General features: G+C 57.3%; 44 protein-coding genes and 1 pseudogene. 13 read left to right on the forward strand and 32 right to left on the reverse strand.

Annotated features, from left to right (window positions below; translation table 11 throughout):
• Positions 1 to 222 precede the first annotated feature (222 nt).
• Positions 223 to 3,420 carry a dermonecrotic toxin domain-containing protein gene (locus tag KDX30_RS11825; RefSeq protein WP_231675818.1) on the forward strand — a complete coding sequence of 1,066 codons (3,198 nt, stop codon included), beginning with the start codon at positions 223 to 225 and terminating at the stop codon, positions 3,418 to 3,420.
• Between the two features lie 186 nt (positions 3,421 to 3,606).
• On the forward strand, positions 3,607 to 4,671 hold the full coding sequence (gene hemE, locus KDX30_RS11830; protein WP_122707490.1) for a uroporphyrinogen decarboxylase: 1,065 nt from the start codon (positions 3,607 to 3,609) through the stop codon (positions 4,669 to 4,671).
• A gap of 91 nt (positions 4,672 to 4,762) precedes the next feature.
• Here the strand turns inward: hemE and KDX30_RS11835 are convergent, their stop codons facing one another.
• On the reverse strand, positions 4,763 to 5,989 hold the full coding sequence (locus KDX30_RS11835) for an MFS transporter (RefSeq protein ID WP_455127255.1): 1,227 nt from the start codon (positions 5,987 to 5,989) through the stop codon (positions 4,763 to 4,765).
• Between the two features lie 164 nt (positions 5,990 to 6,153).
• Between KDX30_RS11835 and KDX30_RS11840 the strand changes: the two genes are divergently transcribed.
• From KDX30_RS11840 to KDX30_RS29745, 3 genes and pseudogenes are all read left to right on the forward strand, one after another.
• Positions 6,154 to 7,050, forward strand: a complete 897-nt coding sequence (locus tag KDX30_RS11840) for a LysR family transcriptional regulator (protein WP_122397636.1) — start codon at positions 6,154 to 6,156, stop codon at positions 7,048 to 7,050.
• An 80-nt stretch (positions 7,051 to 7,130) separates the two neighbouring features.
• A pseudogene (locus KDX30_RS29740) lies at positions 7,131 to 7,892 on the forward strand (MCP four helix bundle domain-containing protein); the annotation flags it as partial.
• A 72-nt stretch (positions 7,893 to 7,964) separates the two neighbouring features.
• Positions 7,965 to 8,753, forward strand: coding sequence for a methyl-accepting chemotaxis protein (locus KDX30_RS29745; RefSeq protein ID WP_406643840.1), 789 nt, complete (start codon positions 7,965 to 7,967; stop codon positions 8,751 to 8,753).
• A 236-nt stretch (positions 8,754 to 8,989) separates the two neighbouring features.
• Here the strand turns inward: KDX30_RS29745 and KDX30_RS11850 are convergent, their stop codons facing one another.
• The 21 genes from KDX30_RS11850 to KDX30_RS11950 all read right to left on the reverse strand — a co-directional run bounded on the left by KDX30_RS11850 (position 8,990) and on the right by KDX30_RS11950 (position 27,991).
• Positions 8,990 to 9,436 (reverse strand): hypothetical protein, encoded by a 447-nt coding sequence (locus tag KDX30_RS11850; RefSeq protein WP_027901972.1) that lies wholly within the window; start codon positions 9,434 to 9,436, stop codon positions 8,990 to 8,992.
• Positions 9,437 to 9,467: 31 nt separating this feature from the next.
• Positions 9,468 to 10,694 (reverse strand): beta-ketoacyl-ACP synthase, encoded by a 1,227-nt coding sequence (locus KDX30_RS11855; RefSeq protein WP_231675820.1) that lies wholly within the window; start codon positions 10,692 to 10,694, stop codon positions 9,468 to 9,470.
• A complete protein-coding gene (fabG, locus tag KDX30_RS11860) occupies positions 10,694 to 11,422 on the reverse strand; it encodes a 3-oxoacyl-ACP reductase FabG (RefSeq protein WP_027901970.1) in 729 nt (242 codons plus the stop codon). The genes KDX30_RS11855 and fabG overlap by 1 nt, the downstream gene beginning before the upstream one ends.
• Positions 11,419 to 11,874, reverse strand: a complete 456-nt coding sequence (locus tag KDX30_RS11865) for a hotdog family protein (RefSeq protein WP_122397638.1) — start codon at positions 11,872 to 11,874, stop codon at positions 11,419 to 11,421. Before KDX30_RS11865 ends, fabG begins: the two co-directional genes overlap by 4 nt.
• Positions 11,871 to 13,067 (reverse strand): beta-ketoacyl-[acyl-carrier-protein] synthase family protein, encoded by a 1,197-nt coding sequence (locus KDX30_RS11870; RefSeq protein ID WP_027901968.1) that lies wholly within the window; start codon positions 13,065 to 13,067, stop codon positions 11,871 to 11,873. Before KDX30_RS11870 ends, KDX30_RS11865 begins: the two co-directional genes overlap by 4 nt.
• Entirely contained in the window at positions 13,064 to 13,561 is a 498-nt protein-coding gene (locus KDX30_RS11875; protein WP_099268019.1) for a DUF3261 domain-containing protein, read from the reverse strand. Before KDX30_RS11875 ends, KDX30_RS11870 begins: the two co-directional genes overlap by 4 nt.
• Positions 13,558 to 14,292 (reverse strand): class I SAM-dependent methyltransferase, encoded by a 735-nt coding sequence (locus KDX30_RS11880; RefSeq protein ID WP_231675821.1) that lies wholly within the window; start codon positions 14,290 to 14,292, stop codon positions 13,558 to 13,560. The genes KDX30_RS11875 and KDX30_RS11880 overlap by 4 nt, the downstream gene beginning before the upstream one ends.
• Entirely contained in the window at positions 14,289 to 15,533 is a 1,245-nt protein-coding gene (locus KDX30_RS11885; RefSeq protein ID WP_231675822.1) for an NAD(P)/FAD-dependent oxidoreductase, read from the reverse strand. The genes KDX30_RS11880 and KDX30_RS11885 overlap by 4 nt, the downstream gene beginning before the upstream one ends.
• A complete protein-coding gene (locus KDX30_RS11890) occupies positions 15,520 to 16,692 on the reverse strand; it encodes a cation:proton antiporter (protein ID WP_231675823.1) in 1,173 nt (390 codons plus the stop codon). The genes KDX30_RS11885 and KDX30_RS11890 overlap by 14 nt, the downstream gene beginning before the upstream one ends.
• Complete coding sequence (locus KDX30_RS11895) at positions 16,689 to 19,025, reverse strand: MMPL family transporter (RefSeq protein WP_183141712.1); 2,337 nt, start codon at positions 19,023 to 19,025, stop codon at positions 16,689 to 16,691. Before KDX30_RS11895 ends, KDX30_RS11890 begins: the two co-directional genes overlap by 4 nt.
• A complete protein-coding gene (locus KDX30_RS11900; protein WP_122397645.1) occupies positions 19,015 to 19,590 on the reverse strand; it encodes an outer membrane lipoprotein carrier protein LolA in 576 nt (191 codons plus the stop codon). The genes KDX30_RS11895 and KDX30_RS11900 overlap by 11 nt, the downstream gene beginning before the upstream one ends.
• A 155-nt stretch (positions 19,591 to 19,745) precedes the next feature.
• Positions 19,746 to 20,171: an acyl-CoA thioesterase gene (locus KDX30_RS11905; RefSeq protein ID WP_122707474.1), complete on the reverse strand. Its 426-nt coding sequence runs from the start codon at positions 20,169 to 20,171 to the stop codon at positions 19,746 to 19,748.
• Positions 20,161 to 21,708, reverse strand: coding sequence for an HAL/PAL/TAL family ammonia-lyase (locus KDX30_RS11910; RefSeq protein ID WP_231675824.1), 1,548 nt, complete (start codon positions 21,706 to 21,708; stop codon positions 20,161 to 20,163). The genes KDX30_RS11905 and KDX30_RS11910 overlap by 11 nt, the downstream gene beginning before the upstream one ends.
• On the reverse strand, positions 21,689 to 22,621 hold the full coding sequence (locus KDX30_RS11915) for an LpxL/LpxP family acyltransferase (RefSeq protein ID WP_231675825.1): 933 nt from the start codon (positions 22,619 to 22,621) through the stop codon (positions 21,689 to 21,691). The genes KDX30_RS11910 and KDX30_RS11915 overlap by 20 nt, the downstream gene beginning before the upstream one ends.
• Before the next feature lie 127 nt (positions 22,622 to 22,748).
• A complete protein-coding gene (locus tag KDX30_RS11920; RefSeq protein ID WP_027901958.1) occupies positions 22,749 to 23,483 on the reverse strand; it encodes a glycosyltransferase family 2 protein in 735 nt (244 codons plus the stop codon).
• Positions 23,484 to 23,734: 251 nt separating this feature from the next.
• Positions 23,735 to 25,420 carry an AMP-binding protein gene (locus tag KDX30_RS11925; protein ID WP_406643841.1) on the reverse strand — a complete coding sequence of 562 codons (1,686 nt, stop codon included), beginning with the start codon at positions 25,418 to 25,420 and terminating at the stop codon, positions 23,735 to 23,737.
• Between the two features lie 19 nt (positions 25,421 to 25,439).
• Complete coding sequence (locus tag KDX30_RS11930) at positions 25,440 to 25,985, reverse strand: COG4648 family protein (protein WP_231675827.1); 546 nt, start codon at positions 25,983 to 25,985, stop codon at positions 25,440 to 25,442.
• Positions 25,982 to 26,236, reverse strand: a complete 255-nt coding sequence (locus KDX30_RS11935; protein ID WP_027901955.1) for an acyl carrier protein — start codon at positions 26,234 to 26,236, stop codon at positions 25,982 to 25,984. The genes KDX30_RS11930 and KDX30_RS11935 overlap by 4 nt, the downstream gene beginning before the upstream one ends.
• Before the next feature lie 9 nt (positions 26,237 to 26,245).
• On the reverse strand, positions 26,246 to 26,506 hold the full coding sequence (locus KDX30_RS11940; protein WP_027901954.1) for a phosphopantetheine-binding protein: 261 nt from the start codon (positions 26,504 to 26,506) through the stop codon (positions 26,246 to 26,248).
• Complete coding sequence (locus KDX30_RS11945) at positions 26,481 to 27,293, reverse strand: lysophospholipid acyltransferase family protein (protein WP_027901953.1); 813 nt, start codon at positions 27,291 to 27,293, stop codon at positions 26,481 to 26,483. The genes KDX30_RS11940 and KDX30_RS11945 overlap by 26 nt, the downstream gene beginning before the upstream one ends.
• Positions 27,269 to 27,991, reverse strand: a complete 723-nt coding sequence (locus KDX30_RS11950) for a beta-ketoacyl synthase chain length factor (protein ID WP_122397653.1) — start codon at positions 27,989 to 27,991, stop codon at positions 27,269 to 27,271. Before KDX30_RS11950 ends, KDX30_RS11945 begins: the two co-directional genes overlap by 25 nt.
• Before the next feature lie 273 nt (positions 27,992 to 28,264).
• Between KDX30_RS11950 and KDX30_RS11955 the strand changes: the two genes are divergently transcribed.
• Positions 28,265 to 29,038 carry a ParA family protein gene (locus tag KDX30_RS11955; RefSeq protein ID WP_099268031.1) on the forward strand — a complete coding sequence of 258 codons (774 nt, stop codon included), beginning with the start codon at positions 28,265 to 28,267 and terminating at the stop codon, positions 29,036 to 29,038.
• A 177-nt stretch (positions 29,039 to 29,215) separates the two neighbouring features.
• Here KDX30_RS11955 and KDX30_RS11960 read toward each other — a convergent pair whose 3' ends face one another.
• A complete protein-coding gene (locus tag KDX30_RS11960; protein WP_231675828.1) occupies positions 29,216 to 29,614 on the reverse strand; it encodes a PAAR domain-containing protein in 399 nt (132 codons plus the stop codon).
• A 134-nt stretch (positions 29,615 to 29,748) separates the two neighbouring features.
• Complete coding sequence (gene trxC / locus KDX30_RS11965) at positions 29,749 to 30,183, reverse strand: thioredoxin TrxC (protein ID WP_231675829.1); 435 nt, start codon at positions 30,181 to 30,183, stop codon at positions 29,749 to 29,751.
• Positions 30,184 to 30,302: 119 nt separating this feature from the next.
• On the opposite strand from trxC, the gene KDX30_RS11970 reads away from it, so the two are divergent.
• The 5 genes from KDX30_RS11970 to KDX30_RS11990 all read left to right on the forward strand — a co-directional run bounded on the left by KDX30_RS11970 (position 30,303) and on the right by KDX30_RS11990 (position 33,630).
• Positions 30,303 to 30,998 carry an aspartate/glutamate racemase family protein gene (locus KDX30_RS11970; protein ID WP_231675830.1) on the forward strand — a complete coding sequence of 232 codons (696 nt, stop codon included), beginning with the start codon at positions 30,303 to 30,305 and terminating at the stop codon, positions 30,996 to 30,998.
• A gap of 85 nt (positions 30,999 to 31,083) precedes the next feature.
• The gene (locus KDX30_RS11975) at positions 31,084 to 31,371 is read left to right on the forward strand and encodes a type II toxin-antitoxin system HigB family toxin (RefSeq protein ID WP_231675831.1); all 288 of its coding nucleotides are present in this window, start codon (positions 31,084 to 31,086) and stop codon (positions 31,369 to 31,371) included.
• Positions 31,372 to 31,373: 2 nt separating this feature from the next.
• Positions 31,374 to 31,775, forward strand: a complete 402-nt coding sequence (locus KDX30_RS11980; protein WP_231666275.1) for a helix-turn-helix domain-containing protein — start codon at positions 31,374 to 31,376, stop codon at positions 31,773 to 31,775.
• A gap of 487 nt (positions 31,776 to 32,262) precedes the next feature.
• Entirely contained in the window at positions 32,263 to 33,126 is an 864-nt protein-coding gene (locus tag KDX30_RS11985; RefSeq protein ID WP_231675832.1) for a hypothetical protein, read from the forward strand.
• A gap of 33 nt (positions 33,127 to 33,159) precedes the next feature.
• Complete coding sequence (locus KDX30_RS11990; RefSeq protein ID WP_231675833.1) at positions 33,160 to 33,630, forward strand: hypothetical protein; 471 nt, start codon at positions 33,160 to 33,162, stop codon at positions 33,628 to 33,630.
• On the opposite strand, the gene selO is transcribed toward KDX30_RS11990, so the two are convergent.
• The 6 genes from selO to KDX30_RS12020 form a co-directional block, all read right to left on the reverse strand.
• Positions 33,614 to 35,077 carry a protein adenylyltransferase SelO gene (selO, locus tag KDX30_RS11995; RefSeq protein WP_231675834.1) on the reverse strand — a complete coding sequence of 488 codons (1,464 nt, stop codon included), beginning with the start codon at positions 35,075 to 35,077 and terminating at the stop codon, positions 33,614 to 33,616. The genes KDX30_RS11990 and selO overlap by 17 nt on opposite strands.
• 330 nt (positions 35,078 to 35,407) lie before the next feature.
• Entirely contained in the window at positions 35,408 to 38,785 is a 3,378-nt protein-coding gene (gene mscK, locus KDX30_RS12000; RefSeq protein WP_122806823.1) for a mechanosensitive channel MscK, read from the reverse strand.
• A 35-nt stretch (positions 38,786 to 38,820) separates the two neighbouring features.
• Positions 38,821 to 40,563 carry a potassium/proton antiporter gene (locus KDX30_RS12005; protein ID WP_122397662.1) on the reverse strand — a complete coding sequence of 581 codons (1,743 nt, stop codon included), beginning with the start codon at positions 40,561 to 40,563 and terminating at the stop codon, positions 38,821 to 38,823.
• Between the two features lie 1,058 nt (positions 40,564 to 41,621).
• A complete protein-coding gene (locus KDX30_RS12010; RefSeq protein ID WP_231675835.1) occupies positions 41,622 to 42,083 on the reverse strand; it encodes a hypothetical protein in 462 nt (153 codons plus the stop codon).
• Positions 42,084 to 42,177: 94 nt separating this feature from the next.
• Positions 42,178 to 42,540, reverse strand: a complete 363-nt coding sequence (locus KDX30_RS12015) for a DUF7716 domain-containing protein (protein ID WP_231675836.1) — start codon at positions 42,538 to 42,540, stop codon at positions 42,178 to 42,180.
• On the reverse strand, positions 42,518 to 43,141 hold the full coding sequence (locus tag KDX30_RS12020; RefSeq protein WP_231675837.1) for an Imm43 family immunity protein: 624 nt from the start codon (positions 43,139 to 43,141) through the stop codon (positions 42,518 to 42,520). Before KDX30_RS12020 ends, KDX30_RS12015 begins: the two co-directional genes overlap by 23 nt.
• Before the next feature lie 171 nt (positions 43,142 to 43,312).
• On the opposite strand from KDX30_RS12020, the gene KDX30_RS12025 reads away from it, so the two are divergent.
• Complete coding sequence (locus KDX30_RS12025; protein ID WP_231675838.1) at positions 43,313 to 43,771, forward strand: hypothetical protein; 459 nt, start codon at positions 43,313 to 43,315, stop codon at positions 43,769 to 43,771.
• Between the two features lie 166 nt (positions 43,772 to 43,937).
• The gene (locus KDX30_RS12030; protein WP_231675839.1) at positions 43,938 to 46,604 is read left to right on the forward strand and encodes a dermonecrotic toxin domain-containing protein; all 2,667 of its coding nucleotides are present in this window, start codon (positions 43,938 to 43,940) and stop codon (positions 46,602 to 46,604) included.
• 1 nt (position 46,605) lies between these two features.
• Here the strand turns inward: KDX30_RS12030 and KDX30_RS12035 are convergent, their stop codons facing one another.
• Positions 46,606 to 48,408 carry an acyl-CoA dehydrogenase gene (locus KDX30_RS12035; RefSeq protein ID WP_231675840.1) on the reverse strand — a complete coding sequence of 601 codons (1,803 nt, stop codon included), beginning with the start codon at positions 48,406 to 48,408 and terminating at the stop codon, positions 46,606 to 46,608.
• A gap of 310 nt (positions 48,409 to 48,718) precedes the next feature.
• Positions 48,719 to 48,931, reverse strand: a complete 213-nt coding sequence (locus tag KDX30_RS12040; RefSeq protein ID WP_122394873.1) for a DUF6124 family protein — start codon at positions 48,929 to 48,931, stop codon at positions 48,719 to 48,721.
• Positions 48,932 to 49,366: the final 435 nt, after the last annotated feature.

Here is a 49,366-nt window from a genome sequence, read left to right on the forward strand (position 1 = left end):
GCCGAAGTCACTCCCAACCAAACCCGTGCGCTAATAGCCCCTCCAGCTTCATCCTCCTCCTTTATCCGATCCACGCCATCAGATGCTGGCTCGCCGACTGCTTTGCTGTTTATTTCTCCGAGGTATTTCTGCTCTAAGGGCGGGCTAGGATCTGTGCCTGACTTAACGGGAACGCTTTCGTACAGATTCCCTTTTCATACATGTCGCTATAAGGAAATAGCCATGTTTCGAGATACAACCCTGCCTGCCTCTGCCTCTGCCGCGCTTTCAGGTTCCGAAGCGACGAGGACATTCAACCCAAGCATTAGCTCAATTCGTGAACACATTGCACGCCAGCGTGCTGATCGAATGCTTGATCAGTTTGCCGAACAATTCACTGCAGATAATTACTTTCCCGAGGGTGGCGATGGTCTGCTGTTTTCCATTTTGACCTGGCTGCCTCAATGGCCTGTAAACATGGGCATCGTCGTTGTAGATAACAAAGGTGGTTCGCTGGGCTCCTACCTGAAAGGCAACGATTGGAGCGTGGTGGAGCAAACGATCACCTTCGTGCAGCGTGATGATGGTACTTACTCTGCACCGGGTAGCAGCCAGACCTACCTCACCGAGTCGTTGTTTTGGGTGATGTTCAGCCAACTCCCTGCAACAACCGAGATCGGTGACTGGGGTGAGGATAAGACGGTGCCGTGCCGGATCGTCAGGCTGCGGGCACAAGTTTCGGTGTGGGTGCGGTTGGAGCGTGGCTGGTTGTTCGACGCTTTGATGGCGGATGACCATGTATCAAAATCAATATCAGCAACTTCCGAATCGAACCGTTACCTTCCATTCTCGACAGCTGCGCTGCAAGACGGCTCCCCGGTCCTACTGTCCCTAAGTGAGCTAAACCCGCATCTGCCTCTTGATCGTCTGGAAGATCTTTTGCGTACCCAGGCACTGACTGAACGCGAGGAGGCTGAGCTTGTAAATAACGGTGGGCTGCCTCAGCCCTTCTTCGTAGCGCTGCAAGATTCGCGAGCTGAATGGGCCCACGACCGAGCCATCGACGGGCTGCTCCATACTCGGGTTTTTGACGAGCAGACCGATGTTTTGGCCCGCACCTTGACCGAGCATTTGCTGAAAACCCGGCTGGGTCGCGATATGCGTATCACTACATATGACGAAGGTCACCCATCGGCCGAGCGAGATACTCATCACCTCGCCCTGGTGAGTTTTGGCGAAGGGATTTATGGGCGCGGCGACGAGGACGGGGTGCGTTTCAGTCGTGCAGGGAATAACACCGACAGTTTCTACCTGGCCATCAGTTATCAACTGCAGGATTACGAACGCAATGTTCTGGGTTTAAAGTCCGAATGCGATGTGACAGCTTTACGAAGTGCCGTCGCCAAGCTCGCCATTGATGAAAACGGAGGCTGGTTCCCTTCAGAGGGATTGGAGCGGCCCGCGTGGTTCATTCAGGCTTCTACCGCCGATAAAGCTGCCTGGGAAGAGGCCGCCCATGGGTACATTCAGGCGTTAGTCGAGGCGCAAGCCCCAGGTTTGCCTGATGTCCTGGCCTATGGCGATCCAGCGCAACTGCGCATGTATGCCCGTGCCGCTTTGCACGAGCGGTTAAAAATTGATCATGGGCTGGAGCTGGAGCCTGATGATGTAGTGATTGAAACCCTGATTCCCGAAGTGGCAGGCATCGTCATCGTCGATGAGCCGGTGACTACTGAACCGAAAGACCGGAAAGAACTGTGCAGCCTCACAGAGTTGAGCCTGAAGAATTTCGGATTTCTCGATGCTTTGTCGAGTGCAACTATTAGCGCCCGGAATCATCTGGAAGAACCTATCCCGGCTCTTTCGTTCGACTACCTGTACGACCTTGTTCGTGATCTGGATGTGGGCGAAAACTACGTAAAATTCCTGACCACACGCTTGTTGACGTCTGCGGAAGGGATATGGCGTAAAGAGCGCTATGTACAAGTCATGCAGGCGCAGATGCGCTTGAATGCCCTGGAAGCAAGTATGTCAGGGGAGTTTGCTGAAGATGAACTGTCAGCAGGCCGCAGTGATCGTGCTTACCAGTGGGTTATGGCGCTACTTGATAGCCCGGTCGAGGGCGTTGATCGGGCGAAAGTAGAGGGGCATCAGATTACGGCTCAACGCATGAAGGTCAGCGGAGTGACGCTGGATGGGCTTTTGTTGATTGCTCCTGTTTCACGCGAGGCGGTGCCTTCAGTCGTTCTGTATATACCGCAGGCACCAGACGGGAGATGCTTTCGTTTGTTTGAAGACGGGCTGGAGCTGCGCAAGGAGATTTTTCGCAACACGGCTTTCCTGGAGTATTTGATAAGTCATGCGCCCTCGCCATGGCAGGCGCAAGTCAGGAAGTCGCTGACCGTAGATGCACGCAATTTCAAGCTGGATTCAGTGCCACTGCGCCGCAATTTCTACGAAGCTGCCTACGAGGCACGCGTCGCGCATGTCATCTCGTCAGTCAACGAGCAAACCAATACTACGTGGGAGAGGAATTGGCAGGACGCTTGGGACACCGCTATTTTTGTTGGCGATATCGCACTGATGTTTGCGCCTTTCTACATCGCTCTGCCCGTGACTGCGTTGCAGGTGGTTTATTCGATTATTCGAGGCGTGGTAAGCACCGTCAAAGGAGAGCGAGAGGCTGTTTTGTATTTTAACCAGGCTGCAATCTTGCTGATGGGTCTTTTCCTTGGTGCTGGAGGACGCTCGCCCAAGGCAGTGGGCCTCGGTGGTTCCACTTTCAATCCCAAAGCTGCGCTAAAGAAAGCGCCAGACAGCCTGCAGATGAGGACCGACGGCGTCTTTAACGGCGTTTACGAAACCGGTCGTAGCGCAGGCCTCTCGCGTTTTTATGTGAAGGATGCCGGTAAAACCTACCCGGTTCGCTACGACCGTGATTATGCGACGTGGCGGTTGATTGATCCCCGCCGTCCGGATGCTTACTACCAAGCGCCGATCAGTTTCGAAGGCGGTGTCTGGACGCACGCAAAGGTCGGACTTTTGGGCGGCGGACGCAAGGCTGCAAAAGAGCCGACGCCAGGATCCTCTGTTGCGAGTGGAGCGCCTAAGCGCTACACCCTGGATGTAGCCGGATTCGAAAACTCCAAGCCTTTTAAAAAAGCGGATCCGCATATTCAGGACGCTTTGAGGCAATCGGTAGAAAAAGTCACCGAAAAATACATCGAGAGAGGCGGCGGCAAATTTCATGGTTATGAGGAGAAGGGAACGGGCAGGTATATTTCCACGTTTGATTTAACCGGTATTCCGGGTGGCAAGGGCAGAGGGCCGTGGCGCTTGCAAGTGATCGAGCGCGTGGTACTCGATGAAAGCGGTCAGGTGGTCAAAGTCCCGGGGCAACCGGGGGTACTTGAATTCGATAAGCTCTTGCCTAGCCATTGACTGGTTGAATGTTCTAAGACTATCTGCTCAGCGCCGGGTTTAGCCGAGTTCAGGAGTGAAGTATCCCGGGCGAAGCCGGTTCCACGGCCGCGACAAATCGACCCGATAGATAAAAGGCACGGCTCTGGCCGTGCCTTTTGCGTCCACGTCTGAGAAAATGCCCGCACTTTTTTTGCGGATGCCGACATGACTGCCTTGAAGAACGACCGTTTCCTTCGCGCCCTGCTCAAGCAACCCGTGGACGTCACCCCCGTCTGGATGATGCGTCAGGCCGGCCGCTACCTGCCGGAATATCGCGCCAGCCGCGCCAAAGCCGGGGACTTCATGAGCCTGTGCATGAACCCGGAGTTCGCCTGTGAAGTTACGCTGCAGCCGCTTGAACGTTATCCGCTGGACGCTGCAATTCTGTTCTCCGATATTCTGACCATTCCGGATGCCATGGGGCTGGGCTTGTACTTTGAGACGGGCGAAGGTCCGCGCTTCAAGAAAACCGTTAACACGATGGCCGATATCGAAGCCTTGCCGATCCCTGATCCGCAGAAAGATCTCGGTTACGTCATGGACGCTGTCAGTACCATCCGCCGCGAACTGAACGGCCGTGTGCCGCTGATCGGTTTTTCCGGTAGCCCTTGGACTCTCGCGACGTACATGGTCGAAGGCGGTTCTTCGAAAGACCACCGCAAGTCCAAAGCCATGCTTTACGAAAACCCGCAAGCCATGCACCTGCTGCTGGACAAGCTGGCTGACTCGGTTATCGCCTACCTCAACGGCCAGATTCTGGCAGGCGCGCAAGCGGTGCAAGTGTTCGACAGCTGGGGCGGTAGTCTGTCTGATGCGGCGTATCAGGAGTTCTCGCTGGCCTACATGCGCAAGATCGTCAACGGCCTGATTCGCGAGAATGACGGTCGCAAGGTTCCGGTGATCCTGTTCACCAAAGGCGGCGGTCTGTGGCTGGAAAGCATGGCTGAAACCGGCGCTGACGCACTGGGTCTGGACTGGACCACCAACATCGGCGATGCCCGTCGTCGCGTGGGTGACAAAGTCGCGCTGCAAGGCAACATGGACCCATCGGTCCTATACGCCAGCCCACAAGCCATTCGCGCCGAAGTGGCACGCATCCTCGCCAGCTACGGCAGCGGCAACGGCCACGTCTTCAACCTGGGCCACGGCATCACGCCTGAAGTTGACCCTGCACATGCTGGTGCTTTCATTGAAGCGGTGCATGAGTTGTCGGCGCAGTATCACAATTAATGCATTGATCCTGTAGGAGCTGCCGAAGGTTGCGAAGGTGTATTCCTGACACACCGCTTTCGCAGCCTTCGGCAGCTCCTACAGGCAGCGCTTATATTAGTGCCTTCACCTGCAGTGGCGGCAACTTCGCCAACTTCAGCGCAACCGCCAGTGCAATCAACAGCAGCACACCGATAAACAACCCGATGCCGTGCCACCCGCCGTAATGCCAGCACACTCCGCCCGCCGTTCCGGCCACGCTTGAACCCGCGTAATAGCTGAACAGATAGAGCGACGACGCCTGGCCTTTGGCTTTGATTGCCCGTCGGCCAATCCAGCTGCTGGCCACTGAATGCGCACCGAAGAAGCCGAAGGTGAACATCAGAACGCCAATGACAACCAGCGCCAGCGGCTCGAACATCGTCAGAGCCATGCCCGCCAGCATCAACACGATCACCGCCCATAGAACCTGGCGGCGGCCTAGTTTGTCAGCCAGGGAGCCGATCTTCGCCGAGCTGTAGATGCCCGACAGGTACACCACCGAAAACAGTCCGACCACCGCCTGACTCAGGTGATAGGGCTCGGCCAGCAAGCGATAGCCAATGTAGTTGAACAGGGTCACGAAGCTGCCCATCAGCAGGAACGCTTCGAGAAACAGCAATGGCAGGCCTGCGTCACGAAACTGCATGACAAAACCATCAATCAGGCTGCGCGGCTGCAACGAGCGTGCGCGGAAGTTGCGCGATTCCGGGAGGATTTTCCAGAACACCGCTGCGGCGATCAGCGCCAAAACACCCACCACCATCAATGCCACGTGCCAACTGACGTAGTCGATCAATACCCCTGTAATGACTCGTCCGCTCATGCCGCCAATCGCGTTGCCACCGATATACAGACCCATGGCCAGGCCAATGTGGTTGGGGTGAATTTCTTCACTCAGGTAAGTCATCGCCACCGCCGCCAGCCCGCTGAGGGACAGTCCCACGAACGCTCGGGTAATCAGCACGCCTTCCCAGCTCGGCATGAATGCACTGGCGAGGGTGAAGATCGCCGCGCAAAACAGCGCCAGCACCATCACCGGCTTGCGCCCGAGGCGGTCGGAAATGGGCCCGGTGATCAGCAATCCGATCGCCAGCATTCCGGTCGATACAGAAAGAATCAGGCTGCTCTGTGCCGCATTGATCGAGAACTCTCTGGAGAGCACCGGCATCATCGGCTGCACGCAGTACAACAGCGCAAACGTCGCGAAACCGCCCGCAAACAGCGCAAGCACCGTGCGCATGAACAACGGCGTGTCTTTCTCGATATAAACGTCGCCCAAGGGGATGACCGCTTCAATCGTTGTCGACTGGCTTTGCGGAGCAGAAGGGCTGACGACAGTGTTCACGGTTGACCTCAAAGACGTCTGGCGGGCGATGAGAAAAAAGAATATAGCTCGCTAATCATTCTTTCCAATATATTGTTCGACCTGTTTGATAGGTAAAACGACTTAATGGGAGGACCATGGAATTACGTCATCTGCGCTATTTCATAGCGGTCGCCGAAGAGCTGCACTTTGGTCGCGCGGCGCAGGTTCTGGGTATTTCCCAGCCTCCGCTAAGTCAGCAGATCCAGGCGCTGGAGCAGGAACTGGGCACGCGTCTTTTTGATCGCACTAATCGTCGTGTGGAGTTGAGTGAAGCGGGACGGTTGTTTCTCGACGAGGCGCGGTTGGTGCTGGCGCAGGTCGACAAGGCTGCGGATGTCGCGCGTCGTGTGCGATTGGGAGAGCTGGGGGAGTTGAAGATCGGCTTCACCACTTCAGCGCCATTCACGTCGAGTATCCCTCAGGCGATCTTCGCGTTTCGGCAACGCTTTCCTGCTGTGCACCTGGCCTTGCAGGAAATGAACAGCATGGAAGTGGCCGCGCAACTGGAAGATGAGTCTATTCAGGTCGGCATCATGCGGCCTCTGGCATTGCCGGAGTCACTGGTGGTGGTCGAACTGTTGCGTGAGCCGTTGGTGGCGATCATCAATGCCGGTCACCCATTGGCGCAGGGCAGCGAGCAGGGTTTGCACCTGTCGGAACTGGCAAACGAACCGTTCGTGTTTTTCCCGCGCACCTATGGCAGCGGCTTGTACGCGCAAATGATGGATCTGGCCAGAGCGGCTGGCTTCACGCCGCTGATCACTCAGGAAGCGGGTGAAGTCATGACCATCATCGGTCTGGTCGCGGCGGGCCTTGGCGTGACGGTGCTGCCCGCCTCCTATCGGCGCATGCGCATCGACGGCGTGGTGTACCGAACCCTGCTCGATCCAGACGCCACCAGTGCGGTATGGCTGGTGCAGCGCAAGGATCAGCAATCACCCATGGCCAGGGCGTTTGTTGAGCTGGTGACGCGCCGCACGGAGGACAAATAGCCACCCATTGAGAGCTGGAGGGTCAAGTTCTGCTGGTCGGAGTCGAGACAGATTGAAGACCTTTCCGTTTTTGGTGATCTATGGCTCTCCGGCAGATACGTATTTCGACACGTGCATTTCTGAGTTTTGGTGTCATCAGTGTGTTGATGCTTGGCTTCGGCATCTTCTCCATGCACCAGATCACGCAGATGCGCGAGGCCGTTGTGCACACCGAACAGGTGTCGCACGCCGGGACCCGATGGCTGGGCAGTATTCGTGACAACTCGCTGGGCATTCGCGTGCTCACGTTCCGGCTGATGATCAACCGTGATCCCGCCGTTCTGGGGCCGTCCACCCAGCGTCTGGTGTTTCTGCGCGGCGAATTGAGCAAGGCGCTGGACGGATATACCCCGATCGTACCCGAAGTCGCTCGCACGTCCTTTTCGAAGATGCAAAGCGTCGTGGCCCAATATCAACAGGCGCTGGATAGCTATCAGAAGCTTTCCGAGCAGGGCGATATCCAGGGGATGACCGCGCTGCTCAACGGCACCATTCAGGATCTGTCCAACCAGACCGGTGATCTCTTCAACGAGCTGGTCAAGATTAACCTCGAACAAGGCAGCCTCTACACCCAGCAGGCCGAGCAACGCTATGACACCGCGATGCAGACCACCGTGGGTGTGCTGGTGCTCGTATTTGCGCTGACCGTCGGGCTGGCCTGGTTACTGACGCGCAGCATTGTGCAACCACTCAATGGCGCTATCGGGGCCGCCCGGCGTATTGCCCGTGGTGACCTGACCGGGACTATCGAGGTCGATGGCAAGGATGAGGCCGCCGATCTGCAAAAGTCTTTGGGTGAGATGCAGCAAGCCTTGATGGATACCCTGCGTCTGATCGGTAACTCTTCCGACCAACTTGCTACTGCTGCCGAAGAAATGACCGCGATCACCACTCAGACTTCCGGTGATCTGCATAACCAGAACGACGAAATTCAGCAGGCTGCTACAGCGGTTAACGAAATGACCGTGGCTGTTGAGGAGGTAGCCCGCAATGCTGTCTCCACGGCGGATGCTTCCAGTGCGTCGACGACGACCGCGCAGGTGGGTCGCCAACGCGTCGACGGGACTATTCAGGCCATCGAGCGAATGGGGCAGCGTGTCGAGGACGCTTCTTCGCAGGTCCGTGAGCTGGCCGAGCATTCCCAAGACATCGGCAAAATTCTGGATGTGATTCGGGGCGTGGCCGAGCAGACCAATCTGCTGGCGCTTAACGCCGCAATCGAGGCTGCGCGTGCGGGAGAAGCCGGACGAGGTTTCGCCGTCGTTGCCGATGAAGTGCGCGCATTGGCGGGGCGTACTCAGACCTCGACTCAGGAAATCGAACAGATGGTTGCGGCGATTCGGGCCGGTACAGCGAAGGTCGTTGATACCATGCAGGCGACCAATGAGCAGGCGCTCACGACCCTGGACATGGCGAAAAACGCTGGTGGTGCGCTGGATGAAATTGCTCAGGCTATCTCGCTGATCCACGAAAGGAATCTGGTGATCGCCAGTGCTTCAGAGGAGCAGGCTCAGGTGGCGAGGGAAATCGACCGCAATCTGGTCAACATCCGCGACCTGTCGATTCAGACCTCGGAGGGCGCCGGGCAGATAGACTCGGCCAGCCAGTCCCTGTCGGGACTGTCCCACGATCTGAAAACCATGGTCGGGCGTTTTCAGTTGTAATCTGGTCGGGTACATATCCCCGGTAGGAGCGAACTTGTTCGCGAATCAGTCACCGCGTAGTGACAGGTAGTCCGAGTCATCGTTCTTCGCGGGCAAGCCTCGCTCCCACAGGGCTTTCACCATCCTGTGAGACCGAATTCATTCGGGAAGGCGGTATTTCAGACGATACATTGGCTGCGAATGTACCGGCCCCCTTCGCGAATGAATTCGCTCCTACCAATATCAGCAACGTGGGATCAGTCCACCTTGCTCAAATCACCCTTCAACGCAACGCCAGCAATGATTGCACCGGCGTGGCATTCATAGTTCACCGGGTCTTTGCGTTCGATGCTTTTGTAGTAGCTGGCGATGTTGGTCACTGCGTTGGCGTTAGCGTTTTTGGCTGCGCTGTACATCTGCAGGATGGCCGATTGCAGAACCCATTCGCAGGCTTCGGTATCGGTCTTGTTGAAGGCGTTGGTTTTCTTGTTGGTCACGGCGCCCGGGCTGATCACGGTGACTTTACCTTTGGGCTGCACGCCGGCCAGGTAGAACTTCACGCTGCCGTCGATTTTGCCGGCGGCGGTCATGTCATTGATGACCTTCTGAAACGGCAGAAACAGCGCCGTGTCGCGGGCCTGGCTGACAGCGGGCAGAACGGACAACGCGACGGCGGCTGCAGCGATCCAGGTTTTCATGCGCATAACGATCTCTCCTTGAGATTAAATAAAAGGGTCAGGACCAGCGGCGGAAAATCAACGACGTGTTGACCCCGCCAAAAGCGAAATTGTTGTTCATCACGTATTCGTGGCTCATCTGCCGAGGCTCACCGCGCAGGTAGTCCAGATCGCCGCACTGCGGATCGATCTTGTCCAGATTCAGGGTATGGATGTAACGGTCGCGATTGAGCATCTCGATGCAGAACCACGACTCCAGCGCACCGCAGGCACCTAACGTGTGGCCGAGGAAACTCTTCTGCGAACTGATCGGCATACGCGAACCAAAAAGGCTGCTGGTGGCGAGGGTTTCGGCAATGTCACCTTGTTCCGTCGCCGTACCGTGGCCGTTGACATAGCCAATGGCTTCGGGCGGCAGGTTGGCGTCTTCCAGTGCCAGCTCCATGGCACGGCGCATGGTGGCCTGCTCCGGGCGGGTGCTGTGCGCGCCATCGGCGTTGCTGCCGAAGCCCACCAGTTCTGCGTGAATATGTGCGCCACGGGCCAATGCGTGTTCCAGCTCTTCGAGCACTAGCATGCCGCCGCCTTCGCCGATCACCAGGCCATCGCGGCCGATGTCGTAAGGGCGCGGGCTGGTGTGAGGCGCATCGTTCTTCAGGCTGGTAGCGTACAACGCGTCGAAGACCATGGCTTCAGTGGGGCAGAGTTCTTCAGCACCACCGGCCAGCATCAGCGGCAAGCGGCCGAACTTGATCGCCTCATAGGCATAACCGATGCCTTGGCTGCCGCTGGTACAGGCGCTGGACGTCGGAATCAGGCGGCCTGTCAGACCGAAGAAAATGCTGATATTGGCCGCCGTGGTGTGGGGCATCATTCGCACATAGGAATTGGCATTGAGCCCTATGGCCACTGAGTTGAGCAGCATGTTGCCGAAGGCTTTTACATCTTCGGTGCTGCCCGTGGATGAACCGCACGCGGTGCCCATGCGCCCGTCCCGGATGATCGGGTCGTTGAGCAGGCCCGCACCGATCAGGGCCTGTTCAGAGGCACCCACTGCGAAACGTGAGACACGGCCCATGCTGCGCAGTTGTTTGCGGGTCCAGTGCGACGGCACGGCGAAATCATCGATAGGGCCTGCCAGCCGGGTGTTCAACTCGGTGAAGCGATCCCACTCGTCCATGCGTCGAATGCCACTGCGGTTGGCGTTGAAGTTGGCTTCGATGCTCGCCCAGTCGCTGCCCAGTGAAGTAATCCCGGCCATGCCGGTCACGACGACGCGCTTCATCAGCACAGGCCTCCGTTAACGGCCAGTACCTGGCGAGTGATGTACGCCGCCTCGGCGGACATCAGGAAATTAACCGCGCCGGCGACTTCTTCAGGCGTGCCCATGCGCTGCGCGGGAATCATCTTCATCAGTTCATCCACAGGGACATTTTCGTCGAGCATGGCGGTATCGATCAGGCCGGGCGCGACGCAGTTGACGGTGATCTTGCGTTTGCCCAGCTCGATGGCCAGCGCCTTGGCAGCACCGATGATACCGGCCTTGGACGCGCTGTAATTGACCTGGCCGCGATTGCCGATCAGGCCCGAGACCGAGGTGATGCACACGATGCGACCGGCGGCCCGGCGACGGATCATCGGCATCATCACCGGGTGCAATACGTTGTAGAAGCCATCCAGATTGGTTCTGAGCACCACGTCCCAATCGTCGTCGCTGAGCGCCGGGAAGGCGCCGTCGCGAGTGAGCCCGGCGTTGAGCACTACGCCGTAATAGGCACCATGGGTTTCTACATCGGCTTCAAGAATGGCTTTGCAGGTTTCCCGGTCCGCCACGTCGAATTGCAGAATCCGCGCCTGACGGCCCAGGGCGACGATTTCGGCCTGGACGGCTTCGGCTTCCGTGCGGCCACTGCGGCAATGCAGAATCAGGTCGAAACCTGCTTGCGCGAGACGTAGCGCAATCGCGCGGCCAATGCCACGGCTGGAGCCGGTGACCAGTATCGAGTCAGTCATGTGCGGGCTCCTTCGTTCATGTATTGGTCGGGGTTGGGTGGGCAGTACACGCTAAGGCGGGCAAACGCTTCAATAGCCGGGCCGGTCAGGCGACATTCGAACACACCCATGCCGTTATCGTCCTGCAACGTACGCAGCGCGTGGATGTGCAGCTCGCTGCCTGCGGGAAATTGCTCCACGTTGCATTCGAACTTGCGGCTGCCCAGCAGGAAGCCCAGCGCCACGGGCTTGCCCTGAGTGCGCGCCTGGCAACCGGCATAGGCCGCGACACTCTGGGCCATCAGCTCGATACCCACCCAGGCGGGCATGTTGCCGTTGGTGTCATTGAGCAGTCCGTTCGGAGTGACGGTCAGGCGAGTGTGAATCTGTTCTTCGTCGAACGACAGCACCTCATCGATGAGGATCATGTCGCCGGCATGCGGTAGCAGTTCGGCGAGCGGCCAGGCAATCATTGGGCGTCTCCGATAATCAGGCTGATGTTGTTGCCACCGAAGGCAAACGAGTTGCTCATCATGTAGCGCTTGGGCGTCTGTGCCAGACGAGTCTGGGCGTCAGTCCATTGCAGGGGCGGCAGCTGTGGATCGGCTTCGCCGTCCCAGGCATGGGGTGGAAGCGCGTGGTCGGTATTTTCCGGTGCCAGGCTCAACCAGCAGAAAGCCGCCTCCAGCGCACCTGCCGCGCCCAGTGTGTGACCGGTCATGGGCTTGGTCGAAGAGCACGGCACTCCATCAGGGAAAACAGCCTTCACTGCCAGGCTTTCCATGGCGTCATTGAGTGGAGTCGCGGTGCCGTGCAGGTTCAGATAACCAATCTGCGCGGCTGCAAGCCCGGCATTGTCCAGCGCTTGCTGCATGGCTTCGCGGGCACCGCAGCCGCTGGGTTCCGGTGCAGAAATGTGGTGCGCGTCGCACGTTGCGCCCGCACCCAGCAACGCAATCGAATGCTCGCCGCTGGCTTCACGGGTCATCAGGAACAGCACGGCAGCCTCGCCGATATTGATCCCGTTACGATTGCGCGAAAACGGGTTACAGAGCTGCTGTGAGACCGCTTCCAGCGCGGAAAAACCGTTCAGGGTGAGTTTGCACAGTGTGTCGACGCCGCCGCACAACACCGCATCGCACAGGCCCATGTCCAGGGCACGTCGGGCGCTGAGCAGGGCGCGGGCGCTGGAGGTGCAGGCAGTGGAGATCACGTAGGACGGGCCGCTCAGTTGCAGCCACTCCGAAATGAAGTTGGCTGCCGCGCCCAGCTCTTGCTGCTGGTAGTGATAGTCCGCCGGGAATTGCTGGCTGCTCAACCATTCGCCAATGCCACGCCCTGCCTCGTCTATACCGGACGTGCTGGTTCCCAGGATCACGCCGATGCGATGGGTGCCGTAACGCGTTATAGCCTCACGGATGTCCGGCTCGATCTGCAGCGCAGCCGCCAGCAGCAACCGATTGTTGCGGCTGTTGTGAGAAGCCAGGGATTGGGGGATTGGCGGCAACGCTGTTTTCACGGCACCCACCGGCAAGATGCGCTCAGGCACCCAGCCGCCTTCATCGACCATGCCGGACGTATCAGCAGCGAACAACCGTCGCGCGACTTCTTCGCGGCCACTGCCCAGAGAGCAGATCAAGCCCAATGCGTTCAGGTAAGCGCTCACTGCAAGGCCTCGCTGTTCAGCGGGCTGATGGCGTAGTTGATTCTGCCGTCTTTGCCTGTGAGGACGATCAGCCTGAAGGTGTCGGCGCTGCTGTATTCCACGCCCCATCGTTCATCAAGTATGCGTTGGGTGCCCCGGCGCTGCGCAGTCGGGTAATTACGCCTCAACTGGTTGTCCGGGGTGAGCGCGAACAGCAGAGAAGCGAACAATTCCCGGGCTTCAGCATTGGGCGGCAACAAACCGTCGGCTTGCCACTGGCCGTTGATCAATTGCTGACGTGCCAGTGGAATACCCAGTGGGTCCATCAGTGACCAGCGCAACCCGCTGGCTTCCTGCTGAATCACCAGCAGCCAGTCCTGGCGCTGTTCAGCCTGCTGGCGTTGGATATGCAATTGCATCGGCAACTGTAGCTCGGGAACCGAAACAGGCAGCGGGGCTTTACTGGCACACGCCGCCAGCAGCAGGACGCAGGCGATCAGCAATGCGCGAATCATGTTTGTTCACCCTCGAGAGGCTTGCGCGCAACCGCGTTGACCAGGGTTTCTTCGCGTTGGCCAAAAAGCGCTGGCTTGCGCAGTTTCAGACGTTCCAGCAAACCGAAATCACTGGAGCGGCTCCACCAAAGATAAGGGTAAGACACGTTCTGTGCACCAAACTGAAAGCCCTGATCGCGGAGCATTTGCAGATATTGTTCAGCGCTCTTTTGTACATGCATCGGGTGACGGAACAGCCAGCGGATCACCCAGGTGTCGATATAGGCTTCGGTGGACTCAGCGAACAACAGATAGCCGCCGGGCTTGAGCACTCGATAGAACTCGGCGAGGGCCTGTTCCTGTTCGACCAGATGATGGAACGTCTGGTGGCAGAACACGATGTCTACGCTGGCGTCCGCCAGTTTCAATGCGGCGCAGTCGCTGCCGATCAGCTCGACGTCGATGCCTTGAACCCGGGCTTCAGTGCGGCTCATGGTCAGGCTCTCCGGGTCAGCGTCCACACCCAGCAGGCGTGATGGCGCAAACACTTCGCACAACCGCTTGAATGACTTGCCCTGACCACAACCCGCATCGAGCAGTACCGGCTGGCTCGGCGGTTCGCCGTCAAACAGGCTGCGCAGATCGTTGATTGCCACTCGCAGCACGCGGTGTTGCCACGTGTGACTGCGCAGGAACCACAAGCCGAAACGGGTTTCTTCGACGTATTTGTCGCTCAGGAAAGGCCCGCTCATTGTGCCGGGCTCGCGCAGATTTCAGACAACATGCGCAGGCGGCGCTTGGGTTCAGCAACAAACGGGTTGCGCTGATCCCAAGCGTATCCAGCCAGAATCGCGCTGATCATGCGGCGGATATCCCGCGTGCTTTCCGGGTAGAAAATCACGTCCTGGAAAGTGCCTTCGTACCAGCCTTCTACGTAGGCGCGGAAGGTGTCCACGCCTCGTTTGAGCGGTATCGCGAACTCGGTCTGCCAATCGACCGCCTCACCTTGCAACTGTCGATGCAGAACGCCTGCCGCCATGCTCGCCGAACGCATGGCGATGGTCACGCCGGAGGAGAACACCGGGTCGAGGAATTCAGCGGCATTGCCCAGTAGCGCAAAGCCCGGACCGTGCAGGGTTTTGACGTTGGCCGAGTAACCGCCGATGGTGCGCGCTGGTGTGTCCCATACTGCGTTCTTGAGCAGTTCCTTGAGGTGCGGCGTTTCGCCAACGAACTCGCGGAGGCAGGCATCAAGGTCTTCGGGTTTGTCCTTGAAACGTTCGGACGCAGCGACGACGCCCATGGAGCAGCGGCCGTTGCTGAACGGGATCGACCAGAACCACACGTCGCGCATTTCAGGATGAATGCTGACGAGGATTTTCTCGCGGTCAAAGGATGCCGGGAAATGGTCTTCCACATGGGTGAACACCGCCTGACGTATCGGGAAATTCGACGGCGCCTCCAGATCCAGCAAACGCGGTAATACGCGGCCATAACCGCTGGCGTCGAGCACGAACTGCGCCTGCACCTGATACTCGCTGCCGTCTTCGCGACGCACGTCCAGGACTGGCTGCGGGCTGGTGAAATCGCCCGCAATGATCTCTTGTTGGTAGCGGATTTCCACGCCTTGTAATTCAGCCTGATCGGCCAACAGTTTGTCGAACGCCCCGCGTTGTACCTGGAAAGTCGATGGCTGGCCTTCGCTGAAGGTGTCGCCGAAATCGAATGCGCTGTACTGATCGCGCCACGCAAACGCAGCGCCATTTTTCTTCTGGAAACCTGCGGCCTTTACGGCGTCTAGCATCCCGGCTTCTTCGACGAAGTCCAGGCAGTGCGACAGCAGGCTTTCACCGATGGAGAAGCGCGGGAACTGCTGGCGCTCAATGATCAGCACATCGTGCCCGTTGCGTTTGAGCAAGGCTGCGGCGATTGCACCGGCAGGACCTGCACCAATCACCACGACTGTCCGGCTTTCCCTATCAGTTACTGGCATACGACTTCCTTACTGGATCGACAGCGTTTACGGGTGGCTGCACCGGTGCGCGGCCCATGCCCAGCAAGGCTGGCATAAGGGTCGCGAGCAGGCTCATCAACATCAGCGCGAAGTACAGCGCCGGGTTGATCAGGTGTTGTTGCAGCAGCATATTGAGAAAGACGATTTCGCTAAGGCCGCGAATATTCAGCAGCACGCTTTCACGCCAGCGGCTGGCACCGGCGAAGGAGGGCGTCGCCCAACTGAGGCCAAGCCAGTTGCCGAGCATTTTGCTGGCAATCGGCAGCAGAATCAGTGCTCCAAGCTGCACCCAACCAAGGTTGCCCATGGCGGTGTGAACGTTGATCTGCACGATGCCAAAGGTCAGGATCAGCGGTATCGCCAGCCAGGTTTGCAGGCGCATGAACCATTCGCGCCTGATCGGCAGTACCCACGGCTGTTTGATTCGTGCCATGCACAGCAGGTAACCGATGCCGAAAATCAGCGCATTGAGTCTGTAGTGCTCGGCCACCATCAGCAGGGCGAAGAACGTGACGCTGTAGACCAGTGGTTGGCGCAGTTGCAGGGCCCGCAGCAGCAAAGGCACGCAGGCACCGAGCAGCGGCAGCAACAGACTGTTGATGTTCAGGCTGCCTTGGGCAATGCCGAACAGGCTCCAGCACATCAGGTCGATAAGGATTGCGGTCTGCACCAGACGCCGGGTCGCTTCAGGCGGATAGTCGATATGGCGCAGATACAGATAGAGCACAGGGATCGCGGTAATCGCAAACACCAGACCCAGCGCCAGAGAGCTGATCCACGGTTGCGCGGGCAAAAACCAGATGGCGCAGCCCAGCCCTGCGAGGAATGGCACCGCGAAACTTGGCAGCGCAACTTTCAGGCTTTGGCGATCCATCTTCACGTCGATGACGTCGCTAAGAATATGCCCCAGAACGATGGCGAAACTCAGGCCGTACAGCGTCTTCAACCAGACGGGCGCTACCAGTTGCGCGCCGCTCAACTGCCAGCCCGGTTCAATCCAGAACAGCATGATCAGTGGCAGAGCAAAGGTTGCCAGCAGCAACTGACTGACGATGGGAATCATGCCGAAATAGCGTCCAAGACGCGTTGCACCAGCAAACATCAGCAAGGCCATCAGCCAGAACAGCGCAATCATCATCGATGAGCCTCGCTTTCAGCTGTTGGCTTGGCGCGTCGACTGGCAGCCCACGGCGCCAGCATGAAGCTGAACGCCAGCCCGAGGCTCACCGACAGACCAAAGTTGCTGATGGCGGGCGTACTGGAAACCGCCAGCAAGCCAAACGACAACCAGGTGGTGACGGCGGCCAGCAAGGTACCCAGCAAACTCACGGCGGCACCGCCAATCTGTTCACGCATCAGGATCGCGTAATCAACGCTGATTGCGGTGACCAGCAGCAAGCCAAAAAGGCTGAACAGAGTCAGCGGCTGACCGAGCCAGCCCAGGCTTGCCAGGCTGCACAACGCCGCGAGCAAAGGCAGGGCCACGATGCGCAGCGCGCCGCCAAACCCGAACGGAGCAATCAGCAGCAATACGATCAGCACGCAGGACGCCAGTTTCAATTCAGCGGCGCTGATCTGGGTGGCGGCAAAAACAGTGTTGAGTTGCCCCAGACGATCCACCAACCGCACGCCCGGCAAGTCCTGAGCCTGCAAACGCAGCAGGGCAGCGTTGTTCAATCCCTGAAGGCTGACCATGCCAGCGACGCCGTTTTTGCTGGCGCCCAGCCACAGCACCCGCCAGGGTTCGCCGAGCGGTCCGGCCAGCGCCGCGTCGATATTAGTGATCGGTGACGCTTGCAGCTGAGTCAGTTCAGCTTGCAGGGCGCTGGCCGGAACACCGAGGTCGATCAGTGTCTGCCAGTGCTCTGGCAACGAACTGAGGGCTTTGCGCACGGCGTCCTGTTCGGTGGGGGACGCGACCAGCTGATTCAACGCCAGATAGCCACTCAACTCGTCCAGATTCACCAGCTGATCGAGACGTTGGGTCAGTGCCGTCTGGCGCTCCAGCAACTCCTGCTGGTCTTTGCCTTCCACCAGAAAAAACTGGCTGGTGGGCTGGTAACCGGTGATTTTGGCAATCGCCTTGGCTTCTTCGGTCAGTTGCGGTGGTGCTGAGATCCATTGGCGGATGTCATTTTTGGTGGTCAGTTGCCAAAGCCCGGCAGCGCAGAACAACATCAAAAGTGCCAGCAGGATCGGCGTGCCGACCCGGCTCAGCAACGCTTCGCGCCAGCCGAGCAAACGTTCGGCCAGACGCAGCGGCCATTGAGCCGGTTTCAGCTCGGTGTTGTTGAGCAAGGCGGGCAACAGGCAAACGGCAGTCAGATAGGCGCCGATCAGGCCTGCCGCAGAGAACACCGCGATTTGCGTCAGCGCCGGGAAGGGTGTCCAGGCCAGGGCCAGATAACCGATGCAACTGGTTGCGAGGCTGAGGCTCAGGCCGGGCAGCGTCAGACGCAAGGCGGGCCAACTGCGCCAGGGTTTCAGGCTCCAGCTTTTGGACAGGTAATGCAGTGGGTAATCCACCGCCACGCCGATCAGGCTCGAACCCAGTACCAGGGTCATCACGTGCATATGGCCGAAGAACGCGACGCAGGCGACAGCGCCAAACAGCATGCCCACCAGCACCGGCACGAACGCCAGCAACACGCGCCAGCGGCGGAAAGCCAACAGCAGCAAGAGCAGAATGCCCGCTGTTGCGCCGCCGCCTACCCAGGTGATTTCCCGGCTGGCCTGACGTTGGCCGTCGGCGGCATACAGCAGGCCACTGGCTGCCAGTAACTGTCCGTTGGCTTGCGCGGCTTGTTGGCGGGATGCACTGAGCAAATCGGCGACACGCAGCGGCAGATGCATGTCGAACGCATCGCCGTTTGTGCGGGCTCGCAGCAGTACCCAGCTTTTGCCGTCAGCATTGGCCACCAACGCACCGCTGCCGATATCCGGTTGCACCGAGCCGTGCTGCGGCATGCCGTTCTGGATACGCCCGGTCAGGCCCAGCCAGTCATCCTGGCTCGGCACCAGACTGAAACCGCTGAACGGATCGAAAAGGCTTTGCACGCGTTGTTGAATAAAGGCCTGCGGGTTGTCGATCAACTGCGTCCGGTCTGCCTTTGGCAGCATCGCCAGTCGACCTTGCAGTAACTGGGTGCGCAGCGCAGGCAGATCGGCCTGGAGGCTCCATTGGACCTTGTCGAACAAACCGCTGGCTTGCCACTGCTCGCCCAATTGCTTTGCCAGCGCGATGGCTTGCTGACGATCCGTGTGACCGACCAGCACCAGCATTTCGCGGTTCAGCGGTTCTTGCATACGCTGTTCAGCGCGCAATTCCAGAGGATCAGGGCTACTGCCGGGGACCAGTTCCATCAGGTTGGCTGACAGTGGCGCACCATCGCGCCATTGCCAGCCAGCGAGGGCCAGCACCGCCAACAGGATGATCAGGAACAGGCGCGGCAACAGACGTTCAATTCGCAAAATCAGCACGCTCCGCATCGCTCAAGGCAGGCACACTCTGGCTATCGACCATCTTCAGCAACGTACTGTCACCCTGGGTTTCCAGCAGCTCGATGCGCTGTACCAGTTCGCCGCCGTCGATATTGATCTGCTTGAACACCTGTTGCAGCAACATCGAACGCGGGGTCAGCGTCAACTGCCAGGCTTTGGCATCGCCTTTGAGCTGCAATTCGAAGTCGCGCTGCAGCCCGCTGCTGTCGCCTTGCAGCACGGCCAGGAACAGGCGGTTCTGTTCCGCCCCGGCGCTCTTGTTTGGCAGTAATTGCCAGCCGTTGGCCGCGTCACGGCGGGCAATGCCGGCCGGGCTGATGCGGTAGTCCTGTTTGAGCGGCGTGTTCAACAGCCACAGCAGGCCGAATTCTTTCGCCAGTACAAAACGGCCTTTACTGACCAGCGGTGTTGGTAAGGCACGCAGGTGTTTTTCCTGTATGAAATTGCCACGTACCACGACCGGTTTTGCCAGTTGATCGCTGAGCTGTTGCAGGTCAAAAGCCTGGGCCAATGGCGACAGGCAGAGCAGGGCCATGAGGCATACCACACGACCTATGGTTGAAATGAGGTTCATGTGGGAGCGGTGCTTACCCGCGATAAGGGAACCGCAGATAGCAGGTCTACCGCGTCCAGCCTTATCGCGGGCAAGCACCGCTCCCACAGGGTTGAGACCTGCTTCGATACAGAGATTCATGGCAACACCCTCTCAACCGCATCAGTGAAGGCTTTCGGCGAAGCCAGCTGCATTTCCCGGGTTTCGATGTGCACCGCGACTTGAATCGAGCTGGCGCGGGTCATGCGTTCGCCGGTTTCCGCGTCGGTAATCAGGTAGTTGATCTTCAAGCGATTCTCCCACTCCACAAGACTGGCGCGCACGATCAGCCGTTGGCCGAACACCGCGCCGCGCACGTAGCGCAACTGGATGTCGATCACCGGCCAACCGTATCCGGATTCGAGCATGTGCGTGTAGTTGTGACCGATGTGGTCCAGCAACGCGCAGCGAGCGACTTCCAGGTACTTGATGTAATGCCCGTGCCAGACGACGTTCATCGAGTCGACGTCGAAAAAGGGCACCAGGACTTCGGTGTCGACATCAATGACGCCTTTACTGCGCATGCAACCTCCAATGGCGATCAGCGATACGTTGCAGGCACAGGCGCAGTTCGCCCTCCAGCGCACGGTCTTCGATCACGGGCGGGAAATCAACGGCCAGTTGCTCGTGCATGGCGGCCAGCGCGGGCGGCAGTGGACGCGCATCGGCGGCTTTGCTGCGCAGCCAGACCCCCTGGTTTGCGGCGATCAGCGTGGCAGCTGCCACTTGCTCCGTCAGTTCCAAAACCCGAATGGCGTCCCGGGCAGCGATGGTGCCCATGCTGACCTTGTCCTGGTTGTGGCATTCGGTCGAGCGCGAGAACACGCTGGCGGGCATGGTGTTTTTCAATGCTTCGGCAGTCCAGGCGCTGGTGCCGATCTGCACGGCCTTGAAGCCATGGTTGATCATTGCGCGATCCGCTGGCGCGCCCGACAGATTGCTCGGTAAGCCGTGGTTGTAGCGCTCATCCACCAATAGCGCGAGCTGGCGATCCAGCAGGTCGGCGACGTTGGCGACGAGGTTCTTCAGGCTGTCCATGGCGAAGGCGATATGGCCGCCGTAGAAGTGCCCACCGTGCAGCACGCGTTCGGCTTCGGCGTCGATGATCGGGTTGTCGTTGGCGCTGTTCAGTTCGATTTCGATGAACGAACGCAGCCAGTTCAGGCTGTCAGCCAGCACGCCCAGCACATGGGGCGCGCAACGCAGCGAGTAGCGATCCTGCAAACGATGCAGGGGGGCAGTCGGTGCGTCGATGGCCAGATCCTTGCGCAGCCAGGCCGCGACTTGCATCTGGCCCGGATGAGGCTTGGCCGCAAACAGACGCTCGTCGAAATGCTCCGGATTGCCTTGCAGCGCGACCACGTTCATCGCGGTGATACGCGTCGCCAGCTGCAGCAGGTAATCGGCACGGGCGAAGGCCAGGCACGCGAGGCCGGTCATCACCGCTGTGCCGTTCATCAAGGCCAGGGCCTCTTTGGGGCGCAGTACCAGCGGTTCCCAGCCCAGTTCACGATGCACATCGCTGGACTGACGGCGTTCGCCGCGGAACATCACTTCACGTTCGCCGGACAAGGTCGCTGCCACATAAGACAGCGGCGTCAGATCACCGCTGGCGCCCACTGAGCCCTCTTCCGGAATCAGCGGCAGGACGTCCTGCTCAAGAAACGCCTGCAGTCGTTCCAGCAGTTCGACGCGGACACCAGAAACCCCGTGGCACAGAGACTGCAAACGCGCAGCCAAGACCGCGCGAGTGGCTTGAGCGTCGAGCAGTTTGCCCAGCCCGCATCCGTGAAACGTGTACAGATGACGCGGCAAGGCTTCCACATGTTGCAGCGGCACCGCCACCACGCAGGAATCGCCGTAGCCGGTGGTCACGCCGTAAATCACGCCTTCCTTGTCCAGCAACGAATCAAGAAACTGCGCGCCTTTGGCGATGCGCTGACGGTAGGCGCTGTCGCCTTGCAGAGCGGTCGGCACCTGGCGATTGGCCAACGCCAGCACATCTTCGATCTGCAACGCACGCTCGCCGAAGGTGACCGGCTCAGGAACTTGATTCGTCATCGGACTTCCAGAAAGGGTAGAAATTGAACCACTGCTGAGGGGCTTGCAGGCAGTAGTGGCCGAGTCGGTCGGCATAGCGCTGGGCGTGATCGGCTATCACTTGTTGCCGGTCGCTGCGTCGCCATTCGATGGCGTCGGCAAATGGCTCGAGCGTCACTTGATAACCGCTGGGGCGCTTGAGGCAGAAAATCAGATTGATCGGGCATTTCAACAAACCGGCCAGCAGCCACGGGCCCTGTGGGAACGCGGCTTTTGCACCGAGGAAATTGACCCGCGCGTTACGCCCGCCGTGCAACGCCACGCGGTCACCGGCGATGGCCAGCCATTCACCGTCGTCCAGGCGCTGGCTCAGTTGGAGCATGACGGACGGGTCCAGCTCACTGACCTGAATCAGGCGCAAGTTAGTCGCGCCTGCTTCACCCAGCAGCCGGTTGAAACGCTCGGCGTGCTTGGTGTGGACCAGCACGTTCATGGTGACTTTTTCGCCCAGCTCAGCCAGCGCCCGGCAGACTTCGAGATTGCCCAGATGCGCACCCACCAGCATCTGGCCGCGATCGCCACGCAACTGAGTGCGCAGCAGCGCAGGGTCAACGATTTCGATTTGCTCAAGACGCAGCTTGCCGTTCCAGACGTCGAGTTTATCCAGCAGCGAATCAGCAAAGGCCATGAACTGGCCGAACACCCGTTTGTGAGTGGGCATCAGCTCTGGTCTGGCACTCCATTCGGACAGGCGTCGTTGATATTCCCAGGCACTCTTGCGCGCCTGGCGGCCGAACAGAAAAAAATACAGCACGATGCCGTGCAGCACCGGGCTCAGCACCCGACGACCCAAATGGCGTACGCCCCACGCGGTGAGCTTCATCAGCAGGAAACTGCCGCGCTCTTCGTGTTTGGCCCAGTGCTTATTGCTCATCGCCGTACCTCCCGGTAGGAGTGAACTTGTTCGCGAAGACAATTTTTCAAGCGCCAATCATGCGTCGGATGTACCCCTGCTTTCGCGAACAAGTTCGCTCCTACCGGATTTCCGGCACACACAGCGATCATGGCAACCACCGCCGCCACAGGATCAACGGGAAACGCCCCAACATGCCGAAGAACAGTTTGGTGTGCATTTTCGAGATCAATGCGTTGTCGTGGAACATGCGGAAGTGCGACAGGCCGTCCTGCGGGTAATGCACCTTGGTTGGCAGCCAGTGCATGGGTTGATTCAACCACGACAGGCGAACCAGGATTTCCGAGTCGAAATCCATGCGTTTGCCGAGCTGCACGGTGTTGATCAGATGCAGCACCGGCGCCAACGGATAAACCCGAAAGCCGCACATTGAGTCTTTGATCTGCAGGGACAGGCTGTTGACCCATACCCAGAAGTGCGTGAGGTAACGGGCATACAAACGGCCTTTGGGCACGCTGGCATCGTATTGCGGATAACCGCAGATCAACGCATTGGGCTGCTGGCGTGATGCCTCAAGGAACAGGTTGATGTCAGACAGATCATGCTGACCGTCTGCATCGACTTGCAGTGCATGGCTGAAGCCCAGACGCTGGGCTTCACGGAAGCCCGCCATGACCGCGCCGCCTTTACCCTGATTGACCGGTAGCGTGACCAGATAAACGTTGTCGCCTTGCGCCAGTTCACGCAGCACCGCAGCGCAGGACGGGCTGCTGGCGTCATCCACCAACACACACGGCAAACCAGCGGCGAGCACCGCCTGAACTACCGCAGGCACCGCCAGTTCATGATCAAACACCGGGATGATGGCGCAGGGGTTATGCATGCTTACTCCCTGTTGGAGCGAGGCTTGCCCGCGAATGCGTTGGGGATTCTGTGGGAGCGAATTCATTCGCGAAGAAGGCCGAACTGAAAAGCATCTTTGCCTGACACACCGCTTTCGCGAATGAATTCGCTCCCACAGGGGATGCGCTCGGGTTTAAATCAAACTTATGGCAGGGAATGAGTTTCCTGTAGGAGCTGATGTTTGTCGCGTGACAGTGCAACGGCAGGAAAGCGTCCGTGGCCGTTTTCAAGTCAAACATCGCCCACCTCCAGCAAGATCCGGCCACTGGAGCACGCCGCGTCGCCGTTTCGGAAAGCGAAGTAGAGTTTGCCGCGCTCGGCGTCGAAGCGCAGGGTCAGGCTGATCTGGTCGCCGGGGCGGACCAGTTGCTGAAACTTGAGAACTTCCATACCGGCAAATTTCGACGGCATGTCGAGCAGGCGCTGACCCAGCGCCATGGCCCAGTTCACTTGAACCACTCCCGGCAATACCGGAGCTGTCGGGAAGTGTCCGCTGAAGTACGCCAGATCCGGTGGCACGCTCAATTGCAGCTGCCACTCGCCATCAATGTTCTGTTGCGCCAGCACTTCCGGTTCTTTTCCGCGAGGGGCCATTAACAGCGCCTGAACCTCGGCTTGAGGCAGTTTGCCCTGTGCGTTGAGTGGCAGCTGACGCAGCATGCGCCAGCGACGAGGCAGGGCGATGGCTTCACAATGGCCGTTCAAGTGCTGGCGCAGGGTTTGCGTCAGATTGCGTCGGCCTTGATTGCGCAGGGCGTGTAAGCCTGCTGCGCTGAGCACCACCAATGCGCCAAGCGATGCGCGATTTTCCTGCACCACGCCTAGACGCGCTTCACTGACCCATTCATGGCTGACCAGTGCCTGCTCCAATAGCGGCAGGGAAATGCGCTTTTCTTCGAGTTTGACGATGCGATCCAGCCGGCCAAGCAGTTCAAATCGGCCGTCGCTGGCCATGCGCACCGCGTCGGCGGTTTGTTCGATGTGACCTGCCGGCATATAGGTCGAGCTGATGCGCAAGGCACCGTCGGCATCTTGGCCCAGTTCGACACCTGAGAAGGCCTGCCAGAGGTTGTCACCCTGACGCCAGCCGATACCGCCGGTTTCCGAGCTGCCCAGGATTTCAGTCGGCCACTGGCCCAAGCGCTGATGCAGGCTCGCAGCCGCCTCCGCAGGCAGTGCGCCGCCAGAGGAAAATACCCGGCGTACCTTACCCAGACTCGGCCAGTCGAGGTTGTCGCCCATGCGCTTGAGCAATGCGGGGCTGGCCACCCAGGCAAAATGCGGGAACTCGCGACTGGCGCGCTGCAAGTCTTCCGGGAACGGCAGCTGTTTGCGAACGAAGCAACGCCCCGCGCTCAAAGGCCACAGCACGCGAAACAGCAAACCATAGATATGCTGAGTCGCCACGCTGCCGATGATGCAGGCCGCGCCCAGTTCTGCGCCCCAGAGTTGTTCCAGCGCATCGACTTCATTGGCCAACTGCCGCAAGCGCTTTTCGATCAGCTTGGGTTCACCGCTGGAGCCGGACGTACACAGGCTCAGGCAGCACTCATCCAGATCCAGGAGGGCAGGCGGCAATGGCTCGGCGTGCAGTTCATTCAGCTTGCGGTCGCCCGGCAGATCAGTCAGCCAGGCATCTACATGACCGGACCAGCGCTCGCGGGTCTGGGCTTGCAGGTCGGCGGGCAGCAATACGCTGATGCCCGCGCGCCAGGCTGCAAATAGCGCAACTGCAAGCTCGCCAGCATCTTCCAGATGCACGGCCAGTCGCTTGATGCCCTGAGCTTGCAGGCCCGCCGCTACGCTCAGTGCCTGCTCGCAGAACTGCGAGTGGTTCAGCGCCGGAGCCTGCGTCAGCTCACGGGCTGACTGCGGGTCCAGCAGCAGGTGTTCGGGTTTAATCCAGTCAACAACCATCCGGTTCATGCATTCCATTTCATGCCGCGCCTCTGACTCGGCGGCGGACTAACCATTCGCCTGCAAACAGCAGGCCCATCAATCCGTATGAAACAAGTCCGGTGTACAGCGCCCACCAGGACAGCGGAGCCCAGAGCGTCAAACCCGCTGCGATCAGTCCGTTGGCCAGAAAAAAACAGCACCACACCACCGTGACCTGGCGTGTGTAGCAGATAGCCTTTTCCGACAACTGCGAATTACCCAAACGCGCTATGCGTTCGACGATCGGAGGGCCGTAAATCAGGCTCATGCTAAACAGGCTCAGCATTGAGGCGCTGATCAATACCGGGTACCAACGTAGCAATTCAGCGCTGTCGAGCAGACCCAGCAGCAGGCAGAAGCCAATGGCGATCAGTGCGGTGATCAGTGTGGCGGGCCGCTTGCGCGCGGTCAGCGCGCGTCCCAGCCACAAGACACCCAGTAGCAACGCAAACTGCCAGGGCGCGAAGTGTTCGGTGCCGTAGTAAACCGCGAACGGGTACAACACACCCGCCAGCAATAGACCCAGACCGATCAGCCGCTTCATGCTGCGGTGTTGGCTAGACGGTAAACCGCCTCGACGACATCGTTGACGGTGCGCACCGCCTTGAACTCTTCGGCAGCGATTTTGGTGCCGGTCTTGCGTTTGATGTGGTCGATCAGGTCCACGGCGTCAATGCTGTCAATTTCCAGATCCTGATAAAGATTGGCTTGCAGAGTGACTCGCTCAGGCTCAAGTTCGAACAGCTCTACCAGCGCATCTCGCAGGATTTCGAAGATGTCTTCACGGGTTTGCATGTCAAATCCTCAGGCCGCTTGTCGTGCGCTGACAAAAGCCGCAAGGCTGTCGACGCTGGTGAAATGGTCACGGGTGTCTTTGGCGTCCGCATCGATCTTGATGCCGTAACGCTTCTGGATCGCCAGCCCCAGTTCCAGGGCATCTACGGAATCAAGACCCAGCCCCTCACCAAAGAGGATCTGGTCGTTGCCAATGTCGTGAGTGCTGATGTCTTCGAGGCCCAGGGCGTCGATGATCAACTGCTTAATGTCTTGATGTAGAACGCTCATCCAAGGCGAGCTCCCTGATGAAGTAGTGATGCAGGTGGTCGTTGAGCTTGCGCGACGCAACAGGCGCCGGGCCTAGCGCAGCAAAGGCTTGTGGGTCTATATCGGCGCCAACGCGCAAACTGAAGTGCACACGCCGTAAAGGGATGCGATACCAGGGTTCGGCCTTGGTCAGCGTCGTCGGGCTGACCTGAATGACGACCGGAGTGATCACCGAGGCACCACGCAAGGCAATGGCCGCCGCGCCGCGATGAAATTGCGGCGCGCAACCGGGCTGTGTCCGGGTGCCTTCCGGGAATACGATCAGGGTCTGGCCATCGCGCAGGGCGTCAGCGGCGGTGTCGAGCATCTCGGCGCTGCCGTCGTTGCTGATGTAACCGGTGGAACGCACCGGTCCACAGGTAAAGGGGTTTTCCCACAGGCTGTGTTTGACGACGCAGTTGGCGTCGCGCACCAGCCCGATCAGAAACACCACATCAATCAGTGACGGGTGATTGGCGATGATCATCTGGCCTGGGCGACCCAGGCGTTCTGCGCCTTCTATTTCGTAAGTCAGTACGCCGTTTCTCGCCATACGCTGGATGAACACCCAGAATAGGCGGCTAATGGTGCGCCTGGCCCGCTGGCGCTTTTTAGCCTGATCGCCTGGCAAGCAGCGCAGTAGCGGGAAATACAGCAAGCGCAGGCACAGCCCGCCCAACCCGAACAGGGCAAAGCACATCGCGGTAGCGAACAGGCGCCAGTAATAGGCGTCCTGACGCTTTTTCAGTGGTTGCGTTGCCAGTTCCATAACCGGTTCTTCCAGGCGTGTCGGCAAGTGTGTTGTTCAGTGTTGAGCGTTCGCAGCAGATTCAGCGCGTGGGGCCATTCGCTACCAGGCAGTTCCTCTGCGCTGGCCGGTTGCAGGGTCAACTGCCAGTCCGTTCCCGGGGTCAGCAGCAGGCCGACGGCGTACGGGAAGGGCACGTCGTTTATCCAGTCTGCATAGGCGAGGGGCGGCTGTTCTTCGGTCACGATCAGCAGCACCGCAGGCGCACCTTCTGCCAACAGCGCAGCCGCTTCGAACGCGCCATGCTCCAGACCGTCGCCCGCCGCAGCCAGAGCCGTCATTTCGCTGGTTTCACCGCGCATGATCGACCACAAGCCAATGACCGCGTTGTGCACGGACAGGCTGAACTGGGTAGGCGACAAGGGCTGGCTATCAGCGACATCACGCAGAATTTCGAAGGTGCGTGGTGTTTCACCGTGGCGCGAGACAAAGACCAGCGGCAGCCGCTCGTGACCGTCAGCCAGCGGCCAGCCCACGGCGAATGCCATGCGAGCCAGACGACCCAGGCGGCGGCGCTGCATGGCAGGCAGGAACGACACATCAGGAGCCTCATCGCTACGCTGCAAAGGTGTCGGATGCCGACTCCATTGCTGCCAGTCGTCGACGTGAGTCAACCCCGGTGCCCAGGCGCGCCATTGTGCGATGTTGAACGTGATCAATGGATTATCTTCCCGCCCCTGCGGGCTACTGCTTACTGCGATATCGCTGGCGATCTGCCCGGAACTCGCTTGTTTCCGGTCAAACGTCGGGCATTATCCCGATGAGGGTGAACAGTAGCAATTTGTTAAAAACAAATATGTCGAAATTTGACACTTTTCCGGTGGGATTTTGTCGTGTGTGGTTGAAGCGCTCGCCGTTGTAACGTGCATTGCATAGACTCCAGTCACCAACCATTTCCCTGTACTCAATCCAGGCACCACGGAGGTCAACTCATGCGTCGGGTGGTTTTCAATCAGAAGGGTGGCGTTGGCAAGTCCAGCATCGCCTGCAACCTGGCAGCGGTCAGTGCTCATGAAGGGTATCGGACGCTATTGATCGATCTTGATGCTCAGGCCAATTCGACTCAGTACCTCACCGGTCTGACGGGGGACGACATCCCCATGGGCATTGCGGAATTCTTCAAGCAGACCCTGTCGTCCGCGCCGTTTGCGAAGAAAAATCACGTCGATATCTACGAAACGCCTTTCGACAATCTGCATGTCGTTACCGCGACCCCGGAATTGGCGGATTTGCAGCCCAAGCTGGAAGCCAAACACAAGATCAACAAGCTCAGAAAGTTGCTGGACGAGCTAAGCGAGGATTATGAGCGGATTTACCTGGATACGCCGCCAGCGCTGAATTTTTACGCGGTTTCGGCGCTGATCGCCGCTGATCGCGTATTGATTCCTTTCGATTGCGACAGCTTCTCGCGCCAGGCGCTGTACGGCCTGATCAAGGAAGTGGAAGAGCTGCGGGAAGATCACAACGAAGACCTCCAAGTGGAAGGGATCATCGTCAACCAGTTCCAGCCACGGGCCAGCCTGCCGCAGCAGATGCTTGACGAACTGATCGCCGAGGGGCTGCCTGTGTTGCCGGTGTATTTGAATGCGTCGGTGAAGATGCGCGAATCGCACGAGGCCAGCAAACCCCTGATCTACCTTGAGCCGCGCCACAAACTGACCCAGCAGTTTGTGGAGCTGCATCATTGGTTGGAGACCAATGCTTAGTTTGATGCATTGGCAGGCGGGTAGAGCGGATTATCGGGCTCGACGCTGACCTTGTGGGACCGGATTCATCCGGGAAGACTTCAGTTCTGACGATCAAGATGTAGTGTCTGCGCTGGCCTTTTCGCGAATGAATTCGCTCCCACTGATCCCCGTACACCATAGGCCCAGACGTAAAATTTAAATGATTTTCGGCCTCATAAGGTCTCCAGGCTGCACTCCCTCTTTAACCGCAGCATTCATCTTGTCCACCACCAGCCGCGCCCGTTTGGCCAGGCCCTTGGGGATATCAATGGCTGCATCCATGTCTGCCGCCAGGGTTTGCTGGGTCGCGATCAACTGATGACTGCCAACGTCGCACTCGCACTTGACGTTATGACCGTGCGTTGCGACGGCGATGTATTCATCAATGAACGTCGGGTTGCCCTGAGCGATGTAGCCAACGGTCTCGCAGGCCGGGCACCACACCGGGTCGCCCATCCGCGCGAGTCTGCGCAGGTCCATGAGTTGAGTCGCCGATGCACTCAATACAAATCCACCGGTCGTGGTTGGATCGTCTTCCCTGACTACGTATGACATGGATGTACTTCCGTTAAGCGAGTCGGAAGCAAATCCTAGGTCTGAATAACGAAGTCGGGAGCGACAAATCGCTGTTTCGGAAAGGCCCTACGGAAAAATCAGCAAAGCGAACGCACAGGCTTCCCCGGAACGACTCAGATGCCCTGACTTTTCAACCACGCCAGTAATTGCTGCAACGGGAAAGCACCGCTTTGACGGGCAACTTCCTTACCATTGCGGAACAGAATCAGGCTGGGGATCGACCGAATGCCCAACTGTCCTGACAATTGCGGGTTCGCCTCACTGTCCAGCTTGGCCAGTCGGCAGCGTCCGGCCAACTCGCTGGCGGCCTGTTCGAAGATCGGCGCGAAGGACTTGCACGGTCCGCACCACTCGGCCCAGACGTCCACCAACAGTGGCAAGTCGCCTTTGATCTGGCTGGCGTAATCACCTTGGGTGAGGTTGAACGGCGCGCGCAGCAACACCTGTTGCTTGCAGCGGCCACATTTAGGCTGGTCGCCCAAGCGTTCATTGGGGATTCGATTAAGCCCGTTGCAATGCGGGCAGGGGATCAGCATCGGTTCTGACATGAGGCCTCCAAAATCTAATAACGTGCAGATTGTACTGCTCGGTTCCCGCCTGGCTGTAACTGGTTTGGGGTGATTAATGCCCCTAGGCTGGTTTCAACGGTTCAGTGACGGAGCAAAGCATGAAAACCCTCGGCGTTATAGGCGGCATGAGCTGGGAATCCACGGCCACTTACTACAAGTTGCTCAACGAAGGTGTTCGTGATGCGCTCGGCGGCCTGCATTCAGCGCCGGTTCTCCTGCATTCAGTCGACTTCGCAGGCATTGCTGCGTTGCAAAAATCCGGTGAGTGGCATGTTGCAGGTGAGCAACTGGCGCAGGTTGCGCAGGGCTTGCAGCGCGCCGGCGCAGGCGCGCTGCTGCTGGCCACGAACACCATGCACAAAGTCGCCCCCGCCATCGAGGCTGCGGTAGACATCCCGCTGCTGCACATCGGTGATGCGGTCGGCTTGGCTCTGCAAGCCAGTGGCGTATCCCGCGCCGCGCTGCTGGGCACGCGCTTCACCATGCAGGAAGACTTCTATCGTAATCGTCTCGCCGAACGCTTCGGTATCGAAGTCCTGTTGCCTGATGCTCAAAGCATGATCGAGATCGACCGAGTGATCTTCGCCGAATTGTGCGTGGGTCAATTCAATCAGCCGGCTCGGGACTACTACCTGAACGTACTTGAGCAGCTTCGCGATCAGGGCGCGGAGGCGGCGATTCTGGGTTGTACCGAAATCGGGTTGTTGCTTGATGGCGCGAAAAGCCCGCTGCCGTTGATCGACAGCACTGAGCAGCATGTGGCGATGGGGTTGCGGTGGTTGCTTGAGTTGTAGGATTGGTCTATTTTTGAGTATCGCAGTTTGCGATATCTGATTTCGTGATTAACATCCTCTCGTGAAATACGACTTGGGATGGCTGATGCGGGTAATCACTGAAAAGCGGATATGGGAAGCGAAGGAGAAATGGCCGCGATCTGCCAGCGCGTTGGACGCATGGTACCGATTGGTTAAAACATGCCGTCCCACAGACTTTGCAGCCATCAGGGCGATTTTCCCAAGCATCGACAAGGTCGGCCCGCTGCATGTTTTTGATATCGGCGGCAACAAGGTAAGACTGATCGCGTGGGTTAGTTATTCAGCACAGCGGATCTACATTAAGCACGTACTCGATCACTCCGAGTATGACAAAGGTAAGTGGAAGGATTAATCATGAGCGCTCTTATCAAGCAGGCGGCAGAACATTGGCCTTTTGTCTCTCCTCTATTGCGCAGGCCTCAGGACGAAGCCGATTACGATGCGCTGGTGGATTCGCTGGACGAATTGTTAGCCCTTATCGGCGATGATGAGTCACATCCGCTAAACAGTCTTGTACTTCTGGTTGGCGACTTCATTGAGGCTTATGACCACGAACATCGCCCCATGCCTACGGTTTCAGGCGTTGAGACTCTGCGGTACCTGATGGGTGAGCACGGGTTGAATCAAGGAGATTTGCCTGAAGTCGGAACCCAATCGGTCATTTCTGAAATCTTGAGCGGCAAGCGGCAGCTCAATGTGCGTCAGATACGTTACCTGTCCGAGCGGTTTGGCGTTCCTGCTGATGTGTTTTTTTAAGTGGGGGAACTTCCTCTGAGGCTTTTCTGAATGACGAAAACTGTGGAGTGGATAGAGGCTATCCGGCCCCAATAATGATCGCGCTTTACTGACTGTGCTTCGTTTATTTCCTCCCTCTCCTGCGCGTTACATAGTTATAAAAAAACGCCGTCATAATGGCCCCTGCTGTAGGGTGCTTCTTACAGTAAATAAAGATCCCTCTGAAAATTAGCTTTTTATAAGGCGGCTTTGTCCAGTGGTTATGGGCTATTGCCTGTGATGTAGTCGTTTGGATAGTTGTAAGTTTTTTTGTAAGGCGCTACCGTTTTCTCAAGTTTAAAAACAAAGCAAGTTTGATTTTTTTATTTAAGGTATTTTAATGAAAAAATTTATGTTCTTGCGCCGTTGGTGTTGGTTTTAATGGTGGCTGTCTGAGTGATCATATGTGTGGTTCTTTCTTTGTGTTAGTTTTTGTTTGGGTTTTATTATTAATCGTTGGAGAGTTTGTATGGTTTCTAATGTTGATCTGTCTTCTTCCCCAATAGCTACAAGCTCCACTATCAAGAGCGGGTACTCTAATACCACCGGCATTGATAAGCCCGTCCAGGACATCTCAAAAAAAGCGGACACCGCCAGCGTCTCAACGCTCTCTCGCCAACTCGGCGAAAGCGCCGTGCGTGCCGAAGCCCGCGAGAAGAGCATGACGCGTGAGCAGTTGGGTGAATATGCGAAAAGTGTGGTGGATCAAATCCTGGGGCATTCGTATGCCGCTAACAAAGCCCGACACGACGCAGAGGTCCCAGAAACCAGCGACCCCGTGCTGATCGAGCGAGCCAAGCTGGCCACAATCTACGTCAATAAATCTGTGGCCCAGGACCCTACTGCAAGAAATCCATTTGCGGACCTCACGCTTGAGCAGGCGGTTCTTATTGCGTACGACGATAAAGGCTCGTACACGGTCAATGAACGGCAGGCTGCCTGGGCTCGCAGTGCGAGTCTGGAACAGCAATGGCGAACAGGATCAATAGCCCGAGGAGGGCAGGAATATAACAGCTGCGGTAAGAGGCCCAAGTTCATGACCGAATGCCTCGAACATTACAGAGCACTGCCTGCCATTGAGCGAGCTCGCTACGATAAGGGTTATGAAAGTCGTCTTGAAGCCAACATCACGGAACAGGGCGGTTCGCGCAAGTCCAGTGAGCGAACGTTGAACTTATACGAAATCCTCGCGGGTATTCAGTTGCCGGAAAAGAAAAAAGAGCAACCTGTACCGGGTAAAAATAAACCTGAGGCGGTAAAGCCAATTGTCGACGCGGTTAAGCCCTGTGCGACGATTCTTGATCCGCTCCCTGCCGCAAACAAAGTTAACTGATCTTCATCGCTTAGTCAGCTTAGAGGTCAATCCATGATTAACGCTGTCTCCAGCGCAAGTGCCGCAGTCGGCAAAGGTGCGCAGATTAATAACGTTTCCTCGACGACTGTGCAGAAAACAACCTCCGTCGCTTCTGATACAGCGAGAACTCAGTCAACGTTATCCATATTCTCTCGCCAACTGGCAGAAAGTGCTGTTCGCGCAGATGCTCGGGATAAAAGCATGGATCGTCATCAACTAGGAATTGAGAGCATCCGAATCCGGACAGGTTTGGTTGAATACGGCTGGCGATCAGATGAAACTGGCTATGTTACCGAGTATCCCGATACGACTGACCCGGAATTAAAGGAGTTCCGCGTTCTGACCCTGTTCGAGGTCATGGCCAAATACAAACACGCCTTCGGCAAAGGCACCCAGTCCGATACCCAAGGCGTGTCGCCCTTGATGACCGCCGACACGCCGATGTCAGCTCAACCACAGCCTGCAATCAAGACGAACAACTGATCTCCAGATGCTTCCCCCAATCAGGTGGACGCTGGGCGTAGCCAGCCATGCCCGGCTGCTCGTTGAACGGATCACTGAGCACTTTATGCAACCGGCGGACTTCTTCGTAGTCGCCGTTCTCGGCGGCGTCGATGGCTTGTTGTGCCAGATAGTTGCGCAGGATGTAGAGCGGGTTGACCGCATGCATGCGCGTTTGGCGTTGCTGGTCGGTGCCGTTGTCTTCGCGGCTGATCCGCGCCAGATAGCGTTCGGCCCAGTTGTCGAAGCCTTTGATGTCGACGAAGTCGTCACGCAGTAACTGCAATGCCTGTACGGCGGGGTCGTTACCGAGGCGGCGGAAGAACAGTGTGTAATCGATGCCGCTGTTCTGCATCAGCTTGAGCAAACCGCTGATCAGTTCGCCATCGTTGTCTTCGGCACTGGTCAAGCCCAGACGACGGCGCATCAGGTCCTGGTAGTGGGCCTCATAGAGCGGCAAAAACAGCCCTATGGTCTCGCGCAAGGCGTCGACGCTGATGAATGGCGTCAATGCCTGAGCCAACGCGCTGAGGTTCCATTGGGCAATGGGCACCTGATTGCTGAAGGCATAGCGGCCTTCATGATCCGAGTGGTTACAGATGAAGTTCTGGTCGAAGTCATCAAGAAACGCGAACGGCCCGAAATCGAAAGTGATGCCCAGAATCGACATGTTGTCGGTGTTCATGACACCGTGGCAAAAGCCATAGGCTTGCCATTTAGCGATCAGCTCGGCGTTGCGCTCGACGATTTCCTTGAACATCGCCAGGTACGGTTCGGGTTGTTCCAAGCAGTGCGAAAAGTGCATCGCCAGCACGTGTTCGCCCAGTTCCTTTAGCTGCTCAGGTTGCTTGGTGTAGTAGAAGTATTCGAAGCTGCCAAAGCGCACATGACTTTGTGCCAGACGCAGCACCATCGCAGCGCGTTCCTGTTTCTCGCGCCATACCGGTGTGCTGGAGCCGATGACGCAACCTGCGCGACTGCTCGGAATGCCCAACGCGTACAGTGCTTCAGAGGCCAGAAACTCGCGAATCGATGAGCGCAACACCGCGCGCCCGTCGCCCATTCGGGAGTAGGGCGTCTGCCCGGCGCCTTTGAGATGCAGGTCCCAGTGTTCGCCAGCCGCGTTATACACCTCGCCCAGCAGCAATCCTCGACCGTCGCCCAAGCGCGGGTTGTAGGAGCCGAATTGATGACCTGAATAGACCATCGCCCGTGGATCGGCATCGGCCCAGAGTTTGTGCCCGCTGAAGATTTCAGCGAACAACGGCAGTTCGGCCTGTGCGGGGTCGAGGTCAAGCAGTGCCAGTGCCGCATCGCTGGCGACTACCAGACGCGGCTCGGCAATGGGTTCGGGCAATACCGAAGTGGAGAACGCATCGCCCAGGCGGGCAAAACGATTGTCGAAGGTGAGTTCGTCTAGGGCTTTCACAGGCCTTCTCCAGCAGAATGTCCGAGTATTCTGCTGGGTTGGTCCGGATGCGTCCAGTTGGCTGGCGATACGCTGGCCTATGGGTGTGGCCCGCGCTATCTAGACGCAAGTGGGTAACCTATAGGAGCAAACTACATATAACCCACTGAATAAATGCAGTTTTTTGTGGGAGCGGTGCTTGCCCGCGATAAGAACACCGCGATTTACCTTTCAGACCGCGTCGCTCTTATCGCGGGCAAGCACCGCTCCCACATAGAATTGTGTCTGCTGCGCGACCGCACGGTGCCAGGGACACCGAGGCCACTCCTATAAGGATTGCATTCACCGTCATTAATCCAGTCGCAGCTCCGGCGGCTCTGGCTGATCCTTCGGCGCAGGTTTGACCGGCTCCGCAGATTCAAGCTTGAGCGGGCCGCTTGGTTTTGGCTCTTCGTCCGTCGGCACCAGCTTGTATTCCTGCCCGCTGAGATTCTTGAGGTAGACCTCCATCTGCCGGAACGAGATGTTGATGTGCTGCTTCTTGAATTCTTTATTGATGAAGCGGTTGATTTCGTCGAGCACCGGGTTGCGGTCGCCGAGATCGCGCACGTGCATGCGCAGCTCATGATCGAGCGTGCTTTCGCCGAAGTTCAGGAAGTACACGATTGGCTCCGGGTCCTTGAGCACGCGCGGGTTATCCCGGGCTGCCTTGAGCAGTAACGTGCGAACCAAATCCAGGTCAGAGCCGTAATCCACGCCGAGTTTTAGAGTCACCCGAGTGATGGTGTCGGTCAGCGACCAGTTGATCAGTTGCCCGGTAATGAACGTCTTGTTCGGGACAATAATGTCCTTGCGGTCAAAGTCGGTAATGGTCGTGGCGCGGATGCGGATTTTGCTGACCGTACCCGACAGGTTGCCGATGGTGATGGTGTCGCCAATCCGCACCGGACGCTCAAACAGAATCATGATGCCCGAGATAAAGTTCGCGAAGATCTCCTGCATCCCGAAACCAAGGCCCACCGACAACGCCGCTACCAGCCATTGCAGCTTGTCCCAGCTCACACCCAGTGCCGACAGCGTCGACACGAAGCCGATACCGGCAATGGCGTAAGAGAGCAGGGTGGTGGTCGCGTAAGCACTGCCTTGAGCCAGGCTCAAGCGTGACAACACCAGCACTTCCAGCAAGCCGGGCAGGTTACCCGCCAACACGAACGTAATGCCAATGATCACCAGCGCGCCGATCATGTCGCCGAGGCTGATCGGCACCATGCTCATGGTGGCCCCAGTGCCGCTGGTGTATTCGTACAGGGTGATGTTGTCCAGGTACGAGAACACGGTGATGAGATCCGACCACACCCAGTACAGCGCAGCCACGAAGCCGGCCAGCAGTGCCAGACGAATCAGACGCAGCGATTGCTGGTTGACCTGTTCGATGTCGAGCGTCGGCTCTTCGACCACCGCATCACCATCGCCCGCTTCTTTGGCTGCCTGACGCTTGGCCAGTGCCCGCTGATAGGCGAGACGTCGTGCAGCAACGCTCAGACCGCGCACGAAGGCTGCCTCGATCACGAGCCAGAGCATCATCAGGTACAAGGTGTCGATCAGCCGATCACTGAGTTTCAGCGCGGTGTAGTAGTAGCCGAAGCACACCGCGACAAACAGGGCGATAGGCAGCGCAGTAAACGCCATGCCCATGGTTTTGCGGAACAGCGAAGCGTTGTGATTGCTTGGGCTGGTCAGCAGCAGACGGCCAAGCAACCATGCCATCAGCGCATAGCAGGTCAGCACCACGCCAATGCCCAGCACGTCGTCGGCGAGTGCGGCAGGTTGATGTTCGGCCACCGCCACAACCGCGACCAGCGCCAGCACGACGAGGCCAAGCTTGCGCATCCAGCCCTGAAGGAATTCGACCTGCGCCTTTTCCCAGCGGAAATGCAGTTGTGCCACGCCGCCCGGCGCAAGAATCCGGTAGGCGGTGTAGAACACCAGCCACGCCAGTGCGATTTGCAGCAGTGCTTCGCCCAGGTTGGCGTTTTGCCCGCGTGCGTCAATTTGCAGGGCATAACCACATAAGGCCAGTGCCAACGCAACCGGCATTGCCAGCAGGATATTGATCAGAATCGCCAGCGGCGTCTGCAACTGGCTGTCACGTTTGAAGTGGCCGATATCGGCATGCAGCTTGTTGAGCTTGTTGTAGAGCGCTTTGCGTCTCCACGTCAGCACGCCGATCAACAGCAGCAGCGGCAGGAATAACAAGGGGCGCTGGGTCAGGCCATCACTCAGCTCGCTGGCGCTGGAGGCGATGGGCAGCGTCGCTACCTGTTTTTGCAGACGTGGCCAGATGCCTTGGAACCACTCCACATCGAGGGGCTTGTTGCTGGGGATCCAGAACATCTGCTCATCCAGCGTCTCGCGCAGGCTGATGGCGGTGCTGACCAACTGCTTCTGATTGAGCTGCAAGGTGATGGATTCATTGAGCAGTGCGCTGAGTTCGCGGTTCAGACGTTCAAGCAGATCGCTGCGGGTCACGGCCAGGTCCAGCAAGGTTTTGCGCAACTGTGGAGTGATGTCCGCTGGCTGCTGAGTAGCCAGCAGCTTTTCAACGTAGGCCACCGGGCTGCTCATCGCCTCACGCTGCTGATTGACCTCGAACTGATACAGGCGGATGTCGGCGATTTCGTCTGCCAGGCCTTTGTCCAGTTGCAGATGTGGCAGCGATTGCTTCTGTTTGTAGAGAATCTTCGACAGCAACAGGCTGCCGCGCAGCACGTTGATCTGCTCGTCCAGCGCCTGATCAGTCTGGGTCAGGTTATCCAGCTGTTGTTTGGTCTTGAGGTTCTGTTGGGTCAGTTCGTTGAGGCGGTCGGTGCCGCGCAGTAAATAGTCGGAGAGCTTGAGGTTGGCGGCGCTTTCGGTCGCCAGCAGGCTGCTGCTCCCGGCTTTCTGCGCTTCCAGAGACAGTTGGGTCACCGTCTGCTGGGACTGGGCGCGGCGCTTTTCGTTGATCAGGTTTTGCAGTTCCTGAATTTCCTGCTCCTGACGGCTGACTTTCTCTACCAGCAGGTCATGCTGGCTGTTGCCCAGATCCTGCAACTGGCTGTTGCCCGCCAGTTCCTGACGGCGCAATACATTCAAGGCATTGATTGACGCCAGCTCAGCATTGAGCTGAGTACGTTGTTCAGCGCTGAGGGTTTTACCGTTGTCTTTACCCAGCTTGAGAATGCTGTTGATTTGCTGGATGCGGTTCTGATTATTACTGATCTCGGCCTGAGCGCGTTCAGGACGAGTCTGGGCAGTAATGACCATGCTGCTGGCATCGCTCAAGGCTTTTTGCAATTCGCCTTGCAGAGTGCTGCGCTCGCTGAGCATGTTTTCCAGCTGCGGCACGTCAAGACTGCCATAGCGCTGGGCGACGGGAATGACTTTGCTGCCTTTGAGGCGCGTCAGTTCCCGCTGGTTTTCGGAGATCTGCTTCTGTGCGTCGTTCAGTTGCTGCTTGAGCGCAGTGAGCTTTTTCTCGTTATCGCTTTTGCTGTCGATAAAGCCCAGGGTCTGTTCCAGCACCTGCTGCAGGGCTTTTTGGTCGGCATCCGGCAATTTGCGGTCGGCGATCTTGTCCAGGCTCTGCTGCACGGCCTCGCGCGTGGGTGGATCGGCAGCCAGTACCGGGAAAGACGACAGGCAAAAGCCGAGCAGGATGGCAGCAAAGAAATTACGCAGGGGCAACATAGACACCGGTCGAGCTGATCGAATAGAAGGGCAGTTTAGAGGAACAAACCAGGACCTGGGTTGCTTCCTTCCGGGAATCTGACGCCGACTTTGAGGATCTTGTTCCCCTCCATCACAGCAACTGTCCAAATAGTTCCATTCCATTCGATCTGATCGCCGACAATCGGCTCGCCGCGGTTCTTCTGCACAATGAACTGGCTCAGCGGCATGTTGCCGTCCTGACCATCCAGCTTCAGACCGTACAAGGCGGCAACTGCGCTCAGTTGAGCGTCGCCCTCCAGTACGAAGTCGCCGAAGAAACGCAGGTCCAGACCGCGTTGCGGCGCCTGGCTGAACAGTTTGCCCAGGGCGGGCAGGTCATGTTCGTGGCCGATGACACACAGCAGGTCATCGACTTCCAGTGTTGTACTGCCCGACGGGTGAAGCAGTTGCTGGCCGCGGAACAGGGCGGCGATGCGCGTGCCTGCGGGCATCTTCAATTCACGCAGGGCGGCGCCAATACACCACTTTTCAGCGCCCAGGCGGTAGACGAACAACTCCCACTCGCTTGTGACGTGAACCTCCAGCGGCGCGCGGGAAATCGGCGCAGGCTCGGGCGGGACGGTCACCTTGAGCAGCTTGGCCACCCACGGCAGGCTGGTGCCTTGTACCAACAGCGAAACAAGCACGATAAAGAACGCCAGGTTGAAGTACAGCTGTGCATTCGGCAGGTTGGCCATCAGCGGGAACACCGCCAGAATGATCGGTACTGCACCGCGCAAGCCCACCCAGGCAATAAACGCCTTTTCACGTCCGTGGAAGGCTTTGAACGGCAGCAGCCCAACCATTACGGAAAGCGGGCGTGCGACGAGGATCATCCACAGCGCCAGGCCCAGTGCCGGGATCGCAATCGGCAGCAGGTCGTGGGGCGTGACCAGCAGGCCCAAGACCAGAAACATACCGATCTGCGCCAGCCAGGCCATGCCATCGAGCATGTGCAAAATACCGTGACGGCTACGAATCGGACGGTTGCCCATCACCAGTCCACACAGGTAAACCGCCAGAAAACCGCTGCCGTGGATGGCGTTGGTCAGGGCAAACACCGCCAAACCGCCAGAAATCACGAGAATCGGATACAGACCGGTCGCCAGATTAATGCGGTTGACCAACTGCAACATGAGCCAGCCACCGCCCAGACCGATCACGCCGCCGATACCGAATTCGCGAATCAGATGGACCAGCAGGCTCCATTCCAGATTGGTCTGGCCGTTGGCGAGCATGCCGATCAGGGTCACGGTGAGGAACACCGCCATCGGGTCGTTACTGCCGGATTCGATTTCAAGGCTGGCGGTTACTCGCTCATTCAGGCCTTTGCCGCCTAACAGGGAGAACACCGCCGCCGCGTCCGTTGATCCGACGATAGCGCCGATCAACAAGCCCTGAATCATGTTCAGATTAAACAGCCAGGCCGCGACCATGCCTGTCAGAGCCGTCGTGATAAGGACTCCGATCGTTGCCAGCGACAGCGCGGGCCACAGCGCCACCCGGAAACTGGAGACCCGCGTTCGCAAGCCGCCATCGAGCAGAATCACTGCCAGCGCAAGGTTGCCCACCAGATACGCGGTGGCGTAGTTGTCGAAAATAATCCCGCCGCCATCCACGCCCGCGACCATGCCGACCGCCAGGATGATCACCAGGATAGGGATGCCCAGACGTGACGAAATCGAACTGACCAGAATGCTTGCACCCACCAGCAACGCGCCGATCAAGAACAGGCTGTTGATGGTCGTGGCATCCAAGGGCGTTTCTCCATGCAGAAAAGTCGATAAGAAAATAAGGGCAGTACGTTATGACCATGCAGTCACCGTGCCAACCGATTCTAACCTGTTGAATTGGTTGGCTGTCAAAGCATTGCTGTTGATTGACTGAACAGTGGTGTTTATGTCGATACACGGGCTGCGGATGTAATGTCCCCTTCGCGAATGAATTTGCGCGGGGCATCAACCGAGCCAGACACATACCCTGTGGGAGCTCATCCGCGAAGGCGGTGGTACAGGCGACGGATATGCATTGAATGTAATGGCCACTTCGCGAATGAATTCGCTCCCACCGGGGATGTTGGGGTACCCGTCAGTTGAGCCGGACACATACCCTGTGGGAGCGGATTCATCCGCGAAGGCGGCGGGACAGGCGACACGCATGCATTGAATGCAAGGGCCTCTTCGCGAATGAATTCGCTCCCACTGGGGGATGTTGGCGTACCCGTCAGTTGAGCCGGACACATGCCCGGTAGGAGCGGATTTATCCGCGAAGGCGGCGGTACAGGCGACGCGTATGCATTGAATGTAAGGGCCACTTCGCGAATGAATTCGCTCTCACCGGGGGATGTTGGCGTATCCGTCAGTTGAGCCGGACACATGCCCGGTAGGAGCGGATTTATCCGCGAAGGCGACGGTACAGGCGACGGATATGCATTGACTGTAAGGGCCTCTTCGCGAATGAATTCGCTCCCACCGGGGATGTTGGCGTACCCGTCAGTTGAGCCGGACACATGCCCGGTAGGAGCGGATTCATCCGCGAAGGCGGCGGTACAGGCGACGGATATGCATTGAATCTAAGGGCCACTTCGCGAATGAATTCGCTCCCACTGGGGGATGTTGGCCTACCCGTAAATTGAGCCGGACACATGCGAATGAATTCGCTTCCGCCTTTTGAACCCGCGTCCAGTTTCACCCAAGGAACCGAGGTATCCATAGCCGTGAAGCACCAGGTCTGCTTGTCGTAACGAGTGCCTGCATTGCGGTACTGTTTTAGCCAGCGGAACATCCGTTTAATGATGTTCCGCTGCATCAAAGGCTTAGCGTATCGACTCATATACAGATCGCAGTTGCTTCGCGTACTGTTTAGCGTTCGGTATCCTGATTTTCTTCAGGTAAGAATCCAGCATTTCCGGTTTGGTTTTCAGGAGGTGCAGTTCAATCAGATAAATGTTCAGAAAGTTTTTATAAAATGGGAGCGTCTCTAGTAGAACGTCATCGTCATCTTCACTATGCTTTCCTTCCTGCTGATCCTCAGTCCCCTCAATGCTTTTCAATTTTGCAAGCACGTACTTCTCGCAAAAAAGCTTGTCGCTGGCGACTACTTCAAGGTCCTTTACAGTAACACCGGCTGCATTAATGTCCTCAATGTCATACCCCAGTAATGCGTCAGGTACGATTTTGTCATTCGTCGCCAGTTTTGGATTTTGAACCATTTGCTCAAGGAGGCTTGAATAAATTTCTCCCTCAATCCAGTGTCGAGCCTCTTGCAGATTTACCATATATCCACTCCCATAATCATATTCACGAACCTGTCCTGTCTGTGTCAATTGATCGGCAGTTCGTGCGCCGATGCGTTAGCGCCGGAACCTTGAGTCAGACGATATCTAAAAAATCGTCATTATCCATGTAGTGGTTCAGTGCGCTGATGACCATATCCATGTCTGCAGTTTGTTTCTGGTCGTATATATTGCGTAGCACATCATTGAATTGCTCTCCGTAATACAGGAGTTCAAGCCCGTTGGCGGTTACAAATTCACTGTGAACATCTTCGTCGTTTATAATCTCTGGATAACGATCCAGATAACAGATTGTTTCAGGCGTTATGAGCTCTGTTTCTTCCTCTGTATACAAGCATAAGTCGTCTAGGACTGCTGGTCCGGATTTTAAAAAATTAATCAAATCTACGATTGTGATGGGTTCGCCAAGGCGAAGGCTAGAATTCAAGTTTCGCATCATAAATACTTTCCTCGATATCAATGAAGCTCATGCCTTTTAAGTTTTCTGACTCGATGGCTTGCTTTAGTCTTGATGAAAAGACATATTCCTTCATGAGCATTTCACTGCAAATAAAAAAGTCTAAATCAATATCCTTTTTCTCAACAACAAATCGTGTTATCGAGTCGTAAATGTCTCTGCCATCATGATAGTTGTCTTGTTCAGGCAGGTGTGTGGTCGGGTCTTTTCTGATTTCATAAACAGCGTTCTTTTTGTCTAGCAGGCTCCTGATTTCCCGGCTGCGTAAAAGAAAATATTTTTTGGGTGTTGTCGATGATTTGTGTCCCTGAAGATGGACGCGGACTTCTATGGTATCCATTCTGCCATAGCGGAAAAGTCTGATTATGTTCAGCAGTTTTTCAGAGCAGATGAATTCGCTACCGAAATAAAAGAAATCAGTATCCAAGGCTTTGTGCCTGGCAAGGAAATCGAGGAGGGTTCCTGGCTGAGGGAATCTGGCATCCGAAAAGTCATTCGAGTTCCAGCCATAGCGTTGAAACTCTCCATCAATCCCGCCGCCAGGACAGCCTTTATCGCCCGGTTTATATTGGATCAAAAACACCATCGCCCCCTTGGCATTGCGTTCTGATATCGTTGAGTTTTACATTCTACCTTGAGTATTCGCTCGCCACCTGTCTATTATAATGAATAGTAAAGAATGCCAGGGTGGCGAGTTATGATCTACAGTACACCAAAAAACCACAAGCTAAAAAGCCTGTTTTCATAAAGCTGGATGCAGTATGCAACCTCTCAGAACCCCTGTAGGAAAAAATACTTCGGCTCTTTTTTCTTCTTTATTTTTACGTTGCTTGTTTTGGCAATGTACTCCGCTGTATTTAACCTGTTCGACAATTCTAATTGTCAGGGGTTTAACCACACTGAAAAGTTAAATGGAGGTGCGAAAACAATCGACAATAAAACGTTCGTGATAACTATTTGCGGGGCCGGGGTAAATAATAGTTTTTTTAATGGCGATGGTATGGAAAGGGTCCGATTGACTATTCTGGACGATCAAGGCGAGCTGTTAGCGAGGAGATATTATAAGGTTTTCTGGGGCGGCCAACCCGGACATGAGCCGCTTAAGATTTCCGAAGACAGCATTGTCTATCAAGATGACAAGGACCAGACAGACCACACAATCACGATGCCTCCCACACGGCTGGAATGGATTCGGGCAAGGCTCCCTCTTTAACGACGGGATTTTTGATGGCAATTCTACCCGCGCCGACTTTTCGTACAAAGCCCAGTCATCGAGTGATAGCGGCGTCGCTCATCGCAAGTAGGTAATTAATTACTGCACATCCTCCTTCCTTTGCTGATTGGATAAGCCCTCACTAGATCCAAAGGAATGGATAAAAATGGCGTCTAAAACAACCGGCTTTGACCGTGCAGCACTTCAACAACGTCACTCCGACGATGAATCCCGGCTGAAAAGGATGGCACGCTGGTTTCTGGAGGATTACCCCGATATTCATGGGCTGGCGTATGCCTTGGCACGCAGGATTCTGAAAAAACATTCCGTCGGGCATCTCAATCCGGATCAGATTTACTGGCATCGTTTTACTGACGGCACCCGCTCCAGCCCGCGGACTTTCACTGGGTGGGAACATGTTGGTCAGCCTGCCGAATCCATGACCCTGGTGGAACTGGTAATGCATCGCTTCAGCGCCGAGGACCAGGACGCAACGCCCGGGACGCTGCAACAGACGGGTGGCTTTTACACCGATGGGCCAGAGTGCCGGGTTTTCAACGAGCATAACGAAGTCGCGCTTTTGCCCCAGGATGTACTGAATGATTTCTGGGCTGCGGACTTTGCGACGATCTACACAGGCGCAGTGAAGCGCTTCTGGGCCGCGCATGGCGAAAATTTCCGCACCCTCGCCAAAGCACATTTTCTGGCCGCCGCCGCTAACGCAAAGCGTGCCGACAGATTACCGGACGAGTACTACCAGACGGTTATTGATGCCGTAGCCGCCTCGGTGCCAGATGTCATGACCCGCGCGGTGCTCCGTGCGCGTGTCGTTCCTCAGTCCGGCATCACGTTCCGCAGTTTCGATATCGGAGAGTATGTCGCCCACGACATTGTTCGAATTGTCGATGGCAAGGGAGGCCAGATTCTATACGTGCCTTCTCAACGGCCTGCGTTTCATTTCTTTGCCAGTGATGCTGCTTTGCACGCCTGGGTGTTGGAACAGTGCGCGACTGACGCGTCGCGGTCGACCTTTACGTTGCATTTCTTTTCCTCGCAGGCCGCCAAGGAGCAGGACAGCGGAGTGTTTGACAGTTGGATCGGGCAATTGCAAAGGCATGAGTGGTCCGATCAGAAAGTCATCAATCGCATCGATCAGCAGATTGTCACAGACGTGTTCGAGCACCTGCGTGAACGTGCCCAGGCCAACATGCAGGCGCAGGGATATCTGCTGCTCACTTCGAACTCCGACCTGCGCAAGCAAATGATGATGGGCTATCTGAACGCCTTCACCCAGGTGTTCGACGGGATCGCCCCGTTGGCATGGCCGTTGACCCTGACGCTCGTAGGGGCAGCACTTACCAATGTCGGCTTGAGTATTGATCAGGCCCTTAATGGCAACACATCAAGGCTGCGCAAGGCCGGGGTGATCAGCGCTGTCCTCAATTCGGTTTTTGTGGTGTTCAACCTGCCGGACATGGCGGGGGCGGGCGCCGCGTTGTCGGAAACGGGCGTTGCAATTGAAACGGTGGATGACTGGGTGCCCGCTCAAAATAGCGATGCGTTTCTGGCCGAAATGCGCGGTAACGTGATTCTGGATGAAGACATTGCTGATGCGTCCGGGCACATGCAAGGCATCAGGGTGCTAACCAATGGTGAAACGTGGATTGAAATCCGCAACCTGCCTTATCGTGTTTCATACAACAGCTCCTTGCGAACCTGGGCCATCGTCAACCCTCAAAATCCGTTCGCTTTCTTTGGCTTCAAACCGGTGCGGCTCAATGCTGTGGGAGAGTGGGAGTTACTGGCTCCACCGCACCTGGGTGGCGGCTCTCCCATCGATGGAGTTGAAGGTGCAACTTCATCGGCAGGCTCCCAATCACAATCACTGGTCCCGACCCGATCCGCATTCTGGGATACCTACATGCGCTTCGATCTGCTCGAAGAGGAGCAGCTCTCCAAAATAGCCCTCGCGCGGCAGAAGGCGGTGGTGGATGACTGCGTTCGGGAATACGACCCTGCTTCGGATTTCGACTCGGAAATGGACACGGGTGGATTCATCAGCACCGATGAACACGGCAACCGGCTATTGGTTGACGCTTGGGGCGACGAGCATCGGCTGTTCAAAACCGAGGATGAGTACATTGGTGGTCGTGTATCTGATTACACCGCGCGCGACGAAGATTTCAACGTTTACCTGCGCACCGGCGAATCGACACTTCCCAATCAGATCGAAATGATCGTGGAGCTTGCCGAGGATATCGACAGCATCGGCTGCAACAACGACGTGGACCTGTATCGCGGTGGTAGCGGCCATCGCAGTACATCAGGCATTACGTTTCGCAGCGGGACGATCAAAACGGGGGATATTCTGGTCAACACTGACTTCACCTCGTTCAGCGAAAACCCTTATGTGGCGCGTATTTTTTCCAGCAGCCAGGGCGGCGTGCAATCGCATATTTTCCAGCTGCACATCAACGACGGTGCGGTGATCAGGTTCGACGATACCTCCATCGTTTTCGAAGTTCCGGCCAAGGCCTATCGCACGGCAACCCCAATAGCGCCTTTTTCGGGGGATTGGGAGGAAGCTGAATCAGTCTTCAAACCCGGTACCTTTTTCAGGATCGAAAACATTGAGGAGGTAGTGGGCGAGCATTTCAAATTCATCAAGGTGCGCTTGAGCGAAAGTCCAGCCGGTCGTCATCGTACCGGTGAGCCTGCAGGCCGTATCTTTGATCTGCGCACGGGCGAGCCATTCAGTCGTGAGCAATACGCGGCGAGACTCGGGCCGCAGGGATCAGCGCTGCTGGATATGTTCTTCCCGTCGGCGACCTGATTCAGAACCATTCACTTTGCATCGCCAGGCATAGGTCATCACGCGCTTCAAGAATTGTCAGTTCGTGATGACAGCCCGGCACCTCCCACGTCAGGAAGTATCGGGCGGCCTGCAGTTTGCCCTGATAGAAGTCCCTATCGGCCTCGCTGCCATTGGCAAGGCCTTGTTGTGCTCGAATGGCCTGTTCCAGCCACCGCCAGCCGATCACGGTGTGACCGAAAGCTTTTAGATACAGCGCCGAATTGGCCAGGGTCGCGTTCACTTTTCCCTGCGCCAGATCGCCCAGCAGGCCAAGTGTCACGGCTTGCAGGCGCGCCACCAATTGCTCCAGTGGCTGGCGCAGTTCGGTCAATGCTTCATGTGCTTGAGCGCGTTGTGAGGTGTCGGCAATCAGCCGCAATAATTGCTTGAGGCCCGCACCGCCGTTTTGCGCCAGCTTGCGGCCCAAGAGGTCCAGTGACTGGATACCGTTGGTACCCTCGTGAATCGGGTTCAAGCGGTTGTCGCGGTAATGCTGCTCCACCGGGTATTCCCGAGTGTAGCCATGGCCTCCCAGAATCTGGATCGCCAGTTCATTGGCCTTCAGGCAAAACTCCGATGGCCAGGCTTTGACGATGGGCGTGAGCAAGTCCAGCAACTGTTGGGCACTCTGACGCGCCTCTTCTGTTTCTCCGGTGGTGGTGTCATCGAACAGTCGCGCCGCATACAGGCCCAGATCGAACGCACCTTCCACGTAAGCTTTTTGGGTGAGCAGCATGCGCTTGACGTCGGCGTGCTGGATGATCGGCACCGGAGCGCTTTCCGGGCTTTTGCTGTCAGGCAGACGGCCTTGTGGCCGTTCGCGAGCGTAATCGAGCGAATACAGATAACCCGCGTAGCCGAGCATGACGGCGCCCATGCCCACGCCAATACGCGCCTCGTTCATCATCTGAAACATGCAGTTCAGGCCCTGGTGCGGCTTGCCTACAAGGTAGCCGACGCATTGCCCGTTATCACCGAAGTTAAGGGCTGTTGAGGTGGTGCCGCGCCAACCCATCTTGTGGAATAAACCGGCCAGAATCACATCGTTACGCGGCCCTGGGCTGCCGTCTTCATTGACCAGAAACTTGGGCACGATAAACAGCGAAATACCTTTCACCCCGGCAGGTGCATCCGGCAGCTTGGCGAGCACCATGTGCACGATGTTTTCCGACAACTGGTGATCGCCACCGGAGATAAAAATCTTGTTGCCGCGCAGACGATAGCTGCCGTCCTCGTGGGGTTCAGCGCGGGTGCGAATGTCTGAAAGGGATGAGCCTGCATGGGGTTCGGTTAACGCCATGGTGCCGAAGAAACGGCCTTCGATCATCGGTTGCAGGAAGCGCTTTTTCTGCTCCTCGCTGCCGAAGCTTTCGATCAGGTTTGCCGCGCCCATGGTCAGGAACGGATAGGCCGTAGAGCCTGCATTTGCGGCTTGAAAATGTGCAAAACAGGCTTGGGATAAAAGCGTCGGCAGTTGCATGCCGCCGTCTTCAAAGCTGCGTGCTGCATTCAGAAAACCCGCCTCAAGAAACGCATCAACGGCAGGTTTGACCTCGGGGATCAGAACCGCTTCGCCATTTTCATAGCGTGGCTCATTCTCATCGGCCTTGCGGTTGTGTGGCGCGAAGTACTTTTCAGCGATGGTGCGCGCCGTGCCAATTGCTGCGTCGAACGTCTCGCGATTGTGTTCGGCAAACCGCTCACGCCGGGTCAGCGCTTCGGCGTCCAGCACTTCGTAAAGCTCGAACGCCAGATTGCGGGAACTGAGCAGCGACTCGGACATGACCCTGTACCTTGTTGTTGAAGTGGGTTGAGTCTAGGCGCGTGTTTTTGAGCTGCACAGGATGATTGATTTGGGTGATGGTGGGGGAAAGCAGGCGTGAGGCTGCTTGGCAGGCGCTGCTCATCAAAAAAATGTAATCACCTGATCTGGAATGCTTTTCTGTAGGAGCTGCCGAAGGCTGCGAAGCATTTCTCCTGATACACCGCGATCGCAGCCTTCGGCAGCTCCTACAGGCCCAGTGTTTGCTGCGAGACAGCGCCGTGTCAGGTAGGAGGCAACTTGTTGCCGAGACGGCTTGTCTGGCTGGAATTTATCGAGCTTCAACTCCCGCTAAGGAGCGATCCAGTTCGGTCCGTGCCATGCCGATCAGGTGAACGACGGAAAAGGCCAGGTCACGTTTCGGGCCGTTGAGGCTGTCACCGGATTCGTAGGCGGTTGCTGCTGCGCAACGCAGGAGTTCGGAGATGTGGAGAAGGGATTGTTCGAGCGTGAGATGCGGTGGAGCTGGCGTTACTGTTGTCATGGTCACTTTCCTTATTAAGGCCACCAGACAAACGCTGCTAAACGATTGAAGGTGGCGGCTTTGTCGCGGGTTAGCAGACCGGGGAAAATCACCAAAAACCGGCGCACCCGAAGGTGCCCCACGCAAAGCCGCCATAAACGGTATTTTTGCGTGGTGATTCATCCTGGGGCTGCTAAACCCGATCACTGATGAGCAGTGACCGACGCAGCCTAGAGAGACAAGAACACCCACGCAACGGGGTCAGGAGTCTCTAGGAAGTTTCCCGCAGAAGAAAGGGACAAGCCTGTCGGAAACGCCCGATTTGCAGGGCGTTTCGTTAGCGAAAGTAACCGGGTTGCTGTGAGACCCAATACATCTGATTGAAATACTATCCTTGTGGGAGCCGGGCTTGCCCGCGATAAGGCTGGAAGCGGTTTAGTTTAGATAGCGGTGCCC

The organism is Pseudomonas quasicaspiana (genome assembly GCF_021147825.1).
GTDB classification, from domain to species: domain Bacteria; phylum Pseudomonadota; class Gammaproteobacteria; order Pseudomonadales; family Pseudomonadaceae; genus Aquipseudomonas; species Aquipseudomonas quasicaspiana.

Coding starts and splice junctions, on each gene's coding strand:
- KDX30_RS11825 (WP_231675818.1), top strand. CDS start 223: ATGTTTCGAGATACAACCCTGCCTGCCTCTGCCTCTGCCGCGCTTTCA.
- hemE (WP_122707490.1), top strand. CDS start 3,607: ATGACTGCCTTGAAGAACGACCGTTTCCTTCGCGCCCTGCTCAAGCAA.
- KDX30_RS11840 (WP_122397636.1), top strand. CDS start 6,154: ATGGAATTACGTCATCTGCGCTATTTCATAGCGGTCGCCGAAGAGCTG.
- KDX30_RS29745 (WP_406643840.1), top strand. CDS start 7,965: ATGACCGCGATCACCACTCAGACTTCCGGTGATCTGCATAACCAGAAC.
- KDX30_RS11850 (WP_027901972.1), bottom strand. CDS start 9,436: ATGCGCATGAAAACCTGGATCGCTGCAGCCGCCGTCGCGTTGTCCGTT.
- KDX30_RS11855 (WP_231675820.1), bottom strand. CDS start 10,694: ATGAAGCGCGTCGTCGTGACCGGCATGGCCGGGATTACTTCACTGGGC.
- fabG (WP_027901970.1), bottom strand. CDS start 11,422: ATGACTGACTCGATACTGGTCACCGGCTCCAGCCGTGGCATTGGCCGC.
- KDX30_RS11865 (WP_122397638.1), bottom strand. CDS start 11,874: ATGATTGCCTGGCCGCTCGCCGAACTGCTACCGCATGCCGGCGACATG.
- KDX30_RS11875 (WP_099268019.1), bottom strand. CDS start 13,561: ATGATTCGCGCATTGCTGATCGCCTGCGTCCTGCTGCTGGCGGCGTGT.
- KDX30_RS11880 (WP_231675821.1), bottom strand. CDS start 14,292: ATGAGCGGGCCTTTCCTGAGCGACAAATACGTCGAAGAAACCCGTTTC.
- KDX30_RS11885 (WP_231675822.1), bottom strand. CDS start 15,533: ATGCCAGTAACTGATAGGGAAAGCCGGACAGTCGTGGTGATTGGTGCA.
- KDX30_RS11890 (WP_231675823.1), bottom strand. CDS start 16,692: ATGATGATTGCGCTGTTCTGGCTGATGGCCTTGCTGATGTTTGCTGGT.
- KDX30_RS11900 (WP_122397645.1), bottom strand. CDS start 19,590: ATGGCCCTGCTCTGCCTGTCGCCATTGGCCCAGGCTTTTGACCTGCAA.
- KDX30_RS11905 (WP_122707474.1), bottom strand. CDS start 20,171: ATGCGCAGTAAAGGCGTCATTGATGTCGACACCGAAGTCCTGGTGCCC.
- KDX30_RS11910 (WP_231675824.1), bottom strand. CDS start 21,708: ATGACGAATCAAGTTCCTGAGCCGGTCACCTTCGGCGAGCGTGCGTTG.
- KDX30_RS11915 (WP_231675825.1), bottom strand. CDS start 22,621: ATGAGCAATAAGCACTGGGCCAAACACGAAGAGCGCGGCAGTTTCCTG.
- KDX30_RS11920 (WP_027901958.1), bottom strand. CDS start 23,483: ATGCATAACCCCTGCGCCATCATCCCGGTGTTTGATCATGAACTGGCG.
- KDX30_RS11925 (WP_406643841.1), bottom strand. CDS start 25,420: ATGGTTGTTGACTGGATTAAACCCGAACACCTGCTGCTGGACCCGCAG.
- KDX30_RS11930 (WP_231675827.1), bottom strand. CDS start 25,985: ATGAAGCGGCTGATCGGTCTGGGTCTATTGCTGGCGGGTGTGTTGTAC.
- KDX30_RS11935 (WP_027901955.1), bottom strand. CDS start 26,236: ATGCAAACCCGTGAAGACATCTTCGAAATCCTGCGAGATGCGCTGGTA.
- KDX30_RS11940 (WP_027901954.1), bottom strand. CDS start 26,506: ATGAGCGTTCTACATCAAGACATTAAGCAGTTGATCATCGACGCCCTG.
- KDX30_RS11945 (WP_027901953.1), bottom strand. CDS start 27,293: ATGGAACTGGCAACGCAACCACTGAAAAAGCGTCAGGACGCCTATTAC.
- KDX30_RS11955 (WP_099268031.1), top strand. CDS start 28,265: ATGCGTCGGGTGGTTTTCAATCAGAAGGGTGGCGTTGGCAAGTCCAGC.
- KDX30_RS11960 (WP_231675828.1), bottom strand. CDS start 29,614: ATGTCATACGTAGTCAGGGAAGACGATCCAACCACGACCGGTGGATTT.
- trxC (WP_231675829.1), bottom strand. CDS start 30,183: ATGTCAGAACCGATGCTGATCCCCTGCCCGCATTGCAACGGGCTTAAT.
- KDX30_RS11970 (WP_231675830.1), top strand. CDS start 30,303: ATGAAAACCCTCGGCGTTATAGGCGGCATGAGCTGGGAATCCACGGCC.
- KDX30_RS11975 (WP_231675831.1), top strand. CDS start 31,084: ATGCGGGTAATCACTGAAAAGCGGATATGGGAAGCGAAGGAGAAATGG.
- KDX30_RS11980 (WP_231666275.1), top strand. CDS start 31,374: ATGAGCGCTCTTATCAAGCAGGCGGCAGAACATTGGCCTTTTGTCTCT.
- KDX30_RS11985 (WP_231675832.1), top strand. CDS start 32,263: ATGGTTTCTAATGTTGATCTGTCTTCTTCCCCAATAGCTACAAGCTCC.
- KDX30_RS11990 (WP_231675833.1), top strand. CDS start 33,160: ATGATTAACGCTGTCTCCAGCGCAAGTGCCGCAGTCGGCAAAGGTGCG.
- mscK (WP_122806823.1), bottom strand. CDS start 38,785: ATGTTGCCCCTGCGTAATTTCTTTGCTGCCATCCTGCTCGGCTTTTGC.
- KDX30_RS12010 (WP_231675835.1), bottom strand. CDS start 42,083: ATGGTAAATCTGCAAGAGGCTCGACACTGGATTGAGGGAGAAATTTAT.
- KDX30_RS12015 (WP_231675836.1), bottom strand. CDS start 42,540: ATGATGCGAAACTTGAATTCTAGCCTTCGCCTTGGCGAACCCATCACA.
- KDX30_RS12025 (WP_231675838.1), top strand. CDS start 43,313: ATGCAGTATGCAACCTCTCAGAACCCCTGTAGGAAAAAATACTTCGGC.
- KDX30_RS12030 (WP_231675839.1), top strand. CDS start 43,938: ATGGCGTCTAAAACAACCGGCTTTGACCGTGCAGCACTTCAACAACGT.
- KDX30_RS12035 (WP_231675840.1), bottom strand. CDS start 48,408: ATGTCCGAGTCGCTGCTCAGTTCCCGCAATCTGGCGTTCGAGCTTTAC.
- KDX30_RS12040 (WP_122394873.1), bottom strand. CDS start 48,931: ATGACAACAGTAACGCCAGCTCCACCGCATCTCACGCTCGAACAATCC.